Here is a 54,674-nt window from a genome sequence, read left to right as displayed (position 1 = left end):
TGGTTGCTGCATCGTGAAGTACGCGCCGGCGACAGCACCGGCCGGCTCTACCGGCGTCTGGCGAAACCCGGCGCCTGAGGGTCTGCGTCGCCGTTCGGCTACGCTTGCCGAGCCTCGGCCCTCGGCGTTACGCTGCGCAACGGATTCAGTGCGGGCAAGGGCCCGCCCCGCCAGGACCTATTTCAGGAGAACACGATGAGCACCGAACTCTTCAACCGGCTCGAACAGAAAGTGGCCAGTGCCGTCGAGGCCCTGGAATTGCTGAAAATGGAAGCAGAGGAGCTGCGCGAGGAAAACAGCCGGCTGAAGCAGGAGCGCGAAGAGTGGGAGCGCCGGCTGACCGCCCTGCTGGGCAAGTTCGACGAAGTGGAAACCGAGCGCGGCTGAGCCTTTCTTCCCCCTACAGTCGACGCGACATCAGGATGGCATCTTCTCGCGCCGCGTCGGCTGCTTCGTTCAAGGGCGGGTAATAGCCGCGCCGCCGGCCATCTTCGCTGAAGCCGGCACGCCGATAGAGCGCGATGGCCGCCACATTGCCCGCCCGCACTTCGAGCAGCAACCTCTCGCCGCCCCAGCGCCGACACTGCTCCACCACCGCCTCCAGCAGCACCGCCGCCAGGCCGCGGCGGCGCATGGTGGGTGCGACCAGCATGGCCTGCAGCTCGGCCTCGAAAGGCAGCCGGGCCACCACGGCGTGGCCGACGAGCGCCTCCTCGACCGCGATACCCAACACGCAGCAGTCGCGATCCTGAAGCGCGGCCTGCAGCTGGCCAGCCGACCAGTGACGAGGCTGCTGTCGTTCCAGCGCCACCAGCCGCTCCAGATCGCCAAGCGAGAGGCACCGCACCTCGCCTTCAGTCATCGGCTTCAGCGTCCTTCACCAACCAGGCCTGCCGCCACGCCAGCAGCGTGGGCCACAGCGAACGCTTGGCCGCGGCGCTCTGCACCAGCTCATCCAGGCCGGGCCCCTGCCAGCCGGGCAGGCCCAGCGGCTCGATCCGGCCTTCACCTTCACTCATCTCCAGCAACCGCGCGAGGGTCTCGTCATGGCCGAAGATCAGTACCCGCTCGGGCGACCATCCGCGCCTCTGCGTGCCCTCGACGAAGGCGGCAAGTCCTTCCCGCGCCTCTTCCAGGGGGGCCTCGACCGGCAGATTCTCCATGGGCGGCCAGCGAAAGGTCTCGAAGGCCAGCGGCGTAGGAGCGTCGATCCCGGCGGCCTTCAGTGCATTGCTCAGCAGCTCGCTCTGGGCGACGTCCGGCGCCGACGGCTGCGGCACGAACACCAGCCAGCGCCCGGCCAGGCAGGCCAGTTGCAGGGTGAAGCGCAGGGGCTTCTGTGTCTGCCGCGATATCCCAGGCGTCGTCTCAGGGCTTGTCTCAGGACTCGGCTCCGGGCTGGGCGCATCGGCGTTCACCGTTTTCGCACTGACCGGGGCAGAATCCGTCTCAGCCGCCTCGCCTTCGGGCTCGATGCCCAGCAGCTGCCGGGCGCGACGGGGCGGCCTGGGGCGTGCACTCTCGCCCGCCGTCGATGCGGGTGGAACCTGGCGGGGTGCGGCCTCGGCTTCGTCCAGCAGCGCATGCAGCCGCTCAGCGGGCGGTGCGGGCGCCGCCCGCTCGGGCAGCGTCCACTCGCAGGCTTCGGTCGGCCGGGCATTGGGCAACTGGTAGCGCGCTACCCAGGCGGTCAGCCCCATCGCCTCCAGATACTGGAGACGCTGCGGTTCGGTGGTCACTTGCTGGCGCCGCGGCAGTTGGGGGAGTCGGGCCGCGCCCCACAGCGGGACGCCCACTCCTGGGGCGTGTAGAGGTGCAGTGCCAGGGCGTGTACCGGCCCAGCCAGCTCATCGGCCAACAGCGCATAGAGGCGCTGATGGCGCTTCACCGGCATCAAGCCCTGAAAGTGCTCGGATACCACCGTGACCTTGAAGTGGGTCTCAGAGTTGGCCGGAACGGCATGTCGATGGCTCTCGTTCTCCACCGCTACGTGGGTGGGCTCGAGGGCCTGCAGCTTCTCTTCGATGACGGCCTGAATGCTCATGGTGGCTCCTCGATGATGAAACATGGGGTCATTGTACTCGCTTGTCCGGCGACTTCACCTGCGACAGCGCCTGACCGGCGAGCGACATCCGCGCCAGGCTGGCGCCGAGTGCCAGCAGACAGGCCAGACAGCCGACCCAGAGCGTGACCTGAACCGGCGCGCTGGCGGCCATGAAGGCGCCGACCAGGGCCACGCCGAGGGACTGTCCCACGGTGCGCGTGGTGCTGAGCACCCCCGAGGCACTGGTGCTGAGCTCCCGCGGCGCGCTGGTCATCATCTCGCGGTTGTTGGGCGGCTGGAACAGGCCGAAGCCGATGCCGCACAGCGCCGTGCGCCACAGGCTGTCGATGAGCCCCGCATCCTCGGGTAGCAGCGCCAGCGAGGCCAGCCCCAACATCAGCAGCACTAGCCCGGTGCTGGCCATGAGGCTGGGATTGACGCGGTCGGCAAGGCGGCCGGCCAACGGGCCCACCAGCATGATGGCCAGCGGCCAGGGGGTGAACAGCCAGGCGGTGTGCAGCGGCGAGAAGCCCATCTCCTGCTGATAGAGGAACGACAGCGCGACGAAGGCCAGCCCCTGGCCGACGAAGGCCAGACCCGAGGCGGAAACCGCCAGACGGAAGCGCGCCACGCGGAACAACTGCGGGGGCAGCAGCGGATGGCTGGCGCGACGCTGGCGGCGCAGGAACAGCCAGCCCACCACCACGCTCACGGCCAACCAGGCCAGCGCCTGCCACAGCGGCGCACCGTGAGCCAGGGTGTCCATGGCCAGAAAGAAGCTCCCCAGCATGATCACCGAGCCCAGGGCGCCACGCCCGTCGAAGCCGCCGCGGCGTCCCTTCTCGCGAGGCAGCGCGCGCCAGGCCAGCCACAGCGAGATGAGCCCCAAGGGCAGATGCAGAGCGAACAGCCAGGGCCAGTTGGCCACGGACAGGATCAGCCCGCCGAGCGCCGGGCCGGCGGCATAGCCACCCGCCACCACCAGCGCCGAGAGCCCCAGCGCACTGCCCAGCAGCCGGGTGGGAAAGATCGAACGGTAGAGCGACGGTCCGATGGAGAGCGTGGCAGCCGCCCCCAGCCCCTGCAGGGCACGAAACAGCAGCAGCCACTCCAGGCTGCGCGACAGCGCCGCGCCCAGCGAGGCAAACACGAACAGGAACAGCCCGGCCACGTATAGGCGACGGCGGCTGATCATCTCGCTGAAGGAGGCGCATACCAGCAGGAAGGCGGCGCAGACGATCTGGTAGAGGTTGGTGACCCACACCGCGCGGGCATCGGAAATCTGCAGATCGCGCGCTATCGACGGCAGCGCTATGTTGACCATGGTGACATCGACCACCGCCATCAGCGTGCCGAGGATCAGCGCCAGCACCGCCAGGCGTCGCTCGGGACCCGGCAGGCCATCGTCGCCGGGCCGGGTCGAAAAGAGTCGGCTCATTCGGTTTCCATCACTGCGGAGTTGCTAACGAGAAAACCGGCCGCAGCCGGTTTTCGCATCTGCCTTAAAAATGGAAAGACGCCGATTTGCGTCGCGAGCGATGAGAGCCCGCTTTCCGCCGGAGCGCAGCAACCGGAGTTTACAGCCTGCTAAATGAGGATTGCGACGGTTCGACGCCTCGACACCGCCGGAGAGCGGGATATCGAGCGCAGCAGAAAATCGGGGCTTTCCTCAGTCCTGGTCGGTTTCCAGCAGGAGTGAATCGTCGACCTCGGAGATTTCCAGCGCGGTCTCATCGTCCAGGTCGATGGCGAGATAGCTGTGCTCGACCTGCAGGAAGCGCTGGAACAACGCCCAGTCCAGGGCCTCGGGCCACTGCCGCTCGTCCTCTTCCCAGGCGCGCAGCTCGGTCTCGAGGATCTCGAGGTAGCGCTCGCGCACAAAGGCCTCCAGGGCCTCCGGGGTGTCCATCTCGGGAATCAGATAGACCGTGCTTTCACGTTCGACGTCCTCCAGGGTGAGGTCGTCCTCCCCCATGGTGGGTTCCAGCGCATTGATCCAGTCCACGAAGTGCCGGGTCGGCCTGACGCTCAGGGCGGAGCGGTTGAGCAGTTTCATCGCGGTCTCCTCGACGTCGAAACGGTGATCATTATGGGCGCTAGCGCCGCCGCTTACCAATACTTCCGCCCAGCAGCGCTGCGCAGCCCCTTCACTCCACCTCAGGGCGCATGGCCGGGAACAGCAACACATCCCGAATCGAGGCGCTGTCGGTGAACAGCATCACCAGGCGGTCGATGCCGATGCCCTCACCGGCAGTGGGCGGCATGCCGTACTCCAGTGCGCGCACGTAGTCGGCGTCGTAGTACATCGCCTCGAGGTCGCCGGCCTCCTTCTCCGCCGCCTGGGCGCGGAAGCGCTCGGCCTGGTCCTCGGCGTCGTTGAGCTCCGAGAAGCCGTTGGCGATCTCGCGCCCGCCGACGAAGAACTCGAAGCGCTCGGTGACGAACGGGTTGCTGTCGTTGCGCCGTGCCAGCGGGCTCACCTCGGTGGGGTAATCGGTGATGAAGGTCGGGTCCTTGAGGCGATGCTCGACGGTCTTCTCGAAGATCTCGATCTGGATCTTGCCCAGGCCCCAGCCGTCCTTGACGTCGATGTCCAGCCGCTCGGCGATCTGCCGCGCGGCGGCCTCGTCGGCCAGCGCCTCGGCGTGGATGTCCGGGTTGAACTCGAGAATCGAGTCGAACACGCTGATGCGCTTGAGCGGCTTGCCGAAGTCGTACTCGTAGCTCTCGAGCACCTCGCCCTCGGCGTTGCGCACGGTGTTGACCACGGTAGTGGTGCCCAGCACCTTGAGCGCGATGGTGCGCAGCATCTCCTCGGTGAGATCCATCAGGTCATGATGGTTGGCATGGGCCTGATAGAACTCGACCATGGTGAACTCGGGGTTGTGGCGAGTCGACAGCCCTTCGTTACGGAAGTTCCGATTGATCTCGAAGACCTTCTCGAAACCGCCCACCACCAGGCGCTTGAGGTAGAGCTCCGGAGCGATACGCAGGTACATGTCGATGTCCAGCGCATTGTGGTGGGTGATGAAGGGCCGCGCGGTGGCACCGCCGGGAATCGGCTGCAGCATGGGGGTTTCCACCTCCATGAAGCCGCGCTCCTCGAAGAAGCGGCGCATGGCGCTGATCACCCCGGCGCGGGTCTCGAACACCTTGCGCGAGTCGGGGTTCATGATCAGGTCGACGTAGCGCTGGCGGTAGCGCGCCTCCATGTCGGTCAGGCCGTGGAACTTGTCCGGCAGCGGGCGCAGGCTCTTGGTCAGCAGCCTGGCCTCTTCCATCATGACGTAGAGGTCGCCCTTGCCCGACTTGTGCACCGGGCCGCGGGCCGCGACGATGTCGCCGATGTCCCAGCCCTTGATGTCCTCGAGCGTCGCTTCCGGCAGGCCCTGCTTGTCGACGTAGAGCTGAATCGTGGCGCTGGGATCCTGGATCACCAGGAACGGACCGCGCTTGCGCATGATGCGCCCGGCCACCGCCGCCGGGCGGCTGAGCGCCTCCAGCTCGGCCTTGTCCTTCTCGCCCAGCTCGGCGATCAGCTCGGCCGCCAGGCTGTCGCGGCGGAAGTCGTTGGGGAAGGCGCTGCCGCCGGTGGCGGCGGCGCGCTCGCGGCGTGCCGCCAGCTTGGCCCGACGCTCGGCAATCAGACGGTTCTCGTCGGTCTGGGGGCTTTCCGGGGAGGAGCTCTGGTTGGCCATGTTGCTACCTGTTGGATTCATCCGTTCGAAAGATACCGAGACAAGACGCCCCTCGACGGGAGAGGCGCGCCCTTTACACGCCTCGAATCGAGGGGCTCTGCCGTATCGGCAAGCGCAAGTGCCGGTTACAAGCCTTGCTTCAAGCTGGCTTCGATGAAGGCGTCCAGATCGCCGTCCAGCACCCGGTCGCAGTTGCTGGTCTGCACGCCGGTTCGCAGGTCCTTGATGCGCTGGTCGTCGAGCACGTAGGAGCGGATCTGGCTGCCCCAGCCGATATCGGCCTTGGAGTCTTCCGCTTCCTGCTTGGCGGCGTTGCGCTTCTCCATCTCGTGCTCCCACAGCCTCGCCTTGAGCTGCTTCATGGCGAAGTCGCGGTTGGCGTGCTGGCTGCGCTGGCTCTGACAGGCCACCACGATGCCGGTGGGCTCGTGGGTGATACGCACCGCGGAATCGGTGGTGTTGACGTGCTGACCGCCGGCGCCGCTGGAGCGGTAGGTGTCGACGCGCAGGTCCGCCGGGTTGATCTCGACCTCGAAGCTGTCGTCGATCTCCGGCGACAGGAACACCGAGGCGAACGAGGTGTGGCGACGGCCGCCGGAGTCGAACGGGCTCTTGCGCACCAGGCGGTGGACGCCGGTCTCGGTACGCAGCCAGCCGAAGGCGTGGTCGCCCTGCACGTGAATCGTGGCCGACTTGATGCCCGCCACCTCACCGGCGGAAAGCTCGGTGATCTCGGCCTTGAAGCCGTGATGCTCGGCCCAGCGCAGGTACATGCGCAGAAGCATGTTGGCCCAGTCCTGGGCCTCGGTGCCGCCGGAGCCGGCCTGGATGTCGAGGTAGGCGTTGTTGGCATCCATCTCGCCGGAGAACATGCGCCGGAACTCGAGCTTCTCGAGGCTCGCCTGCAGGCCGTCGAGCTCCTTGCGGACTTCGGCGACGGTGTCCTCGTCCTCCTCCATCTCGGCCAGCTCGAGCAGGTCGCGGCTGTCCGCCAGGCCCCGGTCGAGCTCGTCGATGGTCTCGACCACCAGCTCCAGCGCGGCGCGCTCCTTGCCCAGCTTCTGGGCGTACTCGGGGTCGTTCCAGACGTTCGGGTCTTCCAGCTCGCGGGAGACTTCCTCTAGCCGATCCTTGCGTTCGGCATAGTCAAAGATACCCCCTCAGGACGTCTGTCCGTTCGGCCAGGTCCTTGATGAGGTTGTGAATGGGGTTGGTTTCCAGCATGGGGCTCGCTCGCCTGATTCGCTAGGGAATAACGACGCCGCCCGAAGGATACGAACCCTGGGCGGACGGCGCGGAAAAGGCGCTTATTGTAGCGAACTCGGCGCAGGGGCGCATCCTTGCCGGCTACGGGCCAATGCCAGGCCAGCCCTCAGAACCTTCGCCCCTACGAACAAGGCCCGGCAGCTAAGCTGCCGGACCTTGAACGAATGCCTGACTCACATCAAGCGCTTGTCTGACTCAGAAGCGGTAGGTCAGCTGAGCGCCGAAGCCGTGGGCCTCGTTCTTGTAATCGGCGGTGTAGGTCAACTGAGTTTCCGCCAAGGAACCTTCATGATCCGTGCGCGTTTGATCCACGTGAGTACTGCGCTCGGTCAAATAGGAGTAGGCGAAATCCAGCGTCAGATTATCCATGGGCGTCCAGCCGGCGCCGATGGAGAAGATGCGGCGATCGTCCGAAGGGATCCGCGCGCTGCGGAACTCGTCGCTGGTGGGGGTGAAGTCCAGCGTCACGCCGGCACGCAGCGCCAGTTGCGGATTGAGCTGGTATTCACCACCCACACCATAAGCCCAGGCATTCGAGTAATCCTGATTTTCCCGTGTGATCGTGTCGCCCGCATCATTCGTGACGTGGATTTCATCGAAACGGCTCCACCGAACCCAGGAAGCACCTGCCATCAGCTTCAGGCGGTCGCTCATCTGCTGAGTCACGGAGAAGTTGATAGTTTCCGGCGTAACCAGGTTCAAGCGTGCATTGTCTTCCAACGGCGCGCCTGTGACCGGGTTGATAGCAACAGAGCCGTCAGGATTGGTTGCCCGGTAATTACCCGTCAGGGTGTAATCGACCTTCGAGCGATAAGTCAGGCCAAGAGTGGTTTCGGGCACTGGCTGGAAGATAACACCGAGGTTATACCCCCAGGCATCGTCGTCCCCTTCCACCCGTGAATCCAAGTCCTGCTCCGGATCCGCCATGCCCATGCCGGGCTGAGGAACTTGGCGGCGAAGCTCCCCATCTACACGGTTATAGGTAATTCCAGCACCCACCGACCACTGGTCGTTGAAGCGGTAGGAGACGGTGGGCTGTGCGCTGATCACACGCAGTTCGGTGTAGTTGCCCAGGTTGCGTCCGACGAAGCCGTCCTCGTAATCGGTCTTGGAGCCGAACGGGGCATAGACGCCGAAGCCGAAAGCCAGTTGCTCATTCACCGGATGAGCGTAGAAGGCGAAGGGAATCAGGGTGCCCGGCACCATATCACCTTCAGAGGATCCGTCCACGGGCTGGGGCAGGCCACCGGTGAGCGCATTGGCCCGAGTCGCCTCGGCGTTGCGAATCCGGCTGTTGACGTTCAAGTAGGTACCGCCGGCGGTGAGCTGGGCACGGTCGAGGAACGACATGCCCGCCGGGTTGCCGAAGACGATGGTGGCGTCGTTGACGTTGGAGCTCCGTCCGGCATGGCCATAGCCCTGGCCGCTGACGCTCTGCTCGTTGATCTGGTAACCGCCGGCGTTGGCCTGGCTGGCGAAGGCGGCGGCAGCGATGGCCACGGCCCATGTAATCCTGTTGAACTTGTTCTGCATGTCTCGACGTCCTCTTTCCAGATACGAGCTGGCGCTGGTTATTGTTCCGTCCTCAGCGGAGCGGTGCCCTACGAAGCCAGTTTTCGCCAAACATCCGTTCGGTTCAAGGCCAAACGTTCGTTTTAATGCCATAAAGCATCATACTTTAGTTGAGTTTTAGCGTAAGCCATTGAACTTTTCCTTTGTGCGCTGCAGCAAATCGCCTCTCTTCAGGCGCTTGACCTTTGTGTGACCCAAAGGTTTTACACTGCTGACATGATCCCTACTCCCAGGAGATCCATCATGAAAGTCAGCGAACTGGCCCGGCGGGCCGAGGTCACCGCCGAGACGGTGCGTCACTACACACGGGAAGGCCTGCTGCATCCGCAGCGCGACCCCGACAATGGCTACCAGCTGTTCGACCAGGCTGATCTCGAACGGCTGCGCTTCATCCAGCGTGCCCGCACATTGGGCTTCAGCGTGGCCGAGATCGGCGACATCCTGGCCCATGCCGATCAGGGCGACTCGCCCTGCCCCATGGTGCGCGATCTGCTGGCTAGCCGGCTGCCGCAGATCCGTGCCCGCATCCGCGAGCTGGAAGCGCTGGCAGCGCGCATGGAACAGGCACTCGATACCTGGGCCGAGATGCCCGACGGCACCCCCGACGGCCACAGCCTGTGCCGCCTGATAGAGAGCTTTCCCCAAACGATCCACTCTCATTGCTGCCAAGCCGGTGAGGAAAGGAAATGAATACCTTCGAACTCGAGCGCAGCGTACCGGGCATGAACTGCCAGGGCTGCGTGAAGCGCATGCGTGAGGCGATCCAGACCCTCGACCCCGAGGCCGAGGTCACCGGCTTTCCCGCAGAGAAGCGTCTGGTGGTGAACTCCACCCTGGATGCCGAACGACTCGACGCCGCGCTGGCCCAGGCCGGCTACCCGCCTCAGGCCGGGCCGGCCAGCGGTGATAGCGGTGCAGCCCTCGAGCAGTCGGTAGCCGAGCCTGCCACGCCGCCGGCCGATACCGCCAACGTTCCCCGCCGCGAAGGCGGCACGACTCATCGTCTGGCGATCTCGGGCATGACCTGCGCAAGTTGCGTGAAGAGCGTGCAGCAGGCGCTGGAGCGCACCCCGGGCGTAGCCACTGCGTCGGTGAACTTCGGCACCCGTGTGGCCCAGGTGCATGGCCGAGTCGATGCCGAGGCACTGGTGAAGGCCGTACAGACCGCGGGCTACGACGCCGAACCCATCGTCGACCTGCGCCAGGCCGAGGAAGCCCGCACCGCCAAGGATGCCGAGACCTATCGGCGCCGCCTGCGCGGAAGTTTCTGGTCGCTGGCACTGGCGGTGCCGCTGATGGCCAGCATGTTCGTCTACCATCCTCACCCGGTCGGCATGGGACGGCTCTACTGGCTGGCGGTCGGCCTGCTGACGCTGGCAGTGCTGGTAGGCCCGGGCCGTCACTTCTTCGTCAACGCCTGGAAGAACTTCAAGCACCATCAGGCCAACATGGACACCCTGATCGCCATGGGTACCGGCACCGCCTGGCTCTACTCCATGGCGGTGGTGGCCTTCGCCCCTTGGCTGCCGGCGGTGGCTCACGGCATCTACTTCGAAGCCTCGGCGATGATCATCGGCCTGGTGCTGCTGGGCAACGCCCTGGAGCTGCGCGCCCGCGGGCGCACCAGCGAGGCGCTCAAGCGCCTGCTCGACCTGCAGAGCCGCACGGCGCGGGTGATCCGCAATGGCGACGAGCGCGAGCTGCCCATCGAAGCGGTACGCGAAGGCGACCATATCCGCGTGCGCCCCGGCGAACGCTTGCCGGTGGATGGCGTGGTGAGCAGTGGTAGCAGTCATATCGACGAGTCGATGCTCACCGGCGAGCCACTACCGGTGGCCAAGGGCGAAGGCGACGAGGTCAACGCCGGCACGGTGAACGGTCGCGGCGGCCTGGTCTATCTCGCCACCCGCGTGGGGAGCGACACGCGCCTGGGCCAGATCACCGAGCAGGTGGCGCTGGCCCAGAACTCGCGTCCGCCTATCGGCGAGCTGGCCGACAAGGTATCGAGCATTTTCGTGCCCGCGGTGATGATCATCGCCGTAATCACCGCACTGGCCTGGTTCAACTTCGGTGCCGAGCCGCGGCTGATCCACATGCTGGTCACCGCCACCACGGTGTTGATCATCGCCTGCCCCTGCGCCCTGGGGCTGGCCACGCCCATCTCGACCATGATCGGCGTGGGCAAGGCCGCCGAGCATGGTGTGCTGGTGAGAAGCGGCCAGGCGCTGCAGACGGCCAGCCGCCTCACCACCCTGGTGGTGGACAAGACCGGCACCCTGACCGAGGGCAAGCCGCGAGTCACCGACGTGCACTTCCTCGAAAACGACGAGTCGACCCTGCTGGGACTGGTGGCGGCGCTGGAGCGCGGCTCGGAGCATCCTCTGGCAGCCGCCCTGTTGAAGCACACCGAACAGGCCGGCGCCGTGGCCGCCGACATCAGCGGCTTCGACAGCGTCACCGGGGGCGGCGTCAAGGCCACCGGGCCTGGCGGCGAAGCGCTACTGCTGGGCAATGCCCGGCTGCTACGCGAGGCCGGTATCGACCTCTCCGCCGGCAATGAGCTTGCCGGCGAACTGGAGCGCATGGCACGCACTGTGGTCTATCTCGCCGTGGCGGGCAGGCTTGCCGCACTGTTCGGCATCAGCGACCCGCTGCGGGCCGATACCGTGGCGGCGGTCAAGCGGCTGCAGGCGGACGGCCTCAGGGTGGTGATGCTCACCGGCGACAACCAGCACACCGCGGCGGCCATCGCCCGCGAGGTGGGCATCGACGACTTCCGCGCCGGGCTGTTGCCCGAGGACAAGCACGCCGAGATCGAGCGTCTGCAGCAGGCCGGCGAGATCGTCGGCATGGTCGGCGACGGCATCAACGACGCCCCGGCGCTGGCCCGGGCCAACGTCGGCTTCGCCATCGGCCAGGGCACCGACGTGGCCATCGAGAGCGCCGGCATCACGCTGATGCGAAGCTCGCTGCACGGCATCGCCGACGCCATCGAGATCAGTCGCATGACCCTGCGCAACATCAAGCAGAACCTGGTGGGTGCGTTCGGCTACAACGTGCTGTGCATCCCCATTGCCGCCGGGGTGCTCTACCCCTTCACCGGTATGCTGCTGTCACCGATGATCGCCGGGGCGGCCATGTCGCTCTCCTCGATCACGGTGGTGAGCAACGCCAACCGCCTGCGCCTGCTCAAGACCCGTGGCGATGTTGCCACCGGGCGCCAGGCGGCAGCGGCGGAAACGCAGGAGGCCCTGCCATGAGCTGGATCGTCAATCTCGCCGGCCTGGCGCTGATCGTCGCCATCGTCTGGTGGTTCTGGTGGCGCCGCTGAGCCGAACCGTCGAGAGCACCTGCTAAGCTGAAAGCATATGCCAGAGGGAGTGATGGCCATGCCCAAGCTCAACGGCGTACTCGAGACCGCACTCTACGTCGACGACATGGACCGGGCGCGGGTCTTCTTCGAAGGCGTGATGGGCCTCGAGCCGTTCAACGCCGACCATCGATTCACCGCCTACGATGCCGGTGCCGGTTCGGTGCTGCTGCTGTTCCTGCAGGGCGAGACGCTGCAAACCGTGGTACTGCCCAACGAGATGGGCACCATCCCGCCCCATGACGGCAGAGGGCGGGTGCATCTCGCCTTCGCCATCGCCGCCGACGAGCTGGCCGCCTGGGAGCGCCAGCTCGACGACCACGGCGTGGTCATCGAAGGGCGCACCCACTGGCCCCGTGGCGGTGAGAGCCTCTACTTCCGCGACCCCGACGGGCACCTCATCGAGTTGGCCACGCCAGGCGTCTGGCCCAACTACTGAGAAGAGCCATGTCATCCGAAAAGTCGGCGAGCGAAGGCCAGGGCTAGGCCCGTTCCCGACGGGCAAACGCACTTCCCACATCCATGTGGGTCGCAAGGTAAAATCGGCGCAAAGGCGGAGTTTACGTGTTTGTAAATGAACACTTTAAGCCGATTTTTAACGCCGTATGGTCGAGCACAGCCACTTTTCAGCTCACGCCCATATAGCGGCCGGGCTTGTGATTAAGGGCAATGATCAGGTTCAGCGCCACCGCGCCCAGCACCGAGAGCCCGACCCTGTCGGCCGGTAGCACCAGGAAGGCAGCGAGCATGATCACCCCATCAATGCCGAGCTGCACGTAGCCGGCGCGCAGGCCGTAGCGAGCCTGCAGATAGAGCGCCAGGATGTTGATGCCACCGAGGCTGGTGCGGTGGCGAAACAGCACCAGCATGCCGATGCCGATCAGGCTGCCGCCCATCAGCGAGGCGTAGAGCGGATTGAGACTGTCGAAAACGACCCACTTGCCGGTCAGCTCGGAGAACAGCGACACCAAGGCGATGGCGACGAAGGTGCGCAGGGTGAACGACCAGCCCATGCGCTTCACCGCCAGGTAGTAGAACGGCAGATTGATGAGGAAGAACCACACCCCGAAGCGCCAGCCGGTAGCGTACTGCAGCAGGAAGGCCATGCCGGCGGTACTGCCGGTGAGCAGCAGCGCCTGGGTATAGAAGCTGACGCCGAGGGCGACGAACAGCGTCCCCACCAGCATCGCCATCACGTCCTCGTAGGGGCGATGGGGATCGGTGGGAAGATCTTGTGGATCCATTCACGATTCCTTGGGATGGCGGGCCTAGCCCCGAACGGCCCGGATTCTAGCGGCAAGCGCCCGCAGAATCATTGACCTCACTCAGCTGGCCACGAAGTTCGCTTCAGCCGTGCAACGGCTCGGCATACTCGATCATCAGCTGCAGCGACTCCTGGCCCCGCCAGCGGTTGCGATTGAGCCGGTAGGCGCAGCGCAGCCGGTCGCCCAGACCGAAGGCGGGTAGTTCTCCCGGCGTGAGGGCGCGAAACCAGATCGCCTTGAGGCTCGTCGCGCCCGACGAGAGGTGCATCGACAGGTGATTGCCCTCGGCGCCCACGGCACGTATCGACTCGATCAGGAACTCCCCTTCGAACAGCGGCGCGTCGAACTCGCGCCCGTAGGGACCCAGCGCCTCCAGCTCGAGCAGGGTGGCCAGTTGCAGCTGCTCGGGGTTGAGCGCTCCGTCGGTCAGCACGTGGGGGAACAGCTCGGCCTCTCCCAACTGCTCGCGCACGGCTTGCAGCAGGGCCGAGCGGAACGTTTCCAGCTGCTCCACCGGCACGCCGACCCCAGCCGCGCCGCGATGCCCGCCGAAGCGCGGCAGTGCCTCAGGGGCAAGCTCATAGGCGCGCTGCAGCGCATTGCGCAGGTGCAACGCCTCGATGGAGCGCCCCGAGCCGGTGAGCATGCCGGGCGCCGCCGCTGGCGTGAGCACCAGCGCAGGCCGGCCGAAGGCCTGCACCAGACGCGAAGCGACGATGCCCTGCACCCCCGGGTGCCCACTGTCCAGATAGACGATCAGGGCTGGTCGGTCAGCCTCGAGCTGAGGCAGGGCCAGGCCGCGGGCCTCTTCGACCATTTCTGCCTCGATCGCCTTGCGCGACTGATTGTCATCGTCCAGCGTCTGCAGGTGGCGTATCGCCGTGGCATCGTCTCCTGCCAGCATGAAGTGCAGCGCCGCGTAGGGGTCGTCGAGACGTGAGCGGGCATTGATTCGCGGCCCCATCTGGAAGGCCAGAGTCTCGGCGGAGAACGGCACGCTGTCTTCGCCCAGGCGGGTCGCCATGGCACGCCAGCAGGCAGCCTCCATGCGGTTGATCAACGTCAGACCATGACTGACCACGGCGCGATTGGCCGGGCTCGCCCCCAGCGACACGCAGTCGGCCACAGTGCCCAGCGCCACGTAGGAGAGCCAGGCGGAGAGCTTGGGCGTGGCCTCGGGAATCACGCCCCACTCCACCAGCACGCTGCGCGTCAGCGACATGACCAGCCAGGCCACCATGCAGCCGGCAATGGTACGGTCGGGGTACTGGCAGTCGTCACGGGTCGGGTTGACAACGGCATGAGCCGAGGGCGGCGGCCCTTCCACCGGCAGGGCGTGGTGGTCGCTCACCACCACGTCGATACCTTCCGCCTTGAGCCGGGCGATGCGCGGCTCGTCGGAGCTGCCGCAGTCGGCGGTGATCACCAGCGTAGGCCGCGGCGAGAGCCTGAGCGTGCGCTCCACCAGCGGCAGGCTGATGCCGTAGCCGTCGTGGATACGATGGCCGATCAGGCTGTGCAGACGCGACTCCGGCACACCGAAGAGCTCCACCAGGGTGCGCCGGATGACCACGTGGGAGGTGATGCCGTCGACGTCGTAGTCGGTGAGGATGCCGATGTGCTCGCCCTCGGCCACGGCGGTGGCGATACGCTCTGCGGCGCGGCGACCGTCGGCCAGGTGTTCCGGATGTTCGAGATAGCGCAGGCTGGGCCGGGTCAGCGGTGCCAGTTCGCCCTCGTAGTCGGTCAGGCGACCGGCCAGCACCCGGGCCTGCAGCTCGGTCAGGCCTTCGGCGAGCGCGCGGGCGTAGAGTGCCTCGTTGCGTGGGCGCAGCAGCAGCCGCGGTTTGAGTCGGGCGTGCAGATCGGGCGGCGCGTTCGCGTCCAAGCGTGGCTCCTGTTGCATGACGGGTTTTGCGGCCGGCTCATGGCATCTCGGCGCGGCCTCTCAGGCTGCCTCGAGACGAGGGGCGCAGGGCCTATCTTCGCCGACACTGACCACCGCTCGGGCTAGCCTCGATGCGAGGGGCGCCGGGGACAGGTCGTAGAGGAGGTTATTTGCCATGGATGGCAAATATAGCGCCCAGGGATGGGTTCACAGCGCCTCCTCGAAGACCTGTCGCCGGCACGGCTCCGAGCCGGCCAGCGACGGTCAACGAAGGTGTTTACCGCCGATTCTCGGCCACGAACGCCTGCACCTTAGCCAGCTCCGCCGGCAGCACGGTGTAACGCTCCTCGCGCTCCAGCAGGTCGTCCATGTGCGGCGGTAGCGGCACACCGGGGAAGCCCGCCTTGACCACCGCCTCGGCGAACTTGGCCGGGTGGGCCGTGGCCAGGGTGATCATCGGTGTGGCGGCATCGGCCCGGGCGCGCTCGGCGGCGCGATAACCGGTAGCCGTGTGCGGGTCGAGCACCTCCTTGGTACGGTGGTGCGCCTCGCGGATCACCTCGAGGATGGTGGCATCGTCGACGCTATGGCTGGCGAACAGCGCCCGCAGCCGCTCCAGCGGCGCCTCGGCCAGCGCCGTCGGCTCGGACTGGAAGCGCCCGAGCAGCGCAGCCACGGCAGCGCCGTCACGCTCGTAGGCCTCGAACAGCAGGCGCTCGAAGTTGGACGACACCACGATGTCCATGGAGGGCGCCAGGGTCGCCTTGAGCTCCTGCTTGGAGAAGTCGTTGTCGGCGATGGTGCGGTGCAGAATGTCGTTGGCGTTGGTGGCGATGATGAACTGCTTGACCGGCAGCCCCATGCGGTAGGCCATGTAGCCGGCGAAGACGTTGCCGAAGTTGGCCGAGGGCACACAGAAACTGACCTGCCGGTGCGGCGCACCCAGCGCCACGCCGGCGGCCACGTAGTAGACGATCTGGGCCATGATGCGCGCCCAGTTGATCGAGTTCACCGCCACCAGGCGAGTGCCGCCGAGGAAGCCCTGGTCGGCGAAGCTGGCCTTGACCATCGCCTGGGCGTCGTCGAAGTTGCCTTCGATGGCGATGTTGAAGACGTTGTCGGCCAGCACCGAGGTCATCTGACGACGCTGCACCTCGGAGACCCGGTTGTGCGGGTGCAGGATGAAGATGTCGAGGTTGTCGCAGTGGCGACAGCCTTCGATGGCCGCCGAACCGGTGTCGCCGGAGGTAGCGCCCATGATCACCGCGCGCTCGCCGCGCTTGGCCAGGAAGTGATCGAGGATACGGCCCAGCAGCTGCAGGGCAACGTCCTTGAAGGCCAGCGTCGGACCGTGGAACAGCTCCAGCAGGAAGTGGTTGGCGTCGAGCTGGTTGAGCGGCACCACGGCGTCGTGACTGAAGGTGGCGTAGGCGTCGCGCACGATGCCGCGGAAGGTCTCGTCGTCGATCTCGCCGTTGACGAACGGCCGCATCACGCGGAAGGCGACCTCGGCATAGGAGAGCCCGGCCATGCCGGCGAGCTCCTCACGGGAGAGCTGCGGAATGGTTTCCGGCACGTAGAGGCCGCCGTCGCTGGCCATGCCGGTCAGCACGACCTCTTCGAAAGAGAGCGCAGGCGCCTGCCCACGGGTACTGATGTAGCGCATGCCCTTACTCCTGCTCGTCCAGCGACTCGACGCGGATCCGCGTGACCGGCCCGGCGATGTCGGCCATCGACTCGATCTGGCGGATCGCCTCGTTCATGTGCTTCTCGCGGCACCTGTGGGTCAGCAGGATGATCGGCACCAGTTCGCCTTCGGTGGCTTCCTTCTGCACCAGCGCCTCGATGGAGATGCCCTGCTCGGAGAGAATGGTCGCCACCCGCGCCAGCACGCCGGGGCGGTCCACCGCCAGCAGGCGCAGATAGTAGGCGGTGACGATGTCCTCCATGGGCAGGATCGGCATGCCGCCGTCGTCGTCGCCGATGCCGCTGAAGGCCAGGTAGGGCACGCGATAGTGATGATCGGTGGCAATGTCGCGGGCCACGTCGAGCAGGTCGGCCACCACCGCCGAGGCCGTGGGTTCGGAGCCGGCGCCGGCACCGTAGTAGAGGGTCGGTCCCACGGCATCGCCCATGATCGCAATGGCGTTCTTGACCCCGTGCACATTGGCCAGCAGGCGCTCCTTGGGGATCAGGGTCGGATGCACGCGCAGCTCGAGCCCATGCTCGGTGCGCTTGGAGATGCCCAGGTGCTTGATCACGTAGCCCAGGTTGTCGGCCTGTTCCACGTCATCGAACGTCACCCGCGAGATTCCCTCGGTGTAGGCCTTCTCGAACTGCAGCGGCACGCCATAGGCGATCGATGCGAGGATGGTCAGCTTGTGGGCAGCGTCGATGCCTTCGACGTCGAAGGTGGGGTCGGCCTCGGCGTAACCCAGCGCCTGGGCCTCGGCGAGCACGTCCTCGAAGGCGCGCCCTTCGCTGCGCATGTGCGTCAGGATGTAGTTGCCGGTGCCGTTGATGATGCCCGCCACCCACTCGATGCGGTTGGCACCGAGGCCTTCGCGCAGCGACTTGATCACCGGGATGCCACCGGCCACCGCAGCCTCGAAGGCGACGATCACGCCCTGCTCGTGGGCGGCCTGGAAGATCTCGTTGCCGTGTACGGCGATCAGCGCCTTGTTGGCGGTGACCACGTGCTTGCCGTTGGCGATGGCGGTGAGCACCAGCTCGCGGGGCACGTCGTAGCCCCCCAACACCTCGACCAGCACGTCGATGTCCGGGTTGCGGGCCACCTCGAAGACGTCGTTGGTGGTCTTGATCCCGGTGAGGTCGCACTCAGGGTTGGTGCTGCGCAGCGCCACCTGCTCGATCACGATCGGGCGGCCGGCACGCCGCGCAATCTCGTCGGCGTTGCGCGTCAGCACGTTGAAGGTGCCGCCACCGACGGTACCCAAACCACAGATTCCCACTCTCACCGGTTTCAATGTCCTGCTCCCCATGATGGTGTCAATGTCCAGCGTTCATGCACTCGGCAGCTCTCGGTCTGCCCTCATTCCGCCAGGCCGAGCATATCGGCCAGGCGCTCGGCGGGCACGTAGCCCGGTACCAGCCGCCCATCGGGCAGCACGATGGCCGGTGTTCCCTGCACGCCCACGGTCATGCCCAGATGATACTGTGCCTCGACCGGATTGTCGCAGTCGGTGCCGCCCGACAGCGTTTCCTGTCGCTTGCCCGCGTTCATCGCCTCGGTAGGATTGCCGTCGCACCAGATCTGCTCGAGAATCCGCGCGCCCTGGGAGTTCATGCCGGCACGGGGAAAGGCCAGGTAGTGCACCTCGATGCCCATCTCATTGAGGGTCGGCACCTCTTCATGGAACTGACGGCAGTAGGGGCAGGTGGTATCGGTGAAGACGAAGATCTCGGCCCGCTTCTCTGCCGTGCCACGGAATACGACGCGCTCGCTCTCCGGCACGTTGGCAAGCTGCTCGGCCCGCTCGACGTTGCGCGACTGCTCGGTGAGATTGGTCAGCCCACCCTGGCCGTTCTCGTAAAGGTCGCCGACCAGGAAGTACTTGCCTTCGGCATCGCTGTAGAAGGCCTCGCCGGTCTCCAGGCGTACCAGGTAGAAGCCCGGCACCGGGGTCTCGTGCACGCTGGCGACCGGCATGGGCTGGCCGTTGACTTCCAGCCGCTCGGCCAGTCGCTCGGCGGCACCGGCCCAGGCAGCGGCAGGCAGCAGCAGCGACGCCAGGGGAACGGCCAGGGCGAACAGGGAGCCGGCTAGACGATGGGTTAACGCGATCATGATTCAGCCTCGAGGATGATGGTCGGCGTGCAGGGCTTCGAGTCGCGCCTGCGCAACGTGGGTGTAAATCTGCGTGGTCGACAGATCGCTGTGACCGAGCAGCAGCTGTACGACACGCAGATTGGCTCCATGATTCAATAGATGCGTGGCAAACGCATGCCGCAACGTATGTGGCGACAGCGGCCGCGTGATTCCCGCGGTGCGCGCATGGGCCTTGATCCGATGCCAGAAGGTCTGGCGCGTCATGCAGTTGTCGCCACGTCCGGGGAAAAGCGCGGGGCGTGTCGCGTCGCTCATCAGCGCCCCACGGGCACTGCGCATGTAGCGTGTCAGCCAGTGTACGGCCTCCTCCCCCAACGGGACCAGCCGATCCTTGTCCCCCTTGCCGCGCACCCGCACCACACCCTGACGCAGGTTGACGGCATCCACGCTGAGCCCCACCAGCTCCGACACCCGCAGGCCGCAGCCATAAAGCACCTCGAGCATGGCGCGGTCGCGCAGACCGAGATCGGTGGCCAGGTCCGGCGCCGCCAGCAAACGCTCCACCTCGTCCTCGTCGAGGGTATCGGGCAGGTTGGGCCTCACCCGCGGCAAACGCACCTCGGCCAGCGGATCGCGCTCGATGCGCCCCTCGGCCAGGGCCCAGCGATAGAAACCACGCAGGCTGGAGAGCAGCCGGGCATTGCTGCGCAGCTGGTAGCCGGCGGCCCGCCGCTCGTCGAGCCAGGCGGGTAACAGCGCCTGGTCCGGTGCCAGCAGGTCGCCGCCCAGCTCGGCCAACCGCGCCGCCCAGGCCTCGAGGTCGCGACGATAGGCCGAGAGCGTGTGCTCGCTGGCTCCACGCTCGAGCCACAGGGCATCGAGGAAGGACTCGATCAGGACCAAGGATCGGGCGTCATGCGACATGCCCCATTCTCCATACGCAGGTACGGCCTGAAACGACTAAGCCCCGCCCCGCGTGAGCGGTGGCGGGGCTTGCGGCACAACGAAACCACGAACGTGCCGGATTCGAGCACGACCCGCGCACGCTTTCGTTACGACAGCTTTTCCTTGATACGAGCAGACTTGCCGCTGCGCTCACGCAAGTAGTACAGCTTGGCCTGGCGCACGTCGCCGCGACGCTTGACCTCGACGGAGTCGACCAGCGGGCTGTAGGTCTGGAAGGTACGCTCGACGCCCACGCCGTGAGAGATCTTGCGCACGGTGAAGGCGGAGTTCAGGCCGCGGTTACGCTTGCCGATCACCACGCCTTCGAAGGCCTGCAGACGCTCGCGGTTACCTTCCTTGACCTTGACCTGCACGATTACGGTGTCACCCGGGGCGAAATCCGGCACCTGCTTGCTCATCTGCTCGGCTTCGAGCGCCTGGATCACCTTGTTCTTGCTACTCATGACAAAACTCCTCACTATTCGGCGCCGCCGCTTCTTACAAGGTCGACGGTGGCGCGTGATCCCGGCGCCCGAGCCTGGCTCGAGAGCGCGGGAGATGATGGGTGACGCAGGTCCACGATGCATGCCCCCCAGGGCTCAGCGCCTCGCGTCCTACACCTCCGCCCTGCCACCTGACAGGGCGTATTCTTCGATGAACTCCTCGAGCAGCGTCTGCTGCTCGGCGCTCAACGTCCTGCCTTCCAGCAGGTCGGGGCGCCTCAGCCAGGTCCGGCCCAGCGACTGCTTGAGCCGCCAACGCCGGATCTCGCCGTGATGGCCGCTGAGCAGCACCTCCGGCACCCGCCGCCCGTCGATCTCTTCGGGGCGCGTATAGTGCGGGCAGTCCAGCAGCCCTTCGTTGAAGGAGTCCTCGACCGCGGAGTCCTGATGTCCCAGCACGCCGGGAACCAGTCTTGCCGCGGCGTCGATCAGTACCATGGCCGGCAGCTCACCGCCGCTGAGCACATAGTCGCCGATCGACCACTCTTCATCGATGTCGCTCTCCACGATGCGCTCATCGATACCTTCGTAGCGCCCGGCCACCACCACTAGAGGGGGGCCGCAAGCCAGCTCGCGAGCGCCCTGCTGGTCGAGCCTGCGCCCCTGGGGCGACAGGTAGATGACCTTGGGTCTCTGGCCGGTGGCCTCGCTCGCCCGCTGGCGAGCGGCATGGATGGCCGCGCGCAGGGTGTCGACCTTCATCAGCATGCCGGGGCCGCCGCCATAGGGCCGGTCGTCCACGGTGCGATGCCTGTCGGTGGCGTAGTCGCGCGGGTTCCAGAACTCCAGCGCCACACGCCCCTGGCTGACCGCTCTCCCGGTGACACCGTGCCGGGCGATGGCCTCGAACATCTCGGGAAACAGCGATACCACACCGACCCACATGTCCGGTGCTGCGCTCGCCCCGGCCTCTGTCTCCAGGCTCAAAAGTCCGGATCCCAGTCGACGGTCATGGTACCGCCCGCCAGATCCACCTCGACGATCACCTCGTGGGGCAGGAAAGGCAGCAGACGCTCACGATCATCGATGGCCGGCGGTTCCCCCTGCGGGTTGCCCCTGACCACCAGCACGTCGTTGGCGCCGGTTTCGAACAGATAAGCGACACGTCCCAGCACCGTGCCCTCACGGGTCACGACCGTGAGCCCTTCGAGCTGGTGCCAGTAGTATTCGTCGCCTTCGAGCTGGGGCAGCTCCGTCTTGGGCAGCAGAATTTCGGCACCTGACACGCGCTCGGCGGCCTCGCGCGAATCGACGCCTTCCAGCAGGGCCACCAGGCCCTTGCCGTGACGCCGCCCCTGCAGCAGACGATGGCGACTCAGGGTGCCACCCTGGCGCAGCACCCACTCGGAATACTCGAGGATGCCGTCCATCGGGCCGGTATGGGAGTAGACCTTGAGCCAGCCCTTGACGCCGTAGGGGCTGGTCAACTTGCCCAGCACCACATGGTCGTCGCGTTCGCTGCGTGCGGTCTGCTCGCTCATGACGTCACCGAACTGCACAGGCTCAGGCCTGCTTGCGGGCTTCCTTGACCAGTTCGGCCACGCGGTCGGACATCTGTGCGCCCTGGCCCTGCCAGTGAGCGACGCGATCCAGATCGACGCGCAGGCGCTCTTCCTGACCGCGAGCGATCGGGTTGAAGAAGCCCAGACGCTCGATGAAACGGCCGTCGCGGGAGTTGCGTGAATCGGTCACGGTCAGGTGGTAGAAGGGACGCTTCTTGGCGCCACCACGTGCCAGACGAATGGTAACCATGGCGTTGACTATCCTTCGGTTGAGGTTACGTTTAAATACCGATGCGCCGGCCCCGGCGAACGGCCAGGGTACTCGGCTTCTGCCAGGAAAGCGGGTCCGTGGACCCGCTTTCGCGTCATTCGGTCACTTTCTTTGCAAGCGCTTCTTGCAACTGCAAGGGCTTCTTACAAGGACTTCCTACAAGCGTGCAGCCGGGCTTAGCCACGGTCCTGCCATGAAGACGCAGCATTCTACGGAAATCAGCCCCGCTTTGAAACCCCTTTTCGAGCGTCTCGGGCACTGCCCATGGAATCAGACCTCCGCGCAGCCACGTCGGACTCAGCGCCAGGGGAGGCCGCCGGGACCACCCATGCCGCCCATACCGCCGGGGCCACCCGGACCGCCGCCCCCCATCATGCCGGACATGCCGCGCATCATCTTCTGCATGCCGCCCTTCTTGCCCGCCTTCTTCATCATCTTCTGCATCTGCTTGTGCTGCTTGAGCAGACGGTTGAGGTCGGGCACCTGCAGGCCGGCACCCGCAGCGATGCGGCGCTTGCGCGAGCCGTTGATGATCTCGGGCTTGCGCCGCTCCTGGGGCGTCATCGAGTTGATCAGCGCCTCGAGCTTGCCGAGCTCCTTCTCGGGTCCGGGCCCCTGGGCCAGCTCGGCCATCTGCCCCATGCCCGGCAGCTTGCCGAGCAGACCGCCCATGCCGCCCATCTTCTTGAGCTGCTGGAGCTGGTCGCGGAAGTCCTCGAGGTCGAAGCCCTCGCCCTTCTTGACCTTCTTGGCGAGCTGTTCGGCCTTCTTCTTGTCGACCGTGCGCTCCGCCTCCTCGATCAGCGACAGCACGTCGCCCATGCCGAGGATGCGCGAGGCCACCCGATCCGGGTGGAAGGGCTCCAGGGCGTCGATCTTCTCGCCCACGCCCATGAACTTGATCGGCTTGCCGGTGATGTGACGCACCGACAGTGCCGCACCGCCACGGGCATCGCCGTCGGCCTTGGTCAGGATCACGCCGGTCAGCGGCAGCGCCTCGTGGAACGCCTTGGCCGTGTTGGCGGCATCCTGACCGGTCATGGCATCGACCACGAACAGGGTTTCCTGAGGCTGGCAGGCGCGGTGCAGCTCGGCGATCTCGGCCATCATGGCCTCGTCGATGGCCAGGCGACCGGCGGTGTCGACCAGCAGCACGTCGTGGAACTGGATCTTGGCGTGCTTGATCGCCGCCTCGGCGATGTCGACCGGCTTCTGGTCGCTGCGCGAGGGGAAGAAGTCGACGCCGACCTCGCCGGCCAGGGTCTCGAGCTGGTCGATGGCCGCCGGGCGATAGACGTCGGCGGAAACCACCAGCACCTTCTTCTTCTCACGCTCCTTGAGGAAGCGCGCCAGCTTGGCCACCGAGGTGGTCTTACCCGCCCCCTGCAGGCCGGCCATGAGCACCACCGCCGGGGAACCCTTGAGCGACAGCCCTTCGTTGGCCTCGCCCATGATCGCCTCGAGCTCCTGCTGGACGATCTTGACGAACTGCTGCCCCGGCGAAAGGCTCTTCGACACCTCCTGACCCACGGCGCGCTCGCGCACGCGCTCGATGAAGGCCTTGACCACCGGCAGGGCGACGTCGGCCTCGAGCAGCGCCCGACGCACCTCGCGCAGCGTGTCCTTGATGTTGTCCTCGGTCAGGCGCGCCTGACCTTTGATGGACTTGAGCGTCTGGGAAAGGCGCTCACTGAGATTCTGGAACATAAGCCACTCCGGCTGTCAGGCTGTCGGCTCGGGGCGATACCTCACGGCGTTCGGGAGGTGTCTGCGACAAGGGGTCACACAGGTGGTGACACGCTGGCGCACGCTGAGGAAACAGCCCTGATAAAGCGGTTTGAAGAGTCTGGGCGACATTATACGCGCTGCGGCGGCCAGTCTCCATGCATGCGCGCCCCGTCCACGGCTGTGCGCCGCAGCGAGGATTGGGTATAGTGGCCTCGGCAGACTCCATCCACCCGAGAGGCACTGACGCTGGCGACGGCGCACGGACGACACTGATGCAGGCGCTTCCCCTGGCCCTCATGGCCTTCATCCTTTATCTGGGCGCAGCCTCCTGGCAAGGGCTAACGCTGTTGCGGCGCGTGCCGCAGCGCCCGGCCCTGGTTCGCGTGCTGGGCCTGCTGGGTCTGCTGTTTCATCTGCCGGTGGCCTTCAAGCTGATCGATCAGAGCCCCGGCCTGATGCCCGGCCTCTCCACCAGCGCGGTGATGCTGACCGCCATCATGGTCATCCTGCTGCTCGGCGTGAGTCTGGCCAAGCCGGTGCTGAGCGTGGCTGTCGGGCTGTTTCCCATCTCCGGCATCGCCCTGCTGCTGGCCGTGGGCCTGCCGAGCCCTGAGCGCACCGGCGGCATGACCCCGGGGATCGCCCTGCACGCCATGAGCTCGGCACTCGCCTTCGGCGTACTCTTCATTGCTGCCTGCCAGGCGGTCCTGCTGGGGCTGCAGAATCATGCCCTGCGCCACCACCATACCCGCGGCGTGGTGCAGGTATTGCCGCCGCTGACCACCATGGAGCGGGTACTGTTCGAGCTGATCTGGGCCGGCATGGCACTGCTGACCTTGTCGATCGTCAGCGGCTTCGCCTTCGTCGAGAGCATGTTCGCCCAGCATCTGGCCCACAAGACCATCCTCTCGCTGGCGGCCTGGGTGATCTTCGCCATCCTGCTGATCAGCCATCACATACTGGGCTGGCGCGGCATGCGCGCCGTGCGCTGGACCCTGGGCGGCTGCGCCGTACTGCTACTGGCCTATTTCGGCAGCAAGTTCGTGCTTGAAGTCATCCTCAACCGTACCTGAAGCGTAGGTCGCCTTGACACTGCCGGAGCGAATCCCTACAAACGGGGCTGACACGCCAGCGAGGATCCAACGACCTTGAGCGACGACTTCCCAGTGGGATTACTGTTCGGCCTGCTTTTCCTGCTCATCTGCCTTTCCGCTTTCTTCTCGAGCTCCGAGACCGGCATGATGTCGATCAACCGCTATCGGCTCAATCACGAAGCCAGCAGCGGCGACAGTCGAGCGCGCCGGGTCCTGCGACTGCTGGCGCGCCCTGACCGGCTGATCGGCGTGATCCTGATCGGCAACAATCTGGTCAACAATCTGGCCGCCGCCATCGCCACCGTGCTGGCCATCCACTTCTTCGGCGAGGTCACCGGCCCCGCCATCGCCCCGCTGCTGCTCACCATCGTGATCCTGATCTTCGCCGAGGTCAGCCCCAAGACATATGCCGCGATCAAGCCGGAGCGCGTTGCCTATCCCGCCTCGCTGATTCTGGAACCGCTGCTCAAGCTGCTCTATCCGCTGGTGTGGCTGGTCAATGCGATCTCCAACGGCTTGCTCAAGCTGACCGGCATCAAGAGCATCGAAGGGGGCGGCGACAGCCTGACCCGCGACGAGCTGCGCACCGTGGTGCACGAGGCGGGAACGCTGATCCCCCATCGCCACCAGGCCATGCTGCTGTCGATCCTCGATCTGGAGAACGTCACCGTCAACGACATCATGGTGCCGCGCCACGAGGTGGTGGGCATCGACCTCGACGACGAGCTGGAGACCATCCTGACCCAGATCCGCACCAGTCAGCACACCCGCCTGCCGGTGTTCAAGGGCGACATCAACAACATCATCGGCATGCTGCACTTGCGCAATGCGGCACGCTTCCTGTCTCGGGACGAGGTGACCAAGGCCTCGATCGTGCAGGAGGCCCGCGAACCCTACTTCATTCCCGAGTCGACGCCGCTGCATACCCAGCTGCTCAACTTCCAGAAACAGAAACGCCGCATCGGCATCGTGGTGGACGAGTACGGCGACGTGGAGGGGCTGGTCACGCTGGAGGACATTCTCGAGGAGATCGTCGGCGAGTTCACCACCGACGTGGCCGGCCAGGATCAGGAGATCCATCGCCAGGACGACGGCAGTCACGTGATCGACGGTACCGCCAACATTCGAGATATCAACCGCACCCTGGGCTGGAAGCTACCCACCGATGGCCCCAAGACCTTGAACGGGTTGATTCTCGAGCACCTGGAAGCCTTCCCCGACGGCCCGGCCTGCCTGCAGATCGGCAGCGTGCGCATGGAGATACTCGAGGTACGCGACAACCTGATCACCGCGGCGCGCTGTTGGCAGACGGTACGCAGCAGCCGCCAGCGTCAGCCCTGATCAGCGCTTGGGAGCGCCAAGGCCGTGCCGACAGGCCCAGCCATCGGCCTCGCCCTTGAGCACGCGAACCTGCGCCTCCAGGCGTTCACGCCGCGCCAGCCTGGGCGGAATCGGCTTGCCAAAATAGAGTGCCACCCGGGCCCGGAAGCGGCGCGGCCGTTTGGACAGTGCTGGGCCGTTGCAATGGGAGGTCCACGAGCCCCACAGGCCGGCCAGGCCGGCGGGGATCACCGGCACCGGATCCCGGGCCAGGATCGTCTCCAGCCCGCGTCGAAAGGCATGCACCTCACCATCAGGCGTCAGACGGCCTTCGGGGAACAGCATCACCACCTCGCCGCTGCGCAGCGCCCGGCTGACCTCCTCCAGCGCACGTCGCACGCTGCCGGGGTCGCGCCGGTCGGACTCCACCGGTATCGCCCCCACCAGACGGAACAGCCAGTTGAGCCAGGGCGACTCGTAGATCGGCCGGTCCATCAGGAAGCGCAGCGGACGTGGGCTCGCACCGCCGACCACTAGCGCATCCATGAAGCTGACATGGTTGCACACCACCACGGCGGCCCCCTTGGCGGGGATATGCTCGAGCCCGCGCAGGCGCAGCCGATAGCAGCAGTGGATCAGCAGGAAGATGAGATAGCGAATGACAGGCCGCGGCTTGCGCACCATGCGCCAGCCGCCGGCGGTCAGCATGACGGCAAGCAGCCCGTACAAGACGAGATTCACGCGATATCGGACCTATGCTTCAGGCCGGCGAGGATAGTGGATAGCAGCTGGTCGAGGAGCTCCGGCACCTCGAGCTGTTGACTCTGCCAATAGCCCAGACGTTCGTTGAGGCCAAGCTGTACCAAGCCGTGCACGCTGCCCCACAGGGTGCGCCCGAGGCGCCTGGCCTCGAGATCGCCAAGCGCCGGCTGATACTCCTTCAAGCCGTTCTCCACGCGCAGGAACAGCGCCTCGATCATGTCCGACTGACGCTGGTCGAGCTCGCCCTCCTGCGCCAGCGGATAATCGAACAGCAGCTGCCAGCGAAACGGCTCGCGCTGGGCGAACTGCCAGTAGGCCAGCGCCAGGGAGCGCATCTGCCGTTCCGGCGCCACGCCCTCGGTCAGCGGCTCGATGACCATGCGCAGACGCGCCAGCGTCTCGATGTTTACATGCTGCAACAGGTTGCCGAAGCTGCCGTAGAGCTTGAGCAATGTACTCGGCGCACAGCCCACCTCACGCGCCAGGGCTCGCAGCGAGAGCGCGTGTACGGGATTGCTCTGCAGCCAGTCATCGCATGCCGCCATGACCTGGGCATGGAGCGCTTCGGGCGCATGCTGTCGGGGACGAGCCATCGAGTTCCTCGCAGAACGTTACCAATCTCGTGGGCGGATTACTTCGCACGGTAGCGTAGGATAGCGCACATCGAACACTGTTTTCGACCATTGCGAGCGAAGCCTTGTTCACTACCCCTCGACTTGGCTACCCTGACGCCACCCCGATACCCGGAGATTCCATGGCCGGCCGCCTGTATATCCCCCAGCTCGACCTAACTCGACTGCTACCCGAGCTGTGCCAGGAAACTCCCCTGCTGACTGGTGCCAACGTGGCACCCAGGCGCACGCTGACGCACATTCGTCGGGAAGCGGACAGGGCCTGCACGAGGCCGGTGTTCTGGGGGCTGACCCCCGCCTGGCTGACCGTGCTCGACCACGCCCCGCACTGCGCACGCGCCGAGTCCCTCGACGCTCGCCCCATGTTTCGCGAGGCCTTCGGCGCTCGCCGCTGCCTGGTGCCGGTCGGTGGGGTCTATCTGTGGAAGATGCAGCCTCGCTTCAAACAGCCGTTTCTGGTCACCCGGATCGATCGCGCCCCGCTGCTGCTGGCCGGCATCTGGTGCCGTTACCATACTACGCTGGTAGAGCACACCGACTCGATGGCGCTGGTGACGGTACCGACCAACGACTTCCTGGCCCCGCTGGGCGACCGGCTACCGGCGCTGATCGCTGCCGACGACGCCCAGCGCTGGCTCGACCCCGAGACGCCGACGGAAACGGCGCGGACGCTGCTGCGTCCTGCGCCAAGGGAACTGTTGGGCGCCTTTCCGGTATCAAGAAGGGTCAACGATCCCAACAACCAGGATCCCGCCTGCGCACACCCCACAGGCCCCATGTTGCGCTGGAACGAACAGGAGACATGATGCTCAAGTCCCAACCGACCCTGCCAGGCCGTGGCCCTCGGCGCCCCCTGCCCTGGCTTGCCGGCCTGCTGCTTACCGGCCTGCTGCTCCCGGGTCTGGCCCAGGCGCAGCAGGCCGAGGAAGCGGCACATGGCTATGAAGCGGCCATTGAGGAGGCCGTCGAGCCCCACGTCAGCCCCCACGATGATCGCGACTATCGGGTAGTGACACTCGAAAACGGCCTGACCGCACTGCTGGTCAGCGACGTGACGGCCGACCGCGCCGCCGCCTCGATGAACGTCGGCGTGGGCAGCGCCCAGGATCCGGACGATCTGGCCGGGCTAGCGCACTTCCTCGAGCACATGCTGTTCCTCGGCACCGAACCCTTTCCCGAAGCCGATGCCTACCAGGGCTATCTGCGTCGTCACGGCGGTAGCCACAACGCCTTCACCGCGCCACAGGACACCAACTACTTCTTCGAGGTCGAACCCGCCGCGCTGCCCGGCGCTCTGGATCGCTTCAGCCAGTTCTTCCTCACACCGCTGTTCAATGCCGATCAGCTGGAGAGCGAACGCAATATCGTGCACTCGGAGTACATGGCGCGCATCCGCGACGATGGTCGCCGCGAGAACGACGTGCTCAATCAGGTGCTCAACCCCGCCAACCCCACCACGGGCTTCTCGGTGGGCAGTCGTGAGACCCTGGCCGACCCGCCCGCCGGCGAGCCGACCCTGCGCGAGCGGGTGATCGAGTTCTACGAGCGCTACTACGACGCCAACGTCATGCACCTGACGCTGGTGGGTCCGCAGCCGCTGGACGAGCTGGAAGCCATGGTGGCCGAGCGCTTCGCCGACATTGCCGATCGCGGCCTGGAGCGCCCGGTGATCGAGGAGCCGCTGATCGACGAGACGGCGCTGCCGCGCCATGTGGAGCTGCAATCGGTGCGCGACAGCCGCCATGTGCGCTTCATGTTTCCGGTGCCTGATTCACTCCAGCACTACCGCCACAAGCCCGCCGACTACCTCGCCCATCTGCTCGGCCACGAGGGCGAAGGCAGCCTGCTCGCGGTACTGCGCGACGCGGGCCTGGCCGACGGTCTCTCCGCCGGCGTGGGACGTGGCGACGAGCGCCATGCGCTGTTCACCGTCAGTGTCAGCCTGACGCCGGCCGGGGCCGAACGCATCGACGAGATCGAGGCCACCCTGTTCGCCGCCATCGAGCAGATCCGCGAACAGGGACTGGAGGCGTGGCGCTACGACGAGCAGGCCCAGCTCGCCGAGCAGCAGTTCCGTTTCCAGCAGCATGGCTCACCGCTGCAGAGCGCCATGCGACTGGCCATGAACCTGGCGCGCTTCCCGGTGGAAGACGTGCAGTACGCCGCCTATCGCATGGACGGCTTCGAGCCCGACCTGATCGACACCTATCTCGACGCCCTGCGCCCCGAGCTGCTGCTGCGGGTCTACAGTGGTCCCGAAGTGGAGGGCGAGCAGACGTCACCCTGGTTCAACACCCCCTGGCGCGAAGTGGAGCCCGAGGCGAGCACCTCTCAGCCCCTGGCGGGACTCGCCCTGCCAGCGCCGAATCCGTTCATCGCCGAAGACCTGGCCCTGCTCGACCAGCAGGACGAAAGACCCGCGCAGTTGCTGGAGGAATCGGGCTTCGAGCTCTGGCACATGGCAGATGCCAGCTTCAACACGCCCAAGGTCGAGTGGCGCTTCAGCCTGCAGAATCCCACGGCCAGCAGCGACCCGCGGCACGCCGTCCTGGCCCACCTGCTGGCAGGCTGGCTGGACGACAGCCTCAACGAGGAGTTCTATGCGGCGCGACTGGCAGGCCACGATGTCGAGGCCTACCCCCACGCCCGTGGTATCACGCTGGCCTTTGCGGGCTGGCGCGACCGTCAGGACCGAGTGATGCGCCGCACCCTGGAGCAGCTGCGCGACGGCGACATCGACGAGGCCAGCTTCGAACGCGTGCGCTATCGCCTGCAGCGCGAATGGCGCAATGCCCCGCAGGCAGCGCTGTTCCGCCAGGGCCATCGCACCCTGGCCGAAGCGCTGATGCGTCCTCAGTGGCCGACCCAGAGCCTGCTCGACGCCAGCCGAGAGCTGACGGTGGAGGATCTGCGCACCTTCCGCGACGCCTTCCTCGGCGAGCTGCGCCTGCAGGCGCTGGCCCTCGGCAACCTGGATGCCGAACTGGCCAAGCGCGAGGGGCGGCTGGTCGCCGAGATGCTGGCTCCCACGCTGGCGAAAGAAGCGATCCCGGACCTGACGCCGCTGCGCATCGACGAGGCGCTGCCCATCCTGCACCCGCATACGACGCGCGAGGAGTCGCTGGTGCTGCGCTATCTGCAGGGCAGCGACCGCTCACTCGACAGTCAGGCGCGCCTGGCGGTACTGGGGCAGCTGATCGACACGCCCTTCTATCAGCGCCTGCGTACCGAGGAGCAGCTGGGCTATGTGGTCAGCGCCGGCTACTCGCCGCTACTGGATGCCCCGGGGCTCAGCCTGCTGGTACAGTCCCCCGACGTTCCCAGCGATGAGATCAAGCAGCACATCGACGCCTTCCTGGTGGAGTTCGGCCAGCGTCTGACGGAGCTGGACGACGCCGACCTGGCCGCCTACCGTCAGGCCGTGCACGACGGCCTGCTGCAGCGCGATACCAGCCTTGCAGGACTGACCAACCGCCTGTGGCGCGCGCTGTCGTTTGGCGATACCGGCTTCGACCGTCGCGAGCGGCTGGCTCAGCGCGTCCTGGCGGTGACGGCCGACGATCTACGCGAGACCTGGCCGAGCCTGACCGAGCGCTCCATCGCCACCATCGCCTACGATCCGGGCGACGAGCCCAGCGACGTCGCCGCCCTCACCCGGCACCTGGAGCCGTTGCCGGAAGCCGACGACTGACCTGAACCGAAACCGCACCTCAGAACGCACTGCGCCCGGCCGATGGCCGGGCGCAGTCATGTCTGGCCGTACGTCGTCAGCCGAAGGCCTGGGCGGGCATCATCGCTTCCACATGCATCACCAGCTCCTCGAGAATCGCCCGGTCGCGGTCGCTCAGCGCCACCTGATTGAAGCGCTCGATCTCACGGGCGAAGTCCCTCAGGGTGAAGCCGGCCACGGCGGCATCGTTCAGCCGATCCCAGCGATACGCCTCCCAGCGCGCCTGCTCCTCGCTGCTGAGGGTGTCGGGATAGCTGCGCGCGCGATAGCGGAACAGCATCTCCTCCAGCCGGGGGTCCTGGAAGGCAAAACGCGCATCGACCAGATCCCAGGGCGAGGCGTCGCGCACCCGCTGCATCTCCTGGCGGTCGGCGGGGGAGAAGAAGCCGCCGCTGTAAAGCATCAGATCGGGATCCTGCGGGCCATCGGGCGGCGGCTGAGCGAACACCTCGGCGGCCTTGACCCCTACCTCGGGACTGGCCATCAGGCGCTTCCAGTTGGCCCGGCAGGCTGCCAGGTCGAGCCCCAGGCGCTCGACGATCTCGCCATATTCACCCTGACGCGGACCCTCGACGTCCTTGAGCGCCGCCGCAGGCAGGATCACCGGACTGCGGTTGATGTGGATGACCTTGAGCGGAATGCGCGCCTCGCCCTCGGCGAGGTCGTCGCTGCTGACGAACACGCGTTGTCGAATCTGCTCGGCGCTCATCTCGATCAGCGCCTGAGGATCCACCGAGAGGTCATAGACGATCACGCCGTTGGGGTTGGTGGGATGCTCGGCCAGCGGCATCACCAGCGCGCTGCAGCCGCGGCTGGCCGGATAGCGCCGCGACACGTGCAGCACCGGCTTGCGCCCCGGCACATCGAGCTGCTTGGCCACCTCGCGCTTGCTGCGCAGCGCCAGCAGGTAGTCGAATAGGCGTGCGTTGCGCTGTCTGAGCAGCCGCGCCAGGGCGATGGTGGCACGCACGTCGGCTACCGCGTCGTGGGCACCTTCGTGGGCGATGCCGTTGGCGGCGGTCAGGTCCTCGAGGCGGAAGCTCGGCGAGCCGTCCTCGCGCTTCGGCCAGGCGATGCCCACGGGGCGCAGAGCATGGAAAGCGCGCACCGCATCGATCAGATCCCAGCGCGAGTTGCCGTTCTGCCACTCCCGGGAGTAGGGGTCGAGCAGGTTGCGGTAGAACAGGCAGCGGCTCACCTCGTCATCGAAGCGCAGCGAGTTGTAGCCCAACGCACAGGTGCCGGGTTCGCTCATCAGCGCGTGGATACGTCCGGCGAATTCCGCCTCCGGCAGACCGCGGCGACGCGCCTGCTGCGGCGTGATACCGGTGATCAGGCACGCCTGCGGGTGGGGTAGATAGTCGTCCGCCGGTTTGCAGAACAGCTCGACCGGCTCGCCGAGCTCGTTGAAATCGCTATCGGTACGGACTGCGGCAAACTGCGAAGGGCGGTCGCGCCGCGGGTCGGCGCCGAAGGTTTCGTAGTCGTGCCACAGGAAGGTCATCGGGGCGGCATCTGGCTTCGCCATGGGCGCGGTGTCTCCTGACTGCGTCCTGAGCGGCACAGCCTAACACAGCCCCGCGGACGACTCAGCCGAGGAAGCAGCGGGCACCGCTCGTACGACTAGCGAGTCGCAGCCGGACTCGTTCAGCTGCCGTCTAACTGCGCGGCAGCGTGACGTTGAGTTCCAGCACCGAACAGTTGTCTTCACTGTCCAGGCTGATGTTGATGGCGTCATCGTCCACCTGGACGTAACGGCGAATCACCTCGAGCAGCTCCTTCTCCAGCATCGGCATGTAGTCGGGCTGGCCACGCTGGCTGCGCTGGTGCGCGACGATGATCTGCAGCCGCTCCTTGGCTACCGAGGCGGTCTTCTTGCGTTCTCGCTTCAGAAACTCCAGCAACTTCACCGGCGACCTCCCCCGAACATACGGCTCAGCAGGCTCTTCTTCTGGAACTCGTGGAAGCGCAGCGGCACTTCCTCTCCCAGCAGACGCGAGACGGTATCCATGTAGGCTTGCCCCGCATCGCTGTTGTCATCGTGGGTCACGGGCACGCCCTGGTTAGAAGCGCGCAGCACCGCCTCGGATTCGGGAATCAGGCCGATCAGGTCGATGGCGAGGATTTCCCGGATGTCATCGAGGTTGAGCATGTCACCGTGATCGACCCGCGCCGCGTTGTAACGCGTAATCAGCAGGTGCTCCTTGACCGGATCCTCGCCGCGCTCGGCGCGCCGCGTCTTGGAGGCGAGCAGCCCCAGGATGCGATCGGAGTCGCGCACCGAGGAGACCTCGGGGTTGGTGACCACGATTGCCTCATCGGCGTAGTACATGGCCAGCTGGGCACCGCGCTCGATGCCGGCCGGAGAGTCGCACAGGATGTAGTCGAAATCCTTGCCCAGGTTCTCTAGCACCCGCTCGACGCCCTCGGAGGTCAGCGCATCCTTGTCGCGGGTCTGGGAGGCCGGCAGGATGTGCAGGTTGTCGACCCGCTTGTCACGAATCAAGGCCTGATTGAGTCCGGCTTCGCCCTGAATCACGTTGACCAGGTCGTAAACCACGCGACGCTCGCAGCCCATGATGAGGTCGAGGTTGCGCAGCCCCACGTCGAAATCGATGACAACGGTCTTGTTGCCTCGCAGCGCAAGCCCAGTGGCGATGGCCGCTGCGCTGGTGGTCTTGCCGACCCCACCCTTGCCTGAGGTCACTACGATGATCTTGGCCAAGTTACACATTCCTTTGAATGGAAGATGGATGACGAAAAAAGAGCGCGGTCGCGATTAATCCAGCGAGGTGATACCCAGTTGGGCATCGCGCAGCACGACCTGTACCGAGGAACCCAGCAAGTGAGGGTCGATGTCTTCGAGACGCTTGTAGGTGCCTGCCACCGAGAGCAGCTCGGCGCGCAGTTCACGGCAGAAGATACCCGCGCCGGTATCGCCATGAATGCCGGCCAACGCACGACCGCGCAAGGCGCCATAGACATGGATGCTGCCCGCCGCCAGCACCTCGGCGCCCGCATTGACGGCGCCGATGACCACCAGATCGCCTTCCGGAGCGCTGACCTGCTGGCCGGAACGCACCGTGCCGCGATAGATACGGCCCCCGCTTGCCACCCCGGGCTGCTTATCCACCTCCGGCGCCGGCGCGTCGGCAGGCGGCACCTCCTCGAGCGTGCGAGCCCGCGTGGCATCGGTGGGCGGGAACCAGCCAAGCCCCAGCGCCCAGGCCGACTGCTTGACGGGATCGGCACCACCGCGCACGGCCACCGGCAGCAGCTTGTGGGTGCGGCACACGGCACAGATTCGCTCAAGGGCCAGGTGGGGCTCATCCAGCTTTTCTACGCTGAGAACGACAGGTGTATGCTGAAAGAATGCGGGGGATTGGCTGAGCTTGCCTGATAGCTGCTCACGGATACGTTCGGGGTCGGCGCTTGCCAACTCCATGACCGTCATGGGCAGCATGCCCCCCTTGAAGGTGAATGCCATCTCTGCCCTGTCCACTTTGAGGCTCATTGCCGGACTCCACTGGGGTGTTGTCGGGTCGTGGGACTAAAGCTAAGCGACTCCCATCCCCCCTGCAACTGGTGATACGGCCAGCCGCAGCCCTCCGGCGCCTGCCGACATTTGCCGGTACTGACCGATGCCTGCCCGCACCCTGCTGTTCCGATGGACTTTTCCACAGCGGCGGCGCGTGCTTAGATAACATACATTAGCCGAAAGACACCGCCTCGACAGCAATAAAAAACGGCCTGCGCAGCCTGGCCGCTGCGCCTCTCAATCTCAGGATGCCCCATGCCCGGATTTCTAAGCCGCCTCTTCGCCCCACGCTGGCGGCACCCCGATGCCCAGATTCGACGACAGGCCATCGCCCGGCTCGACCCGGCTCGACCCGACCAGCGCCAGGCGCTGGAAGCGCTGTGCCTCGATGCGGACACCTCGGTCCGCCGGGCGGCGCTGGACAGGATCGACTCGGTCGACACCCTGCTTGCCCTGGTGCAGCGCCAGCCGGATCAGCCCGAGCTGCTGGGGCGCCTGGTCGCTCTGATCACCGGGCAGGCCGGCAGCCTGGACCTCGCCCAGCGCCTGCGCTACGTGGCATCCATCGACAACCGCGTCCTGCTTTCGCGAGTGGCCCTGGAGGGCGACAACCAGCAGCTGCGGCTGGCCGCCGTGGAGCGTTTATCGGCCGAAGAGGACTTGGTCGAACAGGCCTGCGAGAACGGCATTGCCGCCGTACGCCATGCCGCAGCCGCCCACGTGACCAGCGAAGAGGGCCTTCAGCGTCTGGCCCAGCAGGCGCGCCGGGATCGTCAGGTCATGCGCCAGGCGCGTGAACGCCTGAACCGACTACGTAACGATGCGGCCACGCTGGCAGCGGCACGCGAGCAGCGGGAAAGTCTGCTGATGAAGCTGGAGGCCCACGCCCGCGCGCCCTGGGAGCCCCTCTATGCCGGCCGCTTCCGCCACTTGGTGCGTGCCTGGGAAGCGCTCGGCGACCTGCCCGACGCCGCACAGGAGCGTCGCTTCCAGGATGCCAGCCTGGGTTGCCGCAAGACCCTCTCGGATCACGAGGCCCGCGAACACGCCAACGCCGCGACCGACCGACGCCGCGAACAGGCCGCCGAAGCACGCGAGTCGCTGCTCGAAGCGCTGGAAGAGAGCCTTGCCGGCCTGCCACGCGGCGACCGCCTTACCAGCCAGGACATCGCCAGCCTGCGCTCTCAGAAGATCCTGCTGGCCAATCGCTGGCAGACCCTATCGGACCTGCACGTGACCGACGCAACGCTGCGCAAGCGCTACGACGCGATTCTTGCGGACTATGACCATGTGCTGCGGACCTGGGAGCGCTTCGAAGCGCATGCCGCCGACATCGAACGGGCGCTGCAGGAGCAGGACGTCGAATCTCTGACCCGCGCCGTCGAGGCCTGCCAATGGCCGAACGAGCTGCCACCTCCGCCGCCGCTGACCCGTGCCCGGCTGTTGCTGGCAGGCCAGGAGCATGCCACGGAAGAGGGACAGGAGGCGCGGCTCGCGCGCTTTACCCAAGACCTCGAGCAGCTCGAGAAACTGTTGGATCGCGGCGAGTTCAAGGGTGCCAGTCGCCTACACCAGAGTCTGAAACACCGCGCAGACACCCTGCCTTCGGCGAAGCTGCACCCGCATCAAGCGATGCTCAAGCGGCTCGGCGCACGCCTGGCCGAACTGCGCGACTGGCGTGGCTACGTTGCCGGCCCCAAGCGCAAGCAGCTGTGTCAGGCCATCGACCAATTGGCCAACGACAACGGCATCACGGATGCCGAACTCGACCGCCGCCACCGTCAACTGGTGCGAGACTGGAAGGAGCTGGGCGATGCCGCGGCCAGCCGCGAGCTCTCCGAGCGCTTCCGCCGCGCCTCTGACCGCATACACGAGCGCCTGGCACCCTGGCATGAACGGCAGGCCGAGAAACGGATACGCAATCTCGAGGCGCGTACCAGCCTGTGCGAACAGCTCGAAGCCCTGCTCGACGCCCCTGCCAACGATGCCGACCCGGATGCCCTGCGGCGTATCCGCGACCAGGCGCGCGAAGAGTGGCGCCGCCATTCGCCGGTGCCGCGCGATCAGGCGCAGGCCATCGGACGACGCTTCGGCCGCATTCGCTTCACCCTGCAGGGACTCATCGACCAGCGCGCCAAGGAAGTCGCCGACGCCAAGCGCACCCTCGTCGAGGAGGTTAACGCTCTCATCGAGCAGAAATTGCCCTCTGACACCCGGGCCGAGAAAGCCAAGGCGCTGCAGCAGCGTTGGCGCGAGCTCGGTCGCGCGCCTCGCGGGGAGGAGCAGACTCTGTGGCGCGAGTTTCGCGCAGCCTGCGACCAGATCTTTGCCATGCGTGAGGCTCAGCGCGACGACCGTGCCCAGCAAGCACGCCAGCGCCTGGACGACATGCAGGCGCTCATCGACCGTCTGGACGCCTGGCAGCCCAGTCGCTCCAGCGACGGCCAAGTGCTGGAGCAGGCGATCGAGCACGCCTCATCGCTGGAGCCACTCCCCTCGGGACGCCGCACGGAAGGCATGCGCCGGCGCTGGAGCGGCATCGTACGCACCCGTCGCGAGCGACTGGCACGCCTGGCCGTGGTGGAAGAGGTACAGCGCTGGCAGGCCTGCAGGCCGCTGCTCGATGCCCACCTGAGCGCCGATGCCGACTGGTTCGAGAACGGCGTTGCGACCGAGGTTCCCATCGACGCCGCTGCGTCGCTCCCCGAGGACATGCGCCGCGCGCATGAGCAGCGTAACGCCGCCAGAAGAAATCCGCCCTCAAGCGAAGAAGTTCATGAACAGCTGGCACGCCTGCGCGTGCACCTCTCACTGCTGGCCATGGGACGGGTCAGTCAGCATGATGAACCGCTGCGCCTGGCCATTCAGGTCGAGCGTCTCAATGAAGGGCTGGGGCGCGACCTGAGTCAGGCCGAGGAGGTCGGCATCGTGCTGCGCAACCTGCTGGCGACCGGGCCGGTCTCTCCCGAGCATTGGCAGCACGAGGTGGGAGAGCTCGATTCGCTGCTGGCCCGTCTGACGCGCCTGCCGCCGCCCTAGCGCGGCGCGGGGACACGAAAAAGGGAGGCCACGCCTCCCTCAATCCTGCAGACTCCCTCAGCCCATGAACTGGCCGCCGTTGATGTCGATGTTGGCGCCGGTGATGAAACCCGACTCCTTGTCGGCCAGGAATACCACCAGCCTGGCAATCTCCTCCGGCGTGCCGTAGCGCTTGACCGGAATGGTTTCCCGGATCGCTTCCCGTACGTTCTCGGGAATCTTCATGATCATGTCGGTGGCGATGTAGCCAGGCGACACGGTGTTGACGGTGATCCCCTTGGTGGCGGTCTCCTGGGCCAGCGCCATGGTCAGACCGTGCATGCCGGCCTTGGCCGCCGAGTAGTTGACCTGGCCAAACTGGCCCTTGCGGCCATTGATCGAGGAGATGTTGATGATGCGCCCATACTTCTGCTCGAGCATGCCCTCGATGACGCTGCGGCAGGTGTTGAACACGGTGTTGAGGTTGGTATCGATGACTTCGTGCCACTGCTCGGGCGTCATTTTCTTCATCGTGCCATCGCGGGTGATGCCGGCACAGTTGACCAGAACGCTGATCGGCCCGTGGGCCTCTTCGATCTCCCTCACCCCGGCCTCACACGCCTGATAGCTGGTGAGATCCACTCCTGACAAGGAAATATTGTCGAATCCATCGGCCTTCTGGCTCTCTAGCCAGGTCTTGGCCTTCTCCGGGTTGTGGTATCCCGCTACCACGTGGTAGCCCGCTGCCGCCAGCGCGCGGCAAATCGACGAACCGATCCCCCCGGTTCCGCCGGTGACCCACGCTACGGGTGCTGATTGAGTCATATTCCACCTCCCTGATTCATGACGCTTGTAATCGCAGTGCTTGGCCTGATGCAGCAGGCCAGCCACAACAGGATGCTGGCAGAAGGCATTGCCTTCAAGCTGTCCCCTTAGTGATTATGGACACATGCGCTGCGCTTGCACTAACAACGTCCCCCACCTTGACACAGCGCAGAAAAAGCGTAGAATACGCCTCAAGTTGATGCGGGGTGGAGCAGTCTGGTAGCTCGTCGGGCTCATAACCCGAAGGTCGTCGGTTCAAATCCGGCCCCCGCTACCAAGTTCGAAAAAGCCGAGGCCACAAGCCTCGGTTTTTTTATTGCCCCCACGGGCACTGACCCGACGACCGTCGGTTCGCTCTCCATTCAAGGTCAGCGGCCCCCCGCTACCCAAAACGAAAACCGAGGCCATAAGCCTCGGTTTTTTGTTGCCGCCAAGCTTTGACCCGACGGTCGTCGGTTCGCTCTCCATTCAAGGTCAGCGGCCCCCGCTACCCAATACGAAAGCCGAGGCCACAAGCCTCGGTTTTTTATTGCCCCCACGGGCACTGACCCGACGACCGTCGGTTCGCTCTCCATTCAAGGGCAGCGGCCCCCGCTACCCAATGCGAAAACCGAGGCCACAAGCCTCGGTTTTTTTATTGCTCGCTATCAAACCTCATACGGTACGGAGCTTCAGGGCAGATCACGCGCTGCCAACGCTACGCTGCGGTCGTCGCCGCTGGTGCCGCGGCAGAAGCTCTCGCTGTAGAAGCGACGAATCAAGTCGCGCTGGCGCAGCTTGCCCCGGCGCAGATCGTCGAACCAGTGGCTGAGCTGCCCCGAGACCTGTCCGCCGTCGAAGGCGACCAGCTTCTCGGCGGCGCCGTCACTCATCAGGGCGATGCCGGTCAGTGCCGTCGTCGTCTCGATACCGTACTGTACCTGCTCGAAGGCCAGGCGTTCATCGACGAACAGCGTCTGGTTGGCAAACTCCCCCTTGCCGCGCTCGCCCAGCGTGCAGAGGCTCGGCATCAGCTCGGGCACCTCCTCATCCTGAGCTTCCGACACCTCTTGCGTCTCCTGCGCCGCGTTCACCGGCACCGCGCGCTCCAGCACCAGCTCGCCATCGCCCACCTTGAGCCACAGCACTCTCTCGCGGCCTACCAGCGCCAGCAGCAGCGTGCAGCGCAGGTCGCGCACCGGCCGGCACTGCTCGGCCGCCCGGTCGTGCAGTGAGCCCTTGGCATGGCGCACCAATAGCCCGGCCAGCTGCGCCACGGCATCGGTTGTGGGCGCTTCGCGGCCATCGAGCAGCCAGGCCAGTTGGGTCTCCAGGGTGTCGGCCAGCCGCAACATGCCACTGACCAGGGTGCGCGCACCGAGATCCGAGGCCGGCGAGCTGCCGGCACCATCGGTAAGAACCAGCGCCGGGCGCGGCGTCGTAACGCCGCCCGCTGCGTCCTGGCAGGGCATGGGTGGCGTTTTCTCCACATGGCTCAGGCCGGCCGTGGCCACGGCCAGAGTCGACCAGCACGATGTGCTCTCACTCGGGAAGGCGGGTAACTCAGCGGGCATGCAGTACCTTCGAACGTTGGGGCCGGCCGGGCGTTGCCAGGTACGTGACCTGCTTGCCGGCCGCCAACGCCTCGCGATAGTCGCTCAGCGCCGCGTGCCACTGTGGCAGCGTCGAGCGCTGAATGGGGGCGTCGGCGCCCACCGTGAAGGTGGTCACGAACATGTCGCGGAGCGTGTCGGGCAGCGCCTGCCAGAGCTCGTACCAGACCCCTTGAGGCACATCGCGCTGTCCGCGACCGTAGGCGAAGTTGCCACGCCTCAGATTACGCACCGGATCGTCGCCGCCAACGATGTCATAGGGGTGACGCCCCAGCATCAAGCACTTGAACAGCACGATGGCCAGCGAGAAGGCCTCGCTGCGCGGCGTGCGGATGGTATGGCGAAAGGAGACGCCCTGATGCTCCTTGGGCGTCATGTCGGGGCTGCCGACGGGACAGGGATAGAAGGTGCCGTCGAGGCGCAGCTGGTAGCTGTCACAGTCGATTAGCGTGACCTGGTCGGAGGAAGGCACACAGAACACGTTGTTGAGGTTGTAGTCGCCGATGCACACCCCGGCCTCGTGCAGCTGCTGCACGATTTCGACGAAGCGGATCAGATAACCGACGATACGGCGCCGGTCGAGACCGGGAAAATAGCGCTGATAGAGCAACGCGTGGGCGAGGAAGCTCATCTTCACGCCGCGAGCCCGATACATGGCGAAACCGATCCAGCGATGGTGCTCGTCGAAGACCCGGATCAACGGCCAGCAGACGTCGCGGGTCATGTGGGCATCGCGCAGGATGCGCATGGCCTCGACCTTGCGGTGCAGCTCCTCGCCGCGCCGGTCGAGCACCTCGGGGTAGTACCATTTGACGATCACGTCGGGACGCTCGCGCAGGGCGAAGATCTCGCCCTCGCCACCGCGCTCCAGGCGCTTGCCGAGGCGGCGCTCCTTGCCCTGCGAATCTCTCACCACCAAAGCGGGCGTCACCACTCGACCTCCTTCGCCACCATGCCTGTCATCAGTATCGACCCTTGGTCGGGCGGGCGGTAGTCATGTCAGTGGCTGGTGCCGTCGTCTCATCTCGCATACGCCTCGCTATCCGTTCAGATGCTGTCCCAGCTGTCGGTGGGCGGCAGCTTGACCTGCTCGGTCGTGGAGGAGGAGGCCGAGACACGGCTCATGCTGGCCGACAGCCATAGGAAGAACTCACGAAACTTCAGGCCATCCAGGCGCTTGGCCGGCCGCGTGGAAAAGGCGCTGAGCGCCTCAAGGTCCGCCTCCTCGACGCCCACCGGCATTACCACCAGCTTGCGCTGCTGGGCCAAGGCCCGCGCCCGGGCCGAAACGGCCTGCCACTGGTCGGTGGGCACGCCGTCGCTGATCACCACGAGCCAGGGCTGGTAGTAGGCGACACCGGCCTTGCGGTAGGCCGCGGTGCGCTCTTCGAGGCGATCGAGCGCCAGCTCCATGGCACCGCCCAGCGGCGTCAGGCCGGAGGCGGTGAACTGCCGACACTGGGAAATGTTCATGGCCGTGGTGAAAGGCAACTGTTCGGTGACCTTGCCGCCGGCGGTGATGACGCCGAGCTCGACGGAGCAGGCCGCCATGTCATCCTCCTGAATGGCCGAGATGAAGGCCTGAACACCGGCGTTCAGCTCACGGATCGGCGGGCCGAACATCGACGCGGAGGTATCCAGCACCAGCATGCATGCACAGCGAGGTGATGGGTTGTCGATCAGGTCGCTGTCGCCGTTCAGTCGGTACGTTGCCATCCCATGGATCCTCATGTCTGGGTGCCCGGCCCCGATTCGACCGGACGAACACGAGACTATCACAGCCCCGTCAGGGATGCCGCGCCCACCGAAGAAGACTGACCAACGCGCAGCCAGCGTAGATCTCAGCCCCTTGAATCCCGGCGCCTTTACCCGCATCTTTCGAACGAACTCACCTCTTTGCGCAAGGCCAACGCCATGTCCATCGTCGACCCTCGCAGCGGCGCCCCCCTGACGGCGCCCCAAGACACCTCAGCACCTTCGCCCCAGGCGGCGCCCAGCGATGAGCAGTTGATCATCGACGTCGATCGCAACAACATCCAGCAGCTGCTGGAGTTCTCCATGCAGGTGCCGGTGCTGCTCGACTGCTGGGCACCGTGGTGCCAGCCGTGCAAAGCGCTGATGCCGATACTGGAGAAGCTGACGCGCGAATATCGCGGCACCTTCATCCTGGCCAAGCTCAATATCGAGGAGAATCAGGAAATCGCCGCCCAGCTCGGCGTGCGCTCAGTGCCGGACGTCAAGCTGATCAGCCAGGGCGGGCTGGTGGATCACTTCCAGGGCGCGCTGCCCGAGAAGGAGATCCGCGAATGGTTGGCGCGCTACTTCCCGGCACCGGAAGATGCACCGGCCAGCCCCGAGGAGCAGGCCGCCGAGGCCCTGGCCCAGGGCGATGCTGCCACAGCCCGTGACATCTATGAACAGCTGATGCAGCAGAACCCCGAGCACTACCCCTATCAGGTAGAGCTGGCCCGGGCGCTGGTGGTGGAAGGCCGCAGCGAAGAGGCCCTCGCCCTGCTCGACAACCTCCCCCCCGAGGAGCGGGACGCCGCCCCGGCTCGTGGCGTGCGCGCCAGCATCGAGTTCCGCGAGGAGGCGCCGAGCGACGCGGAGCTGGCCGCTCTGGCCGGACGCGACGACAGCGAGGCTCGCTTCAAGCGCGCCATGCGCCAGATTGCCGATGGCGATTACGAAAGCGGCCTCGAGGGGCTGCTCGAGGTGATGCGCAAGGACCGCGCCTATGACGACGACGCGGCACGCAAGACCCTGCTGAGAGTGTTCGACGCCCTTGGTGCCGAGCATCCGCTGACCGTCACCTACCGGCGCAAGCTGTTCACCCTGCTCTACTGATACCGCACCTTCCTGCACGGGCAGCGCCAGGGACCTCCCCTGGCGCTGCCGCTCACCTCTTCAGCACGCCGTCGAGGCGGGTCAGCGCCGCCTCGAGCTGAGACGCAGTGGTGCCGAAGTTGAGCCGTACGAACCCCGGCCAGCCGAAGTCGGCTCCATCCGAAAGCGCCACCTTCGCCTCTTGCAGCAATACCTGCTGCGGCGAGCCCTGGCGACCGGCGAGCCCATCGGCACGGCGCAGGTCGAGCCAGGCCAGATAGGTCGCCTCCGGCACGCTCATGTCAACGCCAGGCCACTGAGCGACCCGCTCGATCAGTGTCTGGCGATGGCCACGCAGCGTCTCCAACAGCGCCTGCCGCCAGGCGTTGCACTGCCCGTAGGCCACCTCGGCGGCCACCAGCCCGAGCACGTTGACGTCCGGTAGCAGGCCACGCGCCGCCGCCGCGAAGCGCTGGCGCAGCGAGGCATCGGAAATCACCGCGCAGGCGGCGGTGAGGCCAGCGAGGTTGAAGGTCTTGGAGGGCGCCCACAGCGTGATGATGCGTGCCGCAAGCTCGGGGAAAGCCGCTGCCAACGGCCGGTGCTTGGCATCTTCATCCAGCAGCAGATCGCAGTGCAGCTCGTCGGAGACCACCAGCAGGTCGTGCCGCTCGACCAGCGCCGCCAGGCCGGCCAGCTCCTCGTGTCGCCAGACCCGCCCGGTGGGATTGTGCGGCTGGCACCACAGCAGCAGCCGGGTCTCGGGCGTAATGGCTGCCTCGAGCGCCGCCAGGTCGAGCCGCCATGGCTCACCGGGGCCGGCCGGCTCGGCCAGGGCCACTTGCTGAGACACGCGCCCGGTGCGCTCCGCCACCTTGAGAAACGGCGGGTAGATGGGCGTGACCGTCAGCACGCCCTCACCCGGCTCAGTCAGCGCCAGGCTGGCCAGATGCAGCGCCGGCACCACGCCGGGAAGCCACAGCTGCCACTCCGGCTTGATGGCCCAGCCGTACTCCCGTGCACTCCATTCGCAGAGCGTCTGTTCGAGACTGTCGGGTACCGTCCCGTAACCGAACACGCCGTGGTCGACCCTCGCCCTTAGCGCTTCGATCACCTGAGGTGGCGAGGGAAAATCCATGTCGGCCACCCACAGCGGCAGTATGCTGGCATCATAACGATGCCATTTCTGCGACGGCCAATCGCCCCCCTCGGGGTGGCGTCGCTCGATGGGCGTGGCAAAATCGAACTCCATGTTCTTTCCTCGGAAGCAGATATGAGCGAAACCATGCCGCAAAGCGGCTTCTATGCCAAGGCACGCCGCGGTATGTCGGCAACGATCGCGCAGTGGCGGCAACTGGGGCAGGGCGACCCGGACCGCCTCGCGCTGATCCTGGCCGAGACCGCGCGTGTCGCTCGCCTGGGCGAACCGGAAGCCACTCCCGACGGCAAGGCCCTGGAGGCATGGAGCCAATCCGAAGCGGGCGACGACATCCCCCTGTGGGCAGCCCGTACCGCCACCTTCCTGCTGATACAGATGCCGGCGCATCCGGTACCGAAGAGCGACGACGAGGCCTGCGCCTGGGCCTACTGTTGGCTGCGCAACCGCGATTTCGCCAGCGTGGACGAAGCGCGCGCCGTCCTGCCGGAACATCTGCAGGAGAAGCTGACCCATGCGGTGGGAGCCGCCTGGGCCGATCGCCAGGGCCTGCGCCTGGTATAGCCTCATCACAAGCCTGGTATAGCCTCACCACAAGGAAGACTCATGGACGTTCCCTTGAGCTGGCAGTTGGCCAAGCTCGCAGTATCGATCGGCATCGTGCTCGGGCTCTCGCTGGTCGCCGAGCGTGTCAGCACGCGCATGGCCGGCCTGCTCTCCGGCTACCCCCTGGGCACGGCGATCGCGCTGTTCTTCATCGGTCTGGAGATCTCGCCGGGCTTTGCCGCCGAGAGCGCCGTCTACAGCCTGGCGGGCTTCACTGCCACCATGGCGCTGGGCGGCGGTTATCTCATATGCGGCAGGCACGACGGCCTGAAGGGAGTGCTCAGCGGCACGGCGGGCGGCCTCGTTGCCTGGTGGCTGACGAGCCTCGTGCTGACGCGCTTCGAGCTCGATCGCTTGAGCGGCACGCTGGTGACCCTGGCGGCCATCTTCGTCTTTACCTGGCTCTATCGCCACGTGCCGGAAGCCCGTACCAAGGCACGCTCCGGCGGCTCGCGCTGGCGGCCGCTGCTGCTGCGCGCCGGCCTCGCCACCGCCATCGTCTTCCTGGTCACCGGTCTGGCTCATGTGCTGCCGACGTCCTGGGCCGGCATGCTGGCGGCCTTCCCAATCTCGATGTACCCCCTGCTGGTGATCCTGCACCTCACCCACGGCGCCGCGCCGGCCGCCACGGTGATCAAGCACTATCCGGCCGGGCTCGGCGCACTGCTCTGCTATGCCCTGTGCGTCTCGCTCACCTATGCCGCCCTGGGTCTGCTGTGGGGCACTCTCGCCGGTTTCGCCGTGGCAACTCTGTGGCTGCTCGGATGGATGCGACTCCAGGCCTGGTATGGCACGAGACGGGCGACAGGCTCTTGACCTAGCGTTTGCTCGGGGCAATGCTGTCCACCTGCCAACGGCAGGCTACAAGACCACAAGACAGCAAAGGGACTCTCACATGTTCGTGCGTACCGTCGAACCCGCCTTCTACGACACCGATGCTCTCGGCCACGTCAACAATACCCGCCTGCCGGCCTGGTTCGAGCTGGCACGCAACGACCTGTTTCGCCTGTTCACACCGGACCTGGACCCGCGCAAGTGGAAGCTGATCATGGCGCGCATGGAAGTCGACTATCGCGCCGAGCTGCACTATGGCAACGAGATCGAGATTCGCACCTACGTCTCGCGCCTCGGCAACAGCTCTTTCACCGTCACCCAGGAGGCGTGGCAGAAGGGCGAGCTGACCAATCTGGGCCACACCGTGATGGTGCACTTCGACCATGACACCAAGCGCGCCGTGCCCATCGAGGGCGAACTGCGCCAGGCACTCGAGGCCCATCTGCAGCCGCTCGAGGAGCCGACCGACGCATGACGCCCGCGGTCAAGGTGCTGGAGCGTGACGGGGCTCCCTTCGAGCTGCTCAGCTATGAGCACGATCCTCGCGCCCCGGCTTACGGCGAAGAAGCCGCCAACGCCCTGGGGCTCGACCCGCACAGCGTATTCAAGACCCTCATCGCCCGTCTCAACGATGGCCGTCTGGCGGTGGGCATCGTGCCGGTGACCGGCCAGCTCGATCTCAAGGCGCTGGCCAAGGCGGCCGGCGCCCGACGAGCGGGCATGGCCGAGGCGACCGAGGCCGAGCGCGCCACCGGCTACGTACTGGGCGGCATCAGCCCACTGGGGCAGAAGAAGCGCCTGCCGACCTTTCTCGACGCCAGCGCCGAGAGCCTCGCGCGACTGCACGTCAGCGGCGGTCGACGTGGCCTGGAGATCGCCCTGGCCCCTGCCGACCTGATCCGTCTGTGTCAGGCGCGCCTGGCCCCGCTGGCGCGGATGTGATTCCATCGTGAGCCGAAGTCGATCTCCCAAGGTCAAATTTCCATGACCCGTCAGAGGGGCCACTCACCGCCAGCAGGAGTCCTTTATGGCCATCCGCTACAACCTCTGGCTCGACCCTGACAACGTCGCCCAGCATCGTGCCGTGGAAGCCGACCTGGAGCGCTACTTCATGGAGCGTTTCGCCGACTACCCGCACATCCGCTTGTTCGGTGCCGACCCCTACGATTATGATGCGCCGTTCAATCGCCTCTACGACGTGCTGATGGCACGGGCCAACGAGTACTGCGAACGCCAGTGGCGGGGCTACGTGCCCACGCCCGAGCAGCTCAACCGGACCTTCTTTCGCGCCGTGGGCCGCTCCAACAAGTTCATCCGGGACCGCAATGATGGTGATCCAGACCGACCAGATGCCTGACGACCGCCAGCTCGCGATCATCGCCGATCAGTTGGGACGTGCTCCGCGCGGCATCGAGGCCGTCGCCGCCGTGGACGGCGAAGGCACCCCGCTGGTGCTGCGCATGGCCCCCATCGTCGACGGCAAGCCGTTCCCCACCCTGTACTGGCTGAGCTGTGCGCGCCTCAAGGTCGAGATTTCCCGGATCGAAGCGGCCGGTGCGATCAAGCAGCTCGAGGCAAGACTGCAGGAAGAGCCCGAGTTTCTCGCCGTCTATCACGCCAGTCATCGCGACTACGTGGACAGGCGCTGGCGCTACATGAGCGATGCTCAGCGCGCCGAAGTCGAGCGGCTCGGCTATGCGGACGTCATGCGCGAACGCGGCATTGGCGGCATCGCCAACTGGGATCAGGTGCGCTGTCTGCACACCCAGTACGCCCACCACCTGTGCGGCAACAACGTCGTCGGTCAGTGGCTCGATGCCGAGTTCGGCGTGGCCGACTGCCTGCCCTGATTCCTTTCCTCGACGCTTACACAGCCTCTCCCTGACGGTCGGCAGCTGCTACGATATGGGCTTGCCAAGGAGAAGCGCATGTCGAATTTCTGTGTCTATCTGGGCTCCCGCGATGGCCGGGACCCTGTCTTTCTGGAAGCCACCCGAGCCCTCGGCCACGAAATGGCCGCACGTGGACACGGCCTCGTCTACGGCGGCGCCCGCATCGGCCTGATGGGAGCGCTGGCCAACGCCGTGCTGGAGAAGGGCGGCAACGTGATCGGTGTGATGCCCGACCACCTGGTGGAACGCGAGCAGGCCCACGAGGGGCTGCCGACCCTGATCCGCGTGAACAACATGCACGAGCGCAAGGCCAGCATGGCCGCCCATGCCGATGCCTTCATCGCCCTTCCCGGGGGTATCGGCACCATGGAGGAGCTGTTCGAGGCCTGGACCTGGCAGTATCTGGGGCTGCACGACAAGCCCATCGGCGTGCTTGATATCGCCGGCTTCTACAGCCCGCTGCTGGCGTTTCTCGACAGCACGGTGGAACACGGCTTTCTCAACGGCCGTACCCGTGACAGCTTGATCGACGCCACAGAGCCCGCCGCACTGCTGGATGCCCTGGAGGCACGGCTCGCCAGCCCCGTCACCTAGGAGAGCTGCCATGTACGCCATTGCCGTCGATCAGAAGCGCCTGGCCTGGCGCGAACATCCCACCCCGCCAGGCCCCGCTGCCGGAGAGGTACGCCTCGCAGTGGCCTGGGCCGGGGTCAATCGCGCCGACCTGATGCAGCGCGCCGGCCATTATCCACCGCCGCCCGGGGTCAGCGACGTGCTCGGTCTCGAGATCAGCGGCACGGTGAGCGAAGTCGGCCCCGGTGTCGACGGCCTGCGCCCCGGGGAACGGGTCTGCGCCCTGCTGGCGGGCGGCGGTTATGCCGAGGAGGTGGTGGTCGATGCGCGGCAGGTACTGCCGATTCCCGAAGGTCTGGACCTGCGCGAGGCGGCCGCACTGCCCGAGGTGTTTGCCACTGCCTGGCTCAACCTGTTCATGGTGGGACAGCTGGCGGCCGACGAGCGCGTCCTGCTGCACGCCGGTGCCAGCGGTGTCGGCACTGCCGCCATTCAGCTTTGCCGGGCCTTCGGCCACTCCTGCTTCGTCACGGCGGGCAGTGACGCCAAGCTTGCCGTCTGCCGTGAGTTGGGCGCCGATGCGGTCTTCAATCGCCACGAAGGCAGCTTCGCGGATGCCGTGAAGGCATGGGGCGGCGCCGACCTGATTCTCGACCCCGTGGGTGGCGCTTATCTGGCCGACAATCAGCGCGTGCTGAACGCCGACGGACGCCTGGTGCTGATCGGCCTGATGGGTGGGCGACACGCCGAGCTCGATCTGGGTCGTATGCTGATGAAGCGACAGCGGCTTATCGGCTCGACCCTGCGCTCCCAACCACCGGCGGCCAAGGGAGCCATCCTCGATGCGCTGAAAGCCCATGTCTGGCCGCGCCTCGCAAAGGGAGACATTCGACCGCTGATCAATCGCACCTGGCCGATCGATGAAGTCGAAGCCGCCCACGCCCATGTGCAGCGGGACGCCAATATCGGCAAGGTACTGCTTGCGGTCAGCGGCGAGAGGTAGAGGTGTCGGCGCTCTCGCCGTCTTCGCGGGTGCGCAGATAGGTGAGTTGCAGCAGGCGAGCATCCTCTCCGGCGCGATGGCGGCGAATCCCCAGCTCTTTCACCAAGGCTTCCCGGGTGCGGTGCCACGCACCGAGCTGGCGCTCGCTGAGCAGAATGCGCAGTGCCTCGAGGCGAAAGGCGGGCAGCATGCCGGCATGGTGAAACAGCAGCGATAGCCAGGTGTTGTCATAGCCCCAGCTGTCGCTGTAAGCCACACCGATCTCGCTCAGTTCATCGTTGAGCCAGCGCGCCACCTGAGCAATGGGTAGACCTTCACGCTGCAGACGTGCACGGGAAATGCCGTGCAGCAATTCGGCCTTGGGGTCCCAGTGCGTCCACTCGTCCAGCGGCTGCACGAGGAAAGCGCAGCAGCTACCGTCGGCCCGTGCCAGGCCAATCTCGATGGGGTAGCTACCGCGCCCGAATCCGGACGCCTCGATATCCAGCAGTGTCGGCAGCGTCACGAATGGACGTATCCTCGAAAGCAGAGCCGCGTGGCAAGAGCGGCGGCAAGTGGGGTTAGTGTCGGGCTTGAGTGTCGTCCCTGTCCAGCTCGCCACACTCCAGACCCGCATGCCGGTCGGCAAGCGTCTGCCAATGGGCGGCTTGAACTCTGTCCACCGGCAGCCCCAGCTCACCCAGACGGTAGGCTTGCGCCAGGCGTATAGCGGCAAGCGGATGCCCTGCCTCAGCGGCACGGGCATACCAGGTTACGGCACTCGCCTCACGACGAGGATACTGAGCACAGCCGTGCTCGAGAATCTGCCCAGCCTGGTATTGAGCCTTGAGATTGCCGGCCTGCGCGGCCTCGAGCACATAGCGAGCGCCACGCGCCTTGTCCTGAGGACTGACCCCACGCTGAAAGAGCATATGCCCGTAGAGCGAAAGCGCGCCAGGATGACCGGCATCGGCGCAGCGCTCGAAAAGGTGCATGGTCAAACGCTGGGTACGCGGAGAGCGTGGTAACCAGCGCGTGTGAAACAGCTGTTCTGCAAGACGGTATTCGAGTCGGGTGAACAGTGATGATGCCTGCGTCATCGTGCAAACAACCTTGGGTTCGTCTGAAACCAGCCAGATGACGTGGCACCACCCTGTGGTCGTCGTCATGGCCTGTCTGAACGCGCCGCGGGACTCCGCCGGGGCCGCTTGAGGGTGGCCAGCATACGCCCGCCCCGCCGACGACTCAACCCCTAGATTTGCTGCCTTGGTAGGGCTCGGCTAGCATGGCTCTGGATAGGCAACGAGCTCGCCACCGATTCGACTTTCAACAGGAGCGATGATGCAGACGCGACCGCTTGGCGACACGGGTATCGAGGTCAGCCGCCTGTGCCTGGGCACCATGACGTTCGGAGAGCAGAACAGCGAATCCGACGCCCACGATCAGCTCGACCGCGCCGTAGCCTTCGGCATCAACTTCATCGACGCGGCCGAAATGTATCCCGTACCGCCCCGTGCCGAGACGCAAGGGCGCACCGAGGCCTATATCGGCAGCTGGCTGAAGCGCCGCGAAAGCCGCGACGACGTGATCGTCGCGACCAAGGTCACCGGCCCGGGACTCGATCACATCCGCGGCGGCCCACGCCTGAACCGGGAGCATATCCATCAGGCCATCGATGCCAGCCTCGAGCGGCTGCGCACCGACTACGTCGATCTCTACCAGCTCCACTGGCCCGAACGTTCAACCAACTACTTTGGACGTCTGGGCTACGAACACGACGAAGAGGAGAGTGCCGTCTCGCTGGAAGAGACCCTCTCTGCGCTCAAGGAGCTGGTGGATGCCGGCAAGGTGCGCGCCATCGGCCTTTCCAACGAGACGCCATGGGGGGTGATGAAGGCACTGCAGCTCGCAGAGCGGCTCGACCTGCCCCGGGTTGCCTCGATTCAGAACCCCTATAATCTGCTCAATCGCTCCTTCGAAGTCGGCCTGGCCGAGATCGCCCATCGCGAGAACGTGGGTCTGCTGGCGTACTCGCCGCTGGCCTTCGGCGTACTCTCGGGCAAGTATCTGGATGGCGCCCGCCCCGCGAACGCGCGCCTTACGCTTTTCGAGCGCTTCCAGCGCTACACCTCACCGTTGGCCGAACAGGCCACCCGCGCCTACGTCGACATTGCCCGCGAATACGACCTCGACCCGGCCCAGATGGCGCTGGCCTTCGTTAATTCGCGCAGCTTCTTGACCAGCAATATCATCGGCGCCACCACCATGGAGCAGCTCGAGGACAACCTCGCCAGCGAGTCGCTGAAGCTCGAGCAGAGCGTGCTGGATGCGATCGAAGAGGTACACCGGCGCATTCCCAACCCCTGCCCCTGAGGGTTGGGCCGGTATCGGCGAGGGCTATTGCATCGATAGCCCCGTCTTTACGCGGCGGTTGATATAATCACGCTTCGTTCGATTCGTCCCATCTGCTACAGGAGTGCCCCATGCTGAGCGTGATCTCGCCGGCCAAGACGCTGGATTTCGAGACCCCGGCCACCACGGCCATCCACTCGCAGCCGGATTTTATCGACCACAGCCAACGCTTGATCAAGATCCTGCGCGACTACTCCCCACAGCAGCTCAGCGAACTGATGGGCATCAGCGACAAGTTGGCCGGTCTCAACGCCGCCCGCTTCGCCGAATGGCAGCCGCGCTTCACGCCCGACAACGCCAAGCCGGCAGCCCAGGCCTTCCAGGGCGATGTCTACGTGGGTCTCGAGGCCGCCTCTTTCAGCGACGCCGACAACGAGTTCGCCCAGCGTCACCTGCGCATTCTTTCAGGCCTGTATGGGCTGCTGCGGCCGCTCGACCTGATCCAGCCCTACCGCCTCGAAATGGGCACGCGACTGGCCAACCCGGCCGGCAAGGACCTCTACGCCTATTGGCAGGGCACGCTGACCGAGGCGCTCGATCGGGCCATTGCCGAGAGCGGCTCCAAGGTACTGGTGAACCTGGCTTCGAACGAGTATTTCAAGGCCGTCGACACCAAGCGACTGAATGCCCGGGTCATCACACCGGTGTTCAAGGACGAGAAGAACGGCAGCTACAAGATCATCAGTTTCTACGCCAAGAAAGCTCGCGGTCTGATGGCCGCCTGGATGATTCGTCAGCGCCTGGACGATCCCGAGGCCCTCAGGAAGTTCGACGCGGCGGGTTACGCCTTCAATCCCGCCATGTCAGAGGGCGATACCCTAGTCTTCACTCGACGCGAAGCGCAACACTGAGCTCGACCGATCACGGAGAATCAATAGAAGCGCAGCGGGCGTGAGGCTCGGGGCTTGAGAAAACGCCGGTGGATCCGACGAAAGCGCTTGTCGTCACAGCGCTCGAGCCACTCGTAGGCCACCATATCGGCCGTCACCGGCGTGGCGCCGGCTCTCGTCATTCGCTCTCGGGCAAGGCAGGCCTCCTCGGCACGCCGGCTGACGGCCGCCTCGCTGAGCCAGTACACCTCATAGCCCGCCTCCAGCAGCCCGAGGCCGGTCTGCATCACGCAGATATGCGCCTCGCTGCCGCACAGCACGATCTGACGCCTGCCGCTCTTTTCCAGCGCGGCGGCAAAATCCGACTCGGCATGGGCATTGAAGTGCACCTTTTGCCACAGTCGATAGTCCGGTAGCGCTTCCAGCAGCCGCGGCTCGCTGCCGCCAAGCCCCTCCGGATACTGCTCAGTCAGCCAGACCGGAACGTCCAGCTCACAGGCGAGCCCGCCAAGCCACTGTGCTTCGGCAACGGCCTGGTTACCGCCATCGATGACCGGCAGCAGCCCCGCCTGCAGATCGACGATCAGCAGCATGCTGTTTTCACTCTTCAAGCGCATGGCTTTTCTCCATTTTTCAGCACTTTCCCCAGCATAGCCGCTAGAATGGAGCATCCAAATTCTACTTTCCCCTCAATCCTGCAGAGGAACCAAGCGATGCGTCACTTTATGGTCATGCTCATGGTCGCCGTGATGGGCTTCGGCCTGGCCGTCGAACATGCCGAAGCCCGCCGCATGGGCGGCGGCGGTAACGTCGGCAGCTTCTCTCGCTCCGCCGACCGCCCAGCCGCCGCACCCAACCAGGCCGCCCCGGCACGACAGGCTCAGCCCAACCAGGCCGCCGGCTCGCGCATGCCCGGAATGCTGGGCGGCATGCTGGCAGGGGGCCTGCTGGCCGCGCTGTTCTTCGGCGGCGCCTTCGACGAGCTGCGCCTGATGGACATACTACTCATTGCCGGCCTCGGCTTTCTGCTGTTCCGGCTGTTGGCACGTCGCCGTACCGCCGTGGCAGGCGGCCCTCAGCCGGCCGATAGCCAGCCGCACACAGCCCCTCAGGCCTTCCAGCCGGCTCCCGGCGCTACCATGGGCGGCACTTTCAACAGCCTCCCGGAGTGGTTCGATAGCGAGCGCTTCCTGTCCGGCGCCAAGGAGCACTTCATGACGCTGCAGCGCGCCTGGGATAACAATGACTTCAGCGGCATTCAGGAGTACGTCACCCCCGAGCTCTACAATCTATTGCGCGAGGAGCGCAGCAAGCATCCGGCCAACAATCGCACAGAGACCGTGCGCCTGTTCGCCGAACTCGGCGACGTGCGCGAAGTCGGCAAGCAGGCCGAGGCCACCGTCCTCTTCCACGGCATTCTCGACGAGAACGGCGAACAGACCGAATTCAACGAGACCTGGCACCTGATTCGTGAGATGCGCGAAGGCGCTCCGTGGTATCTCCAGGGCATCGAACAGAACCGCTGAGTCACAGAACATGAAAAAGGCCGACACTGTGTCGGCCTTTTCTTTGCATTCTCACCAGCCAGCGACTAGGCCACAACCTCTCGACAGCCAGCACCTTCATCTGGCGTAAGTCGAAACCTACCGACTCATGCTCGGTTCTCTTTTTTCGCAGCCTCTTCGCGGACATCCTCTTGAATATCCTTTCCCACCGCGTCCCACCTTTCCTGCAGATTTTCCATAGAGCGATCGATGTTACGCTCCATTCTCTCGCCGGCTTTGGGTCCATCACAGCCCCCAAGCCCGCTCAGGGCCAGCAATATGAGCACTGTGGGCAGTACGGTTTTTCTCATAGACATCATCCTTGGCTAAGCCTCACCCTCGGCTAAGCTGCTATCGAATCGCATTCTCTTATAACCGACTTTCTCTCTCCAAGGACGTTCCCAAGCCCCACGAAATAGATCGAAACTGCCCATCTCGCTCACATTGTGACCTGATGACTCGACCGCTCTTAGTCAAACGACAGACAAAGAAAAACCCCGAGCTCGGCTAAGCTCGGGGTTTGGATAGATAAGGGGTCTAAACGGCGAAACCCCGACCAGTTGGCCGGGGTTTCTGAAGAAGTGCCTGACGATGACCTACTCTCGCATGGGGAGGCCCCACACTACCATCGGCGCTGAGCGGTTTCACTGCTGAGTTCGGCATGGG

Annotated in this window: 56 protein-coding genes, 1 tRNA gene and 1 rRNA gene (1 of these 58 running past the window's edge); 23 read left to right on the top strand and 35 right to left on the bottom strand. The window is 65.8% G+C overall.

Annotated elements, in window-relative coordinates; translation table 11 throughout:
- Positions 1-78 carry the 3' end of a 16S rRNA (guanine(966)-N(2))-methyltransferase RsmD gene (rsmD, locus tag HOP53_RS13255; protein ID WP_234270482.1) on the top strand. The gene continues 555 nt to the left of window position 1, outside the view, so 78 of the gene's 633 nt are visible here — the last part of the coding sequence; its start codon lies beyond the left edge, outside the window; its stop codon occupies positions 76-78.
- A 117-nt stretch (positions 79-195) separates the two neighbouring features.
- Entirely contained in the window at positions 196-387 is a 192-nt protein-coding gene (locus HOP53_RS13250) for a cell division protein ZapB (protein WP_103970057.1), read from the top strand.
- 13 nt (positions 388-400) lie between these two features.
- Here the strand turns inward: HOP53_RS13250 and HOP53_RS13245 are convergent, their stop codons facing one another.
- The 8 genes from HOP53_RS13245 to HOP53_RS13210 form a co-directional block, all read right to left on the bottom strand.
- Positions 401-862 (bottom strand): GNAT family N-acetyltransferase, encoded by a 462-nt coding sequence (locus HOP53_RS13245; protein WP_234270481.1) that lies wholly within the window; start codon positions 860-862, stop codon positions 401-403.
- A complete protein-coding gene (locus HOP53_RS13240; RefSeq protein ID WP_234270480.1) occupies positions 855-1,739 on the bottom strand; it encodes a hypothetical protein in 885 nt (294 codons plus the stop codon). Before HOP53_RS13240 ends, HOP53_RS13245 begins: the two co-directional genes overlap by 8 nt.
- A complete protein-coding gene (locus HOP53_RS13235; RefSeq protein ID WP_234270479.1) occupies positions 1,736-2,044 on the bottom strand; it encodes a BolA family protein in 309 nt (102 codons plus the stop codon). The genes HOP53_RS13240 and HOP53_RS13235 overlap by 4 nt, the downstream gene beginning before the upstream one ends.
- A 28-nt stretch (positions 2,045-2,072) precedes the next feature.
- A complete protein-coding gene (locus HOP53_RS13230; RefSeq protein WP_234270478.1) occupies positions 2,073-3,482 on the bottom strand; it encodes an MFS transporter in 1,410 nt (469 codons plus the stop codon).
- A gap of 231 nt (positions 3,483-3,713) precedes the next feature.
- Positions 3,714-4,100 (bottom strand): hypothetical protein, encoded by a 387-nt coding sequence (locus HOP53_RS13225; RefSeq protein WP_010630199.1) that lies wholly within the window; start codon positions 4,098-4,100, stop codon positions 3,714-3,716.
- A 91-nt stretch (positions 4,101-4,191) separates the two neighbouring features.
- Positions 4,192-5,742, bottom strand: coding sequence for a lysine--tRNA ligase (gene lysS, locus HOP53_RS13220; RefSeq protein ID WP_086508996.1), 1,551 nt, complete (start codon positions 5,740-5,742; stop codon positions 4,192-4,194).
- 125 nt (positions 5,743-5,867) lie between these two features.
- Positions 5,868-6,966 (bottom strand): peptide chain release factor 2 gene (gene prfB / locus HOP53_RS13215; protein WP_338073303.1). Its coding sequence is split into 2 segments (ribosomal slippage): positions 5,868-6,890 and positions 6,892-6,966, totalling 1,098 coding nucleotides; the frame shifts between segments, so codons are not numbered across the junction.
- 237 nt (positions 6,967-7,203) lie between these two features.
- Positions 7,204-8,541, bottom strand: a complete 1,338-nt coding sequence (locus tag HOP53_RS13210) for an OmpP1/FadL family transporter (protein ID WP_234270477.1) — start codon at positions 8,539-8,541, stop codon at positions 7,204-7,206.
- 282 nt (positions 8,542-8,823) lie between these two features.
- Between HOP53_RS13210 and HOP53_RS13205 the strand changes: the two genes are divergently transcribed.
- From HOP53_RS13205 to HOP53_RS13195, 3 genes are all read left to right on the top strand, one after another.
- Positions 8,824-9,270, top strand: coding sequence for a MerR family transcriptional regulator (locus HOP53_RS13205; protein WP_234270476.1), 447 nt, complete (start codon positions 8,824-8,826; stop codon positions 9,268-9,270).
- Entirely contained in the window at positions 9,267-11,840 is a 2,574-nt protein-coding gene (locus HOP53_RS13200) for a heavy metal translocating P-type ATPase (RefSeq protein ID WP_234270475.1), read from the top strand. Before HOP53_RS13205 ends, HOP53_RS13200 begins: the two co-directional genes overlap by 4 nt.
- A 129-nt stretch (positions 11,841-11,969) precedes the next feature.
- Positions 11,970-12,389 (top strand): VOC family protein, encoded by a 420-nt coding sequence (locus tag HOP53_RS13195; protein WP_200825339.1) that lies wholly within the window; start codon positions 11,970-11,972, stop codon positions 12,387-12,389.
- 187 nt (positions 12,390-12,576) lie between these two features.
- On the opposite strand, the gene HOP53_RS13190 is transcribed toward HOP53_RS13195, so the two are convergent.
- The 11 genes from HOP53_RS13190 to ffh form a co-directional block, all read right to left on the bottom strand.
- A complete protein-coding gene (locus HOP53_RS13190; RefSeq protein WP_086508988.1) occupies positions 12,577-13,194 on the bottom strand; it encodes a YitT family protein in 618 nt (205 codons plus the stop codon).
- Between the two features lie 103 nt (positions 13,195-13,297).
- Positions 13,298-15,103 (bottom strand): single-stranded-DNA-specific exonuclease RecJ, encoded by a 1,806-nt coding sequence (locus HOP53_RS13185; protein ID WP_234270474.1) that lies wholly within the window; start codon positions 15,101-15,103, stop codon positions 13,298-13,300.
- A 277-nt stretch (positions 15,104-15,380) separates the two neighbouring features.
- Positions 15,381-16,769, bottom strand: coding sequence for a threonine synthase (thrC, locus tag HOP53_RS13180; RefSeq protein WP_234270473.1), 1,389 nt, complete (start codon positions 16,767-16,769; stop codon positions 15,381-15,383).
- A gap of 4 nt (positions 16,770-16,773) precedes the next feature.
- The gene (locus HOP53_RS13175; protein WP_086508980.1) at positions 16,774-18,090 is read right to left on the bottom strand and encodes a homoserine dehydrogenase; all 1,317 of its coding nucleotides are present in this window, start codon (positions 18,088-18,090) and stop codon (positions 16,774-16,776) included.
- Between the two features lie 65 nt (positions 18,091-18,155).
- The gene (locus tag HOP53_RS13170) at positions 18,156-18,911 is read right to left on the bottom strand and encodes a DsbC family protein (RefSeq protein WP_086508979.1); all 756 of its coding nucleotides are present in this window, start codon (positions 18,909-18,911) and stop codon (positions 18,156-18,158) included.
- Between the two features lie 3 nt (positions 18,912-18,914).
- A complete protein-coding gene (xerD, locus tag HOP53_RS13165; RefSeq protein WP_422677611.1) occupies positions 18,915-19,817 on the bottom strand; it encodes a site-specific tyrosine recombinase XerD in 903 nt (300 codons plus the stop codon).
- Between the two features lie 128 nt (positions 19,818-19,945).
- Positions 19,946-20,302, bottom strand: a complete 357-nt coding sequence (gene rplS / locus HOP53_RS13160; RefSeq protein WP_010630212.1) for a 50S ribosomal protein L19 — start codon at positions 20,300-20,302, stop codon at positions 19,946-19,948.
- Positions 20,303-20,452: 150 nt separating this feature from the next.
- Positions 20,453-21,226, bottom strand: coding sequence for a tRNA (guanosine(37)-N1)-methyltransferase TrmD (trmD, locus tag HOP53_RS13155; RefSeq protein WP_234271052.1), 774 nt, complete (start codon positions 21,224-21,226; stop codon positions 20,453-20,455).
- Between the two features lie 38 nt (positions 21,227-21,264).
- Positions 21,265-21,822 (bottom strand): ribosome maturation factor RimM, encoded by a 558-nt coding sequence (gene rimM, locus HOP53_RS13150; protein WP_234270472.1) that lies wholly within the window; start codon positions 21,820-21,822, stop codon positions 21,265-21,267.
- Between the two features lie 22 nt (positions 21,823-21,844).
- On the bottom strand, positions 21,845-22,093 hold the full coding sequence (gene rpsP / locus HOP53_RS13145; RefSeq protein WP_086508976.1) for a 30S ribosomal protein S16: 249 nt from the start codon (positions 22,091-22,093) through the stop codon (positions 21,845-21,847).
- A gap of 318 nt (positions 22,094-22,411) precedes the next feature.
- Complete coding sequence (gene ffh / locus HOP53_RS13140) at positions 22,412-23,821, bottom strand: signal recognition particle protein (protein ID WP_234270471.1); 1,410 nt, start codon at positions 23,819-23,821, stop codon at positions 22,412-22,414.
- Positions 23,822-24,114: 293 nt separating this feature from the next.
- Between ffh and HOP53_RS13135 the strand changes: the two genes are divergently transcribed.
- Together HOP53_RS13135 and HOP53_RS13130 are read left to right on the top strand one after the other, a co-directional pair.
- Entirely contained in the window at positions 24,115-24,915 is an 801-nt protein-coding gene (locus tag HOP53_RS13135) for a cytochrome C assembly family protein (protein WP_234270470.1), read from the top strand.
- Between the two features lie 75 nt (positions 24,916-24,990).
- A complete protein-coding gene (locus HOP53_RS13130; RefSeq protein WP_234270469.1) occupies positions 24,991-26,277 on the top strand; it encodes an HlyC/CorC family transporter in 1,287 nt (428 codons plus the stop codon).
- Here HOP53_RS13130 and HOP53_RS13125 read toward each other — a convergent pair whose 3' ends face one another.
- Positions 26,278-26,997 carry a 1-acyl-sn-glycerol-3-phosphate acyltransferase gene (locus HOP53_RS13125; protein WP_234270468.1) on the bottom strand — a complete coding sequence of 240 codons (720 nt, stop codon included), beginning with the start codon at positions 26,995-26,997 and terminating at the stop codon, positions 26,278-26,280.
- The gene (locus HOP53_RS13120) at positions 26,994-27,611 is read right to left on the bottom strand and encodes a TetR/AcrR family transcriptional regulator (protein ID WP_234270467.1); all 618 of its coding nucleotides are present in this window, start codon (positions 27,609-27,611) and stop codon (positions 26,994-26,996) included. Before HOP53_RS13120 ends, HOP53_RS13125 begins: the two co-directional genes overlap by 4 nt.
- Positions 27,612-27,772: 161 nt before the next feature.
- On the opposite strand from HOP53_RS13120, the gene HOP53_RS13115 reads away from it, so the two are divergent.
- Entirely contained in the window at positions 27,773-28,456 is a 684-nt protein-coding gene (locus HOP53_RS13115; RefSeq protein ID WP_234270466.1) for an SOS response-associated peptidase, read from the top strand.
- Positions 28,453-31,341 (top strand): insulinase family protein, encoded by a 2,889-nt coding sequence (locus HOP53_RS13110; RefSeq protein ID WP_234270465.1) that lies wholly within the window; start codon positions 28,453-28,455, stop codon positions 31,339-31,341. The genes HOP53_RS13115 and HOP53_RS13110 overlap by 4 nt, the downstream gene beginning before the upstream one ends.
- 76 nt (positions 31,342-31,417) lie before the next feature.
- Here HOP53_RS13110 and sbcB read toward each other — a convergent pair whose 3' ends face one another.
- From sbcB to minC, 4 genes are all read right to left on the bottom strand, one after another.
- Complete coding sequence (gene sbcB / locus HOP53_RS13105; protein WP_234270464.1) at positions 31,418-32,908, bottom strand: exodeoxyribonuclease I; 1,491 nt, start codon at positions 32,906-32,908, stop codon at positions 31,418-31,420.
- Positions 32,909-33,038: 130 nt separating this feature from the next.
- Complete coding sequence (minE, locus tag HOP53_RS13100; RefSeq protein ID WP_010630224.1) at positions 33,039-33,290, bottom strand: cell division topological specificity factor MinE; 252 nt, start codon at positions 33,288-33,290, stop codon at positions 33,039-33,041.
- A complete protein-coding gene (gene minD / locus HOP53_RS13095; RefSeq protein WP_010630225.1) occupies positions 33,287-34,105 on the bottom strand; it encodes a septum site-determining protein MinD in 819 nt (272 codons plus the stop codon). The genes minE and minD overlap by 4 nt, the downstream gene beginning before the upstream one ends.
- 54 nt (positions 34,106-34,159) lie before the next feature.
- Positions 34,160-34,894, bottom strand: a complete 735-nt coding sequence (gene minC / locus HOP53_RS13090) for a septum site-determining protein MinC (RefSeq protein WP_234270463.1) — start codon at positions 34,892-34,894, stop codon at positions 34,160-34,162.
- A gap of 279 nt (positions 34,895-35,173) precedes the next feature.
- Between minC and HOP53_RS13085 the strand changes: the two genes are divergently transcribed.
- Positions 35,174-37,957 (top strand): DUF349 domain-containing protein, encoded by a 2,784-nt coding sequence (locus HOP53_RS13085; protein ID WP_234270462.1) that lies wholly within the window; start codon positions 35,174-35,176, stop codon positions 37,955-37,957.
- A gap of 57 nt (positions 37,958-38,014) precedes the next feature.
- Here the strand turns inward: HOP53_RS13085 and phbB are convergent, their stop codons facing one another.
- Entirely contained in the window at positions 38,015-38,761 is a 747-nt protein-coding gene (phbB, locus tag HOP53_RS13080) for an acetoacetyl-CoA reductase (protein WP_234270461.1), read from the bottom strand.
- 200 nt (positions 38,762-38,961) lie between these two features.
- Between phbB and HOP53_RS13075 the strand changes: the two genes are divergently transcribed.
- Positions 38,962-39,038 (top strand) — tRNA-Met (locus tag HOP53_RS13075).
- A gap of 394 nt (positions 39,039-39,432) precedes the next feature.
- On the opposite strand, the gene HOP53_RS13070 is transcribed toward HOP53_RS13075, so the two are convergent.
- From HOP53_RS13070 to HOP53_RS13060, 3 genes are all read right to left on the bottom strand, one after another.
- The gene (locus HOP53_RS13070) at positions 39,433-40,314 is read right to left on the bottom strand and encodes a protein phosphatase 2C domain-containing protein (protein ID WP_234270460.1); all 882 of its coding nucleotides are present in this window, start codon (positions 40,312-40,314) and stop codon (positions 39,433-39,435) included.
- Positions 40,304-41,284, bottom strand: a complete 981-nt coding sequence (locus tag HOP53_RS13065; protein ID WP_234270459.1) for a kinase — start codon at positions 41,282-41,284, stop codon at positions 40,304-40,306. The genes HOP53_RS13070 and HOP53_RS13065 overlap by 11 nt, the downstream gene beginning before the upstream one ends.
- Positions 41,285-41,400: 116 nt before the next feature.
- Positions 41,401-42,069 (bottom strand): vWA domain-containing protein, encoded by a 669-nt coding sequence (locus tag HOP53_RS13060; protein WP_010630231.1) that lies wholly within the window; start codon positions 42,067-42,069, stop codon positions 41,401-41,403.
- A gap of 198 nt (positions 42,070-42,267) precedes the next feature.
- On the opposite strand from HOP53_RS13060, the gene HOP53_RS13055 reads away from it, so the two are divergent.
- Positions 42,268-43,200 (top strand): thioredoxin family protein, encoded by a 933-nt coding sequence (locus HOP53_RS13055; protein ID WP_234270458.1) that lies wholly within the window; start codon positions 42,268-42,270, stop codon positions 43,198-43,200.
- A 52-nt stretch (positions 43,201-43,252) separates the two neighbouring features.
- Here HOP53_RS13055 and HOP53_RS13050 read toward each other — a convergent pair whose 3' ends face one another.
- Positions 43,253-44,431, bottom strand: coding sequence for a MalY/PatB family protein (locus HOP53_RS13050; protein WP_234270457.1), 1,179 nt, complete (start codon positions 44,429-44,431; stop codon positions 43,253-43,255).
- A 33-nt stretch (positions 44,432-44,464) separates the two neighbouring features.
- On the opposite strand from HOP53_RS13050, the gene HOP53_RS13045 reads away from it, so the two are divergent.
- From HOP53_RS13045 to HOP53_RS13010, 8 genes are all read left to right on the top strand, one after another.
- The gene (locus tag HOP53_RS13045; RefSeq protein ID WP_234271051.1) at positions 44,465-44,899 is read left to right on the top strand and encodes a hypothetical protein; all 435 of its coding nucleotides are present in this window, start codon (positions 44,465-44,467) and stop codon (positions 44,897-44,899) included.
- A gap of 42 nt (positions 44,900-44,941) precedes the next feature.
- Positions 44,942-45,757 (top strand): hypothetical protein, encoded by an 816-nt coding sequence (locus HOP53_RS13040; RefSeq protein WP_234270456.1) that lies wholly within the window; start codon positions 44,942-44,944, stop codon positions 45,755-45,757.
- A 79-nt stretch (positions 45,758-45,836) separates the two neighbouring features.
- A complete protein-coding gene (locus HOP53_RS13035) occupies positions 45,837-46,250 on the top strand; it encodes an acyl-CoA thioesterase (RefSeq protein WP_010630236.1) in 414 nt (137 codons plus the stop codon).
- Positions 46,247-46,717: a Cys-tRNA(Pro) deacylase gene (ybaK, locus tag HOP53_RS13030; RefSeq protein WP_234270455.1), complete on the top strand. Its 471-nt coding sequence runs from the start codon at positions 46,247-46,249 to the stop codon at positions 46,715-46,717. Before HOP53_RS13035 ends, ybaK begins: the two co-directional genes overlap by 4 nt.
- 85 nt (positions 46,718-46,802) lie before the next feature.
- Positions 46,803-47,132, top strand: coding sequence for a hypothetical protein (locus HOP53_RS13025; protein ID WP_010630238.1), 330 nt, complete (start codon positions 46,803-46,805; stop codon positions 47,130-47,132).
- Complete coding sequence (locus tag HOP53_RS13020; RefSeq protein WP_234270454.1) at positions 47,104-47,625, top strand: DUF501 domain-containing protein; 522 nt, start codon at positions 47,104-47,106, stop codon at positions 47,623-47,625. The genes HOP53_RS13025 and HOP53_RS13020 overlap by 29 nt, the downstream gene beginning before the upstream one ends.
- Before the next feature lie 78 nt (positions 47,626-47,703).
- A complete protein-coding gene (locus HOP53_RS13015; RefSeq protein WP_234270453.1) occupies positions 47,704-48,261 on the top strand; it encodes an LOG family protein in 558 nt (185 codons plus the stop codon).
- A gap of 10 nt (positions 48,262-48,271) precedes the next feature.
- The gene (locus HOP53_RS13010) at positions 48,272-49,243 is read left to right on the top strand and encodes an NAD(P)H-quinone oxidoreductase (protein WP_234270452.1); all 972 of its coding nucleotides are present in this window, start codon (positions 48,272-48,274) and stop codon (positions 49,241-49,243) included.
- On the opposite strand, the gene HOP53_RS13005 is transcribed toward HOP53_RS13010, so the two are convergent.
- Positions 49,227-49,748 carry a 3'-5' exonuclease gene (locus HOP53_RS13005; protein ID WP_234270451.1) on the bottom strand — a complete coding sequence of 174 codons (522 nt, stop codon included), beginning with the start codon at positions 49,746-49,748 and terminating at the stop codon, positions 49,227-49,229. The genes HOP53_RS13010 and HOP53_RS13005 overlap by 17 nt on opposite strands.
- Before the next feature lie 55 nt (positions 49,749-49,803).
- Positions 49,804-50,322: a tetratricopeptide repeat protein gene (locus tag HOP53_RS13000; protein WP_234270450.1), complete on the bottom strand. Its 519-nt coding sequence runs from the start codon at positions 50,320-50,322 to the stop codon at positions 49,804-49,806.
- A gap of 241 nt (positions 50,323-50,563) precedes the next feature.
- Here HOP53_RS13000 and HOP53_RS12995 point away from each other — a divergent pair, with 241 nt between their 5' ends.
- Together HOP53_RS12995 and yaaA are read left to right on the top strand one after the other, a co-directional pair.
- Positions 50,564-51,595: an NADP(H)-dependent aldo-keto reductase gene (locus HOP53_RS12995; protein ID WP_234270449.1), complete on the top strand. Its 1,032-nt coding sequence runs from the start codon at positions 50,564-50,566 to the stop codon at positions 51,593-51,595.
- A gap of 110 nt (positions 51,596-51,705) precedes the next feature.
- Entirely contained in the window at positions 51,706-52,485 is a 780-nt protein-coding gene (gene yaaA / locus HOP53_RS12990) for a peroxide stress protein YaaA (RefSeq protein ID WP_234270448.1), read from the top strand.
- A gap of 20 nt (positions 52,486-52,505) precedes the next feature.
- Here yaaA and HOP53_RS12985 read toward each other — a convergent pair whose 3' ends face one another.
- The gene (locus tag HOP53_RS12985) at positions 52,506-53,081 is read right to left on the bottom strand and encodes an isochorismatase family protein (RefSeq protein WP_234270447.1); all 576 of its coding nucleotides are present in this window, start codon (positions 53,079-53,081) and stop codon (positions 52,506-52,508) included.
- Between the two features lie 96 nt (positions 53,082-53,177).
- Here HOP53_RS12985 and HOP53_RS12980 point away from each other — a divergent pair, with 96 nt between their 5' ends.
- Positions 53,178-53,990 (top strand): Tim44 domain-containing protein, encoded by an 813-nt coding sequence (locus HOP53_RS12980; protein WP_234270446.1) that lies wholly within the window; start codon positions 53,178-53,180, stop codon positions 53,988-53,990.
- 125 nt (positions 53,991-54,115) lie between these two features.
- On the opposite strand, the gene HOP53_RS12975 is transcribed toward HOP53_RS12980, so the two are convergent.
- On the bottom strand, positions 54,116-54,319 hold the full coding sequence (locus tag HOP53_RS12975) for a hypothetical protein (RefSeq protein WP_234270445.1): 204 nt from the start codon (positions 54,317-54,319) through the stop codon (positions 54,116-54,118).
- Positions 54,320-54,591: 272 nt separating this feature from the next.
- Positions 54,592-54,674 (bottom strand): 5S ribosomal RNA (rrf, locus tag HOP53_RS21725); the annotation flags it as partial.

Origin of the sequence: Billgrantia ethanolica, assembly GCF_021404305.1 — a bacterium.
Taxonomy (GTDB): Bacteria; Pseudomonadota; Gammaproteobacteria; order Pseudomonadales; family Halomonadaceae; genus Halomonas; species Halomonas ethanolica.
This window is presented reverse-complemented; position numbering and strand designations above follow the sequence as displayed.

What these genes read in the sequence shown, in the direction of transcription:
- HOP53_RS13200 (WP_234270475.1), top strand. Translation starts at nt 9,267, where the DNA reads ATGAATACCTTCGAACTCGAGCGCAGCGTACCGGGCATGAACTGCCAG.
- xerD (WP_422677611.1), bottom strand. Translation starts at nt 19,817, where the DNA reads ATGTCGCATGACGCCCGATCCTTGGTCCTGATCGAGTCCTTCCTCGAT.
- ffh (WP_234270471.1), bottom strand. Translation starts at nt 23,821, where the DNA reads ATGTTCCAGAATCTCAGTGAGCGCCTTTCCCAGACGCTCAAGTCCATC.
- trmD (WP_234271052.1), bottom strand. Translation starts at nt 21,226, where the DNA reads ATGTGGGTCGGTGTGGTATCGCTGTTTCCCGAGATGTTCGAGGCCATC.
- HOP53_RS13050 (WP_234270457.1), bottom strand. Translation starts at nt 44,431, where the DNA reads ATGGAGTTCGATTTTGCCACGCCCATCGAGCGACGCCACCCCGAGGGG.
- HOP53_RS13120 (WP_234270467.1), bottom strand. Translation starts at nt 27,611, where the DNA reads ATGGCTCGTCCCCGACAGCATGCGCCCGAAGCGCTCCATGCCCAGGTC.
- sbcB (WP_234270464.1), bottom strand. Translation starts at nt 32,908, where the DNA reads ATGGCGAAGCCAGATGCCGCCCCGATGACCTTCCTGTGGCACGACTAC.
- HOP53_RS13025 (WP_010630238.1), top strand. Translation starts at nt 46,803, where the DNA reads ATGGCCATCCGCTACAACCTCTGGCTCGACCCTGACAACGTCGCCCAG.
- minC (WP_234270463.1), bottom strand. Translation starts at nt 34,894, where the DNA reads ATGAGCCTCAAAGTGGACAGGGCAGAGATGGCATTCACCTTCAAGGGG.
- HOP53_RS13045 (WP_234271051.1), top strand. Translation starts at nt 44,465, where the DNA reads ATGCCGCAAAGCGGCTTCTATGCCAAGGCACGCCGCGGTATGTCGGCA.
- yaaA (WP_234270448.1), top strand. Translation starts at nt 51,706, where the DNA reads ATGCTGAGCGTGATCTCGCCGGCCAAGACGCTGGATTTCGAGACCCCG.
- HOP53_RS13020 (WP_234270454.1), top strand. Translation starts at nt 47,104, where the DNA reads ATGGTGATCCAGACCGACCAGATGCCTGACGACCGCCAGCTCGCGATC.
- HOP53_RS13115 (WP_234270466.1), top strand. Translation starts at nt 27,773, where the DNA reads ATGGCCGGCCGCCTGTATATCCCCCAGCTCGACCTAACTCGACTGCTA.
- HOP53_RS13055 (WP_234270458.1), top strand. Translation starts at nt 42,268, where the DNA reads ATGTCCATCGTCGACCCTCGCAGCGGCGCCCCCCTGACGGCGCCCCAA.
- HOP53_RS13250 (WP_103970057.1), top strand. Translation starts at nt 196, where the DNA reads ATGAGCACCGAACTCTTCAACCGGCTCGAACAGAAAGTGGCCAGTGCC.
- rpsP (WP_086508976.1), bottom strand. Translation starts at nt 22,093, where the DNA reads ATGGTTACCATTCGTCTGGCACGTGGTGGCGCCAAGAAGCGTCCCTTC.
- HOP53_RS13225 (WP_010630199.1), bottom strand. Translation starts at nt 4,100, where the DNA reads ATGAAACTGCTCAACCGCTCCGCCCTGAGCGTCAGGCCGACCCGGCAC.
- HOP53_RS13135 (WP_234270470.1), top strand. Translation starts at nt 24,115, where the DNA reads ATGCAGGCGCTTCCCCTGGCCCTCATGGCCTTCATCCTTTATCTGGGC.
- HOP53_RS13085 (WP_234270462.1), top strand. Translation starts at nt 35,174, where the DNA reads ATGCCCGGATTTCTAAGCCGCCTCTTCGCCCCACGCTGGCGGCACCCC.
- HOP53_RS13245 (WP_234270481.1), bottom strand. Translation starts at nt 862, where the DNA reads ATGACTGAAGGCGAGGTGCGGTGCCTCTCGCTTGGCGATCTGGAGCGG.
- HOP53_RS13230 (WP_234270478.1), bottom strand. Translation starts at nt 3,482, where the DNA reads ATGAGCCGACTCTTTTCGACCCGGCCCGGCGACGATGGCCTGCCGGGT.
- HOP53_RS13015 (WP_234270453.1), top strand. Translation starts at nt 47,704, where the DNA reads ATGTCGAATTTCTGTGTCTATCTGGGCTCCCGCGATGGCCGGGACCCT.
- HOP53_RS13170 (WP_086508979.1), bottom strand. Translation starts at nt 18,911, where the DNA reads ATGATCGCGTTAACCCATCGTCTAGCCGGCTCCCTGTTCGCCCTGGCC.
- HOP53_RS13060 (WP_010630231.1), bottom strand. Translation starts at nt 42,069, where the DNA reads ATGGCAACGTACCGACTGAACGGCGACAGCGACCTGATCGACAACCCA.
- rimM (WP_234270472.1), bottom strand. Translation starts at nt 21,822, where the DNA reads ATGAGCGAGCAGACCGCACGCAGCGAACGCGACGACCATGTGGTGCTG.
- HOP53_RS12985 (WP_234270447.1), bottom strand. Translation starts at nt 53,081, where the DNA reads ATGCGCTTGAAGAGTGAAAACAGCATGCTGCTGATCGTCGATCTGCAG.
- ybaK (WP_234270455.1), top strand. Translation starts at nt 46,247, where the DNA reads ATGACGCCCGCGGTCAAGGTGCTGGAGCGTGACGGGGCTCCCTTCGAG.
- HOP53_RS12980 (WP_234270446.1), top strand. Translation starts at nt 53,178, where the DNA reads ATGCGTCACTTTATGGTCATGCTCATGGTCGCCGTGATGGGCTTCGGC.
- HOP53_RS12975 (WP_234270445.1), bottom strand. Translation starts at nt 54,319, where the DNA reads ATGAGAAAAACCGTACTGCCCACAGTGCTCATATTGCTGGCCCTGAGC.
- HOP53_RS13040 (WP_234270456.1), top strand. Translation starts at nt 44,942, where the DNA reads ATGGACGTTCCCTTGAGCTGGCAGTTGGCCAAGCTCGCAGTATCGATC.
- HOP53_RS13035 (WP_010630236.1), top strand. Translation starts at nt 45,837, where the DNA reads ATGTTCGTGCGTACCGTCGAACCCGCCTTCTACGACACCGATGCTCTC.
- HOP53_RS13110 (WP_234270465.1), top strand. Translation starts at nt 28,453, where the DNA reads ATGATGCTCAAGTCCCAACCGACCCTGCCAGGCCGTGGCCCTCGGCGC.
- HOP53_RS13205 (WP_234270476.1), top strand. Translation starts at nt 8,824, where the DNA reads ATGAAAGTCAGCGAACTGGCCCGGCGGGCCGAGGTCACCGCCGAGACG.
- HOP53_RS13070 (WP_234270460.1), bottom strand. Translation starts at nt 40,314, where the DNA reads ATGCCCGCTGAGTTACCCGCCTTCCCGAGTGAGAGCACATCGTGCTGG.
- HOP53_RS13000 (WP_234270450.1), bottom strand. Translation starts at nt 50,322, where the DNA reads ATGACGCAGGCATCATCACTGTTCACCCGACTCGAATACCGTCTTGCA.
- HOP53_RS13190 (WP_086508988.1), bottom strand. Translation starts at nt 13,194, where the DNA reads ATGGATCCACAAGATCTTCCCACCGATCCCCATCGCCCCTACGAGGAC.
- HOP53_RS13195 (WP_200825339.1), top strand. Translation starts at nt 11,970, where the DNA reads ATGCCCAAGCTCAACGGCGTACTCGAGACCGCACTCTACGTCGACGAC.
- thrC (WP_234270473.1), bottom strand. Translation starts at nt 16,769, where the DNA reads ATGCGCTACATCAGTACCCGTGGGCAGGCGCCTGCGCTCTCTTTCGAA.
- HOP53_RS13210 (WP_234270477.1), bottom strand. Translation starts at nt 8,541, where the DNA reads ATGCAGAACAAGTTCAACAGGATTACATGGGCCGTGGCCATCGCTGCC.
- lysS (WP_086508996.1), bottom strand. Translation starts at nt 5,742, where the DNA reads ATGGCCAACCAGAGCTCCTCCCCGGAAAGCCCCCAGACCGACGAGAAC.
- rplS (WP_010630212.1), bottom strand. Translation starts at nt 20,302, where the DNA reads ATGAGTAGCAAGAACAAGGTGATCCAGGCGCTCGAAGCCGAGCAGATG.
- HOP53_RS12995 (WP_234270449.1), top strand. Translation starts at nt 50,564, where the DNA reads ATGCAGACGCGACCGCTTGGCGACACGGGTATCGAGGTCAGCCGCCTG.
- HOP53_RS13010 (WP_234270452.1), top strand. Translation starts at nt 48,272, where the DNA reads ATGTACGCCATTGCCGTCGATCAGAAGCGCCTGGCCTGGCGCGAACAT.
- HOP53_RS13235 (WP_234270479.1), bottom strand. Translation starts at nt 2,044, where the DNA reads ATGAGCATTCAGGCCGTCATCGAAGAGAAGCTGCAGGCCCTCGAGCCC.
- phbB (WP_234270461.1), bottom strand. Translation starts at nt 38,761, where the DNA reads ATGACTCAATCAGCACCCGTAGCGTGGGTCACCGGCGGAACCGGGGGG.